Raw genomic sequence first — 45,639 nt, forward strand, 5'->3', positions numbered from 1 at the left:
AGAGAACCGGTTACCCGGTCAGAGATAGAAAGAATCCGTGGCGTGTCCGCAGGAAGAGTGCTGGTAGTGCTCATGAACAAGGGGCTTATCGAAGAACGTGGACGGATGAATATACCTGGACGGCCCATATTATATGGAACCACCAGATTGTTTTTAAAATGTACCGGACTTTCCGATATTAATGAATTAAGAAAGCAATGGAAGTCCCTGCCGCAGGAAGGAGTATTATTTTGAAAGAAAGACTGCAGAAAATCATCAGTCATGCGGGTATCTGCTCCCGGAGAAAGGCAGAAGAACTGATAAAAGGCGGAAAGGTCACAGTGAACGGGGTACGTGTTACCGAACTGGGCAGTGAAGCAGATGTAAGAAAAGATAAGATTGTCGTGCTGGGAGAACCGATTCGACCGGAACGCCTTCGTTATTTTCTGCTCAATAAACCGGACCGTGTCATTACCAGCGTATCGGATCCACAGGGAAGACGTACAGTGATGCAGTATTTCCCTTCTGTACAGGAACGGATTTTCCCAGTAGGACGTCTGGATTACCATTCGGAAGGGTTGCTTATCATGACAAATGATGGGGAACTGGATAATATCCTTACCCATCCAAGCCATCAGGTTCAGAAAGTGTATGATGTCACGGTGCGCGGAAAGTTTTCTGATGCCCTGGCAGCTAAGATGAGCAAAGGGGTAAAACTGAAAGATGGAACCAGAACGGCCCCCTGCGAAGTGGAAGTCCTTTCATATGAAAAGGATAGAAACCGTACCCACATCCGCATGACACTTCATGAAGGGAAAAACAGGGAAATCCGCCGCATGATGGAAGCATTCCATTATCCGGTGTTTAAATTGGAACGGATTCAGTATAGTTTCCTGACATTGGACGGAGTGGCAAGGGGAGAATCCCGCCGTCTTACCCATGAGGAGGTAAAGAAGCTCTATGAACTCCACGGCTAAAACTATTGCGGTTGTCGGAGGCGGTGTTGCCGGCCTTCTGGCTTCCATTACGGCGGCATCCCGGGGAGCCCATGTCATCCTCTTTGAAAAGATGGATCGGGTGGGTCTGAAGATGGGGATTACCGGAAAGGGCAGATGCAACCTGACCAACGCTCGGCCGATTGATGAATTTATCGGCATGACACCTGGAAACGGCAAGTTCCTTTACAGCGTATACAACCGGTTTGACAACGAAAAATTACTGGATCTGTTTCACACCTGGGGACTCAAAACCGTAGTGCAGCGCGGGGGAAGGGTGTTCCCTGCCAGTGAGGACGCGCAGGAAGTCCGCCATCTGTTTATGAGAAAGCTGAAAGAATACCGGGTGGATGTACATCTGAAAGAACCGGTACAGCACATACTCTCCCGGGATGAAGCGGTCTGTGCGGTAGTGACAGAACGGAATACCTATGCGGTGGATGCGGTTATTCTGTGTACCGGGGGTAAATCGTATCCCCGTACAGGATCTACCGGAGATGGATATACCTTGGCGCGTGAACTGGGACACAAGGTCACAACCCTGCGGCCGGTACTCATTCCTTTTGTTACGGAAGAATCCTGGTGCCGTGAACTTCAGGGACTTTCTCTGCGCAATGTCAATCTGTCAGTATCTACCGGAGGACGACGCAAGGCGGAAGCCATGGGGGAAATGATGTTTACCCATTTCGGTATTACAGGACCTATAGTGCTTTCTCTGAGTGACAGCGTTTCCCTGTGGCTCTCCCGGGGATATGCTGTGACAGCGGAACTGGATATGAAACCGGCGCTGGATCAGGAAAAACTGGATCGCCGGGTTCTTCGTGATTTGGAAAAGTATCATCTTAAGCAGATGGCCGGCGCATTGCAGGATTTACTTCCTCACCGTATGGTGGATGTCGTCCTGTCTCTGGCGGGCATTCCCAGAGATCTGCCGGTGGCTGAACTAACTAAAGGGCAGCGGCAGAGTCTGGTATATACGTTAAAACATATGAAACTTACCATTTCCGGGACACGTCCTATCGAAGAGGCCATTGTTACCGGAGGCGGTATATCGGTGAAGGAAATCAACTCCAGCACTATGGAATCTAAGATATGCAGGAATCTTTATTTTGCCGGAGAAGTGATGGACATACATGCGTTTACCGGCGGATATAATCTGCAGGCGGCATTCTCTACCGGATATACAGCCGCAGTTTCAGCAACAGGGGGAGATAAGGAATGAAAAAACTGGCAATAGCGATTGATGGGCCGGCCGGCGCTGGCAAGAGCAGCGTTTCCAAATTGTTGGCTAAGGCATTAGGGTATACCTATCTGGATACCGGAGCTATGTATCGCGCGGTAACCTATGAAGTCATGAAAAAAGGACTCACCGACAAGGGGGAGATTGCACACATGGCGGAAGGGCTCAACATGGAAGTGGCCCCTGGTGAAGAAAGTATGCATGTGCTGATTGACGGAGAGGACATCACCGCCTGTCTGCGTACGCCGGAAGTCTCGGCCAGAGTCTCTGAAATCGCGGCTATAGGCGGAGTCAGAACAGCTATGGTGACACTGCAGAGAAAGATTGCGTGCAAAGGCGGCATAATCCTGGATGGACGGGATATTGGTACAGTGGTCCTACCGGATGCGGATCTGAAGATTTTCCTGACCGCGTCGGTAAAGAAGAGGGCTGAACGACGTTTTGAAGAATTCCGTAGCAAATATCCGGATATAAGGCTGGATGAAGTGGAAAAGGAAATTGAAACCAGAGACTGGAAAGACAGTCACCGGGAAGTATCACCACTCAGACCGGCGGAAGACGCGGTTCTGGTAGATAACAGTGATATCACACTGGAAGAAACGGCACAGCTTCTTATGGGTATGGCGGAAAAGAAGGAAAACGGTAATGGGAAGTAAAAAGAATACACATACGATTCTGTATCCGATCGTGCGCAGTGTGTTAAATGTTATTTTCTATAAGGGGTTCAAACTGCATGTGGAAGGGCAGGAGAATATACCGGCCACCGGTGCCATCATTGCGGCACCAAACCATAAGAGTGACTGGGATCCGCCACTGGTGGGAATCGCGTTTCCCAACCGGGTCATCCATTACATGGCCAAAGAGGAACTGTTTAAAAATCCTGTGTTCGCATGGATTTTGAGACTGTTCGGCACATTTCCTGTTAAGCGTGGTGCGGTAGATACCGGCGCCATTATGCGCGCTGTGCGTGAACTGAAGCAGGGAAATATACTTGGAATCTTCCCGGAAGGCACAAGAATAAGGAAAGATGGGCTGGGCAGGTTCCATTCCGGGATGGCATCCATTGCCATGATGGCCGGAGTGGATATTCTGCCGATTGCCGTCCTGAATTCCAGGGAGCTTCCACATACCACGGAACCTCCGGCGGTCCTGATCGGCCGGCCAATCCATGTAAAGAAACAGAAGCCGGACAAGGCCTCCATTGAGGCAATCAATCAGCAGGTGCGGGCAGCTATTGAGCAGATGGCAGAGGAATATCGGAACCGGCAGAAAAACTGAAATTGATGAAAGGTTACTTAGTATATGGAAATAATTAAGGCCCGGGTCATGGGTTTTTGCTACGGCGTAAAAAGAGCTATGAAAATTGCGACGGCGGCAGCGGAAAAAAACGGAAGCGCAGTAACGCTGGGGCCTCTTATTCACAATCCGCAGGTGGTCAACCGGCTGGAAAAAGAAGGGGTTCATTCCGTAAAAAGCTTAAATGATGTAAAAAATAAAGAAATTGTAATTATTCGCTCGCATGGTGTGGGTCCTTCGTGTTATAATGACATTAAGTGCAAAAATCTGACACTGGAAGACGCCACATGTCCTTTTGTAAAGCGCAATCAGGAAATAGCGAGAGTGCTTTCTCATGAAGGGCATCAGATGATACTCATCGGCGAAAAGAACCACCCTGAATTAAAGAGTGTGGCAGCATGGGTTGAAGGAAAGCATCCTATCATTATAGAAGATATGAGTGATGTGGACGCGATGCCTCAGCTGGATGAAGCGCATATTGTAATTCAGACGACTTTCTCTATTGCACTGGCAGAACAACTGATTGCCGCTATCTGCAGAAAAGTAAAAAAAGCAGAGGTGCACAGGACAATCTGTCAGGCAACTTCAGAAAGACAAAAGGCGGCTCAGGAGCTGGCGGGAAAAGTGGATGTGATGATTGTTATAGGCGGCCGCAACAGTGCCAATACAGGCAGACTTGCGGAAGTCTGCCGAGCAGCAGGCGCTGTGACACATCATATTGAAACCGCGAAGGAACTTCGCGCAGAGTGGTTTCATAGCCAGGATAAGGTTGGCATAACCGCCGGTGCATCGACACCGGACTGGATCATAGAGGAGGTATTTTTTATTATGGAAGACATGGGTAAAATGCTGGAGATGGAGGAACAGAACCTCGATTATAAGAAGGGCGACGTTATAAATGGTGAAGTTATCGAACTGTTCGATAACAAAGCTTACGTTTCCTTCGGCTATAAGACAGAAGCTGTTCTGCCGATTCATGAATACTCTTACCCGGAACCGGCATCCCTGAAGGACGTTCTGAAGGTTGGCGACCCAATTAAGGCTGTTATCGTAAATGCAGTCAGAGAAGACAACCCGATTTACATTTCCAAGATTAAGCTGGACAGACTGGCTGAATGGGATGACGTAGAAGCAGCATTTGAAAAGGGTGAACCGGTTGAATGCGAAGGTATTGAAGCTATTAAGGTTGGCCTTCTCGTTCAGATTAATTCTCTCCGCGGCTTTATTCCGTTGTCTCAGGGTGATTTGAGATTCGTTCATTCCCTCTCCAACCTGGTAGGGAAGAAGTTTATGGCTAAGATTCTTGAAGTTGATCGCGCTAAGAACCGTCTGGTTCTTTCCCGTAAGGCAGTACTGGAATCCCAGCGTGATGAAGAACTCAAGGTTATTGAAGAAGCTTACAATAACGGAGATACCCTGCAGGGAACAGTTAAGAAGATTATGCCGTACGGTGCTTTCGTAGGAATCAACGGAGTTGAAGGTCTGCTTCACATTTCCGATATTTCCTGGAAGAAGATTGGCAAGGTAGAAGACGTTCTCCAGCCAGGCCAGGTTATTGATGTGAAGATTAAGTCCTATGACCCGGAAAAGCAGAGAATTTCCTTCACTCATAAGGAATGCATCCCGAATCCATGGGAAACATCTATCCATGACCATGACGTTGACGATGTAGTTGACGCTAAGGTTGTTAAGATTCTTGAATTCGGTGCAATTGTTGAACTGGATGACGGCCTGACCGGACTGCTCCACATCAACGAAATGACCCGCGATCACAACAAGAAGCCAAGCGATATCGTCGCTGTAGGTGATGTGATCAAGGTTCGCATCATTGGAATTGATGAAGACCGTAGAAGAATCAGCTTCTCCCTCGTAGAAGCAGCTGACCATGATGCAGCAGAAGACGCTGAATAATCAACTGATTATATAGTGTCTGCCAGACATGGTTCTGGCAGCAGGTGAGTGTGTCTATTTACATCACGTGGATTGACAGCTCCTGCTACAGTTTAGAATGAAAAGAAGAATGCGGGAGTCATTGTGCAGTAATGGCGATGGCTGCCGCATGTCTTTTTTTGCAGGTAAAACAATAAGTTGGGATATGTGCAGACAGAATCTGTCTGCATTGTCCTTATAGAAAGGAAAATGAAATGAGCAAACCTTTTGTTGCCATAGTAGGGAGACCAAATGTTGGTAAGTCCACTCTGCTGAACGGGCTTGCACAGCGTCGTGTATCTATCGTAGAAGATATTCCAGGCGTTACCAGAGACCGCATTTACTGTAATGTGCGCTGGTTGGATAAGGAATTTACGATGATTGATACAGGCGGCATTGAATTCCGAAACAAGGCTGATCAGATTGTCGATGGCATCAGAGAACAGGCTGAACTGGCCATGGAAGAAGCAGACGTCATTCTGTTTGTAGTGGACGCAAGAGCTGGCATTACCAAAGATGATATGACTATTGCCAATATGCTCAGAAGAACCGGAAAGCCGGTAGTGGTAGCAGTCAATAAGGTGGACAGCGAAAACCTGGAAATGGAAGTTTATGAATTCTATTCCCTGGGGCTCGGTGATCCTATTGGGATTTCTGCGGTTAACCATCTGGGATTTGGCGACCTGCTGGATAAGATTACGGAAGGTTTCCCGGACAATACCGCTGAAGAAGGGGAAGATATCATCCGTACGGCTATTATTGGCCGTCCTAATGTAGGCAAGTCCACACTGGTCAATTCCCTGTTGGGATATCAGCGTTCCCTGGTGGCCGATGAAATGGGAACTACCCGCGATGCGGTGGACTCCATCTGGCATTATAAGGGGAAGGATTTTATCCTGGTAGACACAGCGGGAATGCGCCGCAAAGGCAAAATTAATGAACCGCTGGAGAAGTATAGTGTCATCCGTTCCATCAAGGCTATTGATAACTGCGATGTAGCTGTCCTCATCCTTGACGCTAAGGCAGGGGTTACAGAACAGGATAAGAAAATAGCAGGATACGTCCATGAAGCAGGCAAAGGTCTGATTTTCATGGTTAATAAGTGGGATCTGATTGAAAAAGACAATCATACCATGAATGAATTCAATAAGCAGATTCGTGATGAACTTGTATTCGCTCAATATACACCTATCCTCTATGGTTCAGCTCTGACAAAACAGAGAATCAACCGATTGGGCGAGATGATTTTCTTCGTGGCAGAACAGCAGAGCATGCGTATTTCTACCTCGGTTCTCAACGACCTGCTTGAAGATGCCAAGATGATTAATCCGCCGCCGGCTCATGCAGGCCGTGTGGCTAAGATTTATTACATGACACAGGTAGGAATCAAACCGCCTACTTTTGTACTGTTTACAAATGATGCGACTTTGATTCACTTCTCTTATGTCCGGTTCATTGAAAACCGTCTGAGAGAATCTTTCGGATTTGAAGGTACGCCTATCCGTATTATCGTCCGCAGTAAAAAGGATGGTGAAGAGCTGTGATCGCTCTTTGCTGGATTGTACTGGCTTATCTGATTGGTGCCGTTCCAAGCGGATATATTATCGGAAAAGCGTTCTATGGCATTGATTTAAGGACGCGTGGAAGCGGAAATATAGGAGCGACGAACGCTTACAGGGAACTGGGGATGAATGCTGCTGCTGCAGTGTTTATCTGTGATTTCCTGAAAGGTGTCCTGGCCGTATGGATTGGCGGGAGCACTCCGCTGCTGGCACTGGCGTGTGCGACCGCAGCCATTGTGGGAAATGACTGGTCTGTATTTCTGCATTTTAAAAGCGGAAAGGGCGTGGCCTGTGGTGTAGGGGCATTTACCTTTATCTGCCCATGGGCAACCCTGTCAGCTTTTGTTGTGTGGTTGCTGGTCTTCCTCATGACCAGGATTGTATCTCTTGCCTCCATTGTAGCGGCACCTGTGGTGGTACTTGTTATTTACCTGGCCCATATGCCGATGGAATATGTGATATTCAGCGCACTGGCAGCGGCCATCATTATTGGAAAACATCATTCCAATATCCGCAGACTTCTCGCAGGAGAAGAAAAGAAAATTACTCGTGATAAATAAGAGGCTGCTTATGAAGATTTCTATGATTGGTGCAGGTGGATGGGGTATTGCCATGATTACCCACCTGGCACATTTACATAAGGATGTTACCCTCTACTGCAGAAACCCTGAAACTGCAGAAGTGCTTAGAAAGACCAGAGAAAGTAAGGACTATCTTCCAGGAGTGAAGATTCCGGAGCATGTGCGGATCACTGCTGATCTTAAGGAAGCAACGGAAAAGATGGACTGTCTGGTGTTGTGCACTCCTTCCAAAGCGGTAGAGCAGATGGTGGAAGCCATGGCGCCCTGGGTAAAAAAAGACGCGGTAGTCGTATGCGCTTCGAAGGGGCTGGCAGCTGGCACTGGCCGCTGTCTTTCCACTGTGATTTCAGAGAAGTTACAGGGAATAACGGATAATATTGTGGCCTTATCCGGACCGAATCATGCCGAAGAAATAGGTAAGGGGCTCCCAGCCGCTACCGTAGTGGCATCAGAAAAGGAAAATGCGGCACGCTTTGTACAGGATATTTACATGTCTCCCAAACTTCGGGTATACCGGAGTAACGATATACTGGGCGTTGAATATGGCGGAGCGTTGAAAAACATCATAGCCATTGCCTCAGGGGTTCAGGATGGTCTTGGACTGGGAGATAACTGCAAAGCGGCATTAATCACCAGGGGACTGGCAGAAATTCAGCGGTTTGGTGTTGCTTTTGGCGCCAAGGCGGATACATTTTATGGCCTTTCCGGTGTAGGAGATCTGATAGTGACCTGTACCAGCAGCCACAGCAGAAATTACAATGCCGGGCTGAAACTGGCGGCAGGAATGACCAAGGAACAGATTACCGGCGGGACACGCATGGTGGTGGAAGGATTCCGGACAACGGAAATTGTCTATCCTATGGCGAAAAAATATGGTATTTCCATGCCGATTACAGAAGAAATCTACCGCCTCATGCATGGACAGCATACGGCGGTAGAAGCTCTGGAATGCCTGATGACCCGGGCTAAGAAATCAGAAGACGGAATAGACATGCAGTAATCCCGAATATTTTCAGGTAACCGCGCAGGGCCTATGCTATAATTAGATTATCGGGTAATTTTATATATTGGAGTCAGAATAATGCTTCGTATTATTGCGGGGAGTGCCCGTGGTACCGTGCTTGAAGCCCCCAGGGGAAGAAATACCAGACCTACATTGGGAAGTACAAGGGAAAGTATCTTTAATGTATTGGCTAATGTGGGTATAATAGATACCAGAGTTCTTGATATTTTTGCAGGAACCGGTGCGTTGGGACTGGAGGCGTTAAGCCGGGGTGCCGCAGAGGCAATTTTCATCGATAAAGCTACCGGCTCAATTATCAGAAAAAACGCGAAGAAATGTCATGTAGAGGATAAAGTGAAAGTTCTTGGAGGCGACGTCATGCGTTCGCTGGCATCCCTGCAGGGACAGACTTTTGATTATCTGTTTATGGATCCGCCTTATGACAGAGGCTTCATAAACAAGGTGATACTTGCACTTTTTACATACCAGCTGGTAGATGAAAATTCAATGCTCATTGTTGAACACACAACAAAAGAGCCTATTGACTGGAATTCCGTGGCAGACAAATGCTCTGTGTGGAAAGAAAAGAAAAAAGGAGCGACGGTAGTATCTTATTTACTTTGTCGCCGGCAGGAGAATCTATGAAATTGGCAATTTATCCAGGCAGTTTTGACCCGGTTACCTATGGACATTTAAATGTCATTGAACGAGGCGCACAGATTGTGGATCGCCTGATTGTAGCAGTGCTGGATAACCCGAGTAAACATTCCATGTTTACCATGGAAGAACGAGTGGACATGTTAAAACAGGTAACAAAGCACATTCCCAATGTGGAAGTGGACTGTTCACATGGTCTTCTGTATGAGTACGCAAAGCAGAAAAACTGCCAGCTGCTTATCCGGGGAATTCGTTTCTATGCGGAATTTGAATCTGAGTTCCAGCGGGCACTGTTATTGAAGAAGCTGGATCCAAAACTGGAAACAATGTTCTTACCTACGGAAAGCGAGTATTCGTACCTGAGTTCCAGTGTGGTTAAGGAGATTGCTTCTTTTGGTGGCGATATCCGACAGATGGTTCCACCTTATGTCGAGAAAATGATTCAGAAGAGATTAAAGGTTCGATAAGCGAGGTATGCGTAATGGAAACAAGAAAATTATTGGAAGAACTTGAAAATGCCGTATTAAACGCTTCAGATGTACCATTCACTAATAAAAAGATGGTAGATAAGGAAGAAGTGGCCCGTATTATAGATGCAATTAATCAGTCATTGCCAAATGAACTGGAAAGCGCAAAGCGTATTGTGGCAGATAAGGAAAGAATCCTTCTGGATGCGGAAAAGAAAGCGGATGATACCATTGCTCAGGCAAAGGATTACATCGCCAGAATCACAGAAGAAAGCGAACTGGTAAAACAGGCGCAGGAAAGAGCAAACCAGATTCTGGACGCAGCCAACAAATCAGCGGATGAACTGCGCACCAGCTCCGTTACCTATGCTACCGATGTGCTGAAGTATGTTGAAACCAACATGGAAAACGTGCTGGACAGTCTCAAGAAAAACAGACAGAGTCTGATTGATTCTAATGCACAGCCGGCTTCTTACGACGATTCGCATGACGAACATTGATATACGCATGAAAAAGGAGGATATAAAGGAAATTAATTTTTCTTTTGTATCCTCCTTTTTTCTGGCTGGATGGGGTCTATCTTTCAGGCAGATTAGCCGTATCCGGCAGTCAGGGATAATAAAATAATGGTGACAGGAAGGGGACCTGTCACCGAATGTATGAATCCAGGGGGGAGGATTAATATGTTCTGGAAAACAGAAGATGGAGAAGTGGATAAGCGCTGTTTGTTTCTGGTACTCCTGCTTACAGGAGCCATAGTGGCAGGCGGGCTGTATATCTGCTCTCCTTTTTTTGATGGAAGTGGGGAAGAGGTACCTGCGGAAGAAAGTATAAGTCTGGAATCGGAAAAGGAAGAGCCGGAACTGCTTGTGTACATTACCGGGGCAGTAAAGTATCCGGGAGTATACAAAGTCGCCGCGGGGAGTCATGTATATGATGTGATTCATGAGGCAGGCGATATATTGCCTTATGCCGATACCGCGTCCATTGATCTGACGGAGAACGTGGTTAACCACATGCAGATTGTGGTGAAAACCGATTTGGCAGGGCAGGGAGCACTGGCAGATGGTAAGGTCAATATCAATACGGCCACCGGTAAAGAACTGGAAACCCTGTCAGGTGTCGGAGAGGCAACCGCTTCAAAAATCATTACCTATCGTAAGGAACATGGACTGTTTACCTGTAAGGAAGATTTAAAAAAGGTTCCGGGGATAGGGGATGGAAAATTTAAGAAACTCGAAGACAGCATAACCTTATAATCGGGGAGAATAAAAGCAGACACGAGATTCGTGTCCACATTCCTTTAAATTTAAGTAATCCTGCCGGATTTCCCTTGAATATCGGGATGAAAGGGAATCGGATGGATTCCTGGGCCGTATTGGGATGGCAGCTTGTACACATAAGGAAAAGACGACTTCTCATCATCACGAAGTCGTCTTTTCCTTATGTGTATGGTTTTGTCTGAAGGAACCTTCCTACCTTTTTATGCATGAATCCAGAGCTTAACTTTGGAGAAGGAGAGGTTCTGAGCCAGCAGGTTACATGTGGGAACCAGGAACAGGTAAACCGCTGTAAGAATGCAAAGCGAAGGAGCTCCAACCGTTACCAGAGGAACGGCATCAGCAATGGACCAGGGAATCATTGGTGCAGTGACCACCGCTGTATTTTCCAGGTCAGAGGCAAACTGGGATTCATCATCTTCCAGAGGGCCACAGATCTGGCTGGTCAGCATAATGGCCAGGGACTGATTGCAGGCAATGGTTCCTGCAAAGAGGGATACCAGAAGAATAGCGGCGAAAGGAGAAATCTTTTCACTGAGCTGGATAATGAGGTGCTGAATATTATCCAGGAATCCAGTACCGTCAAACATACCGGAAAAACTGGAAGAAATGCAGACAATGCCTATAACGTTGAACATGGAAATCAGTCCGCCGCCACCCATAATCTGAGTTAGGTCGGCATTAGCCGGATGGAAACCGGAGAAAAGAAGCTGCGGAATGACTGAAACAGAGAAGCCCTGAACAAACACAGTGACCAGAATGCCGATGGCTGTGCTGATGGCCAGTGTAAGTTTAACGTTTACCCGGCACAGCGCGAAAATCAGTACGGCGATAACTGGGAGCATAGTGACTGGACTCATCACATAATTCTGAGCCAGAAGGGTGCGTGCTTCATTGGACACACCGGACGCGTGTACCTGAGTACCCAGGACCAGATAAATAATACAGGTCAGAATAAAAGGAATAGCTGCGGTCTTAAACATCCGCTTGATGTTATCCAGCTGATCGGTATGAGTCAGTGTGCTTACCAGAAGACAGCTGGTGGAAACCGGAGAGCAGCGGTCACCGAAATATACACCGGCCAGCATAGCGCCGCCGGTATAAAGAATCGGTACACCCATGCTGTTGGCCATGGTGATACAGATTACACCGATAGTGGCCGCGCTGCCAAAAGCGGTTCCGATGAGGAAGGAAACCAGACAGCAGAGCAGGAAGGTAACGATAATCATACTCTGAGGGGAGCACAGAGCGGAAGCTTCATACACAATATAGGCAATAGCTCCGCAGGAACGCCATACCGCGGTAAGCATGCCGATAAGCATAAAGGTAATCAGCACAGTCCGGACTACGGCAATACCATTCTTGCAATATAAAAGCATCTGCTTTACACTCTTGCCCTTGTGAAGTCCATATCCGAAGAACATGACCCAGCCCGCAAACAGGGCAATGAACATGGAGTGTCCGGATAAGACGCAGGTGATAAGAATAGCAGCAAATGCGAGTAATAACAGGGGTTCCATATTTGTCTCCTTAATCAGCTATGACGAATCTAATTTCATAACCTATTATAAAAGCATCAATTACAGGATACAAACTGAAATAATGCGGTATAATATACAGAGAATTCACTGTAGGAGGAATTATGCATCTATTACCCATGTATTATTTCAAAGTGGTCGTCAAAAACAGAAGTATCAATAAGGCGGCCCAGGAACTTCATATTACCCAGCAGACGCTGAGCGCGCACATGAATTCAGTGGAAAAAGAACTGGGATGTGTCCTTTTTACACGGAGTCCACATTTTCAGCTGACTTATGAAGGGGAGAAATTTTATCAGTATGTTAAGGCCATTACCGGAACCTATGAATCCATGCAGAAGGAATTTCAGCTGCTGGCCAGAAACGAAAGCGGAGTCCTTCGCATAGGAATCGCCCATACGCGCAGTCACGCGCTGATACCGAGAGCAGCCAGGAAATTTATACCGGAGCATCCGTATATACGCCTGGATTTGCAGGAACTGTCCAATGACGGTCTTATCAGCGGGCTGCAGGAAGGGGAACTGGATCTGGCCATTGGGGATATTCCGCTGGATAGTCCGGACTATGCGGCGCAGGAACTGTTTAAGGATGAGATACTGCTGGTTGTTTCGGGAAACTATGTGGATGAGTCTTCCACCTATACGCAAGTCCTGAGCCGGGTGCCGTTGCTGGTTAACCACAGAGAGGACGTGCCTGGTCGTATTGCCAGCATGATTCTAAAGGAAAATGGAATTGTTCCTAAGATTGCGGCTTCTTCTGATAATACGGAAACGCTTCTGGATATGTGTGATATGGGGCTGGGAGCCTGTTTCTGTTCCGAGATGCTGTTCCGCTTCCACAAAGATACCAATCAGGAAGATAATGGGAAGGTCAGGATATTTCATACCGGAGTGACTTATTCCATTGTGGCGGCGTATCAGAAAACGGATGTCATGTCACATCTGATTAATTCATTTATTAAGGATTTAAAATAAATAAGGCCGGCTGTGGGGACAGCCGGCAGGGGTGGGGATTATGGGGAACATTATGCGCTACGGGCTGCTGTGGGCAGCGACCGGCATGGCAGCTGGAATTCTTGCTTTTTCAGAATTTTCGCTGTCCTGGGGAATACTGGTGGTTTTGTATGGATTATGCTGGGGGATATTGCTGGCGGCCTGGCGTCTTAAACAGGTCACAGCGGTGGTTTGTATCTGTGCCGTGCTGACGCTCCTGACCGGATATGCCCGCATGGGACTGGAACAGAGAGTATGGGAAAAGCAGGCCCATTGCCTTTCCGGGAGTGAAGGTACATACCAGGTGGTTCTGAAAGAAAAGCCTTCTCGCAGTGTATACAAATCCGGAGATATGCGGGGGCTGGCTGAACTGGAAAAAATTGCCTATCCGGATGGAGAGTCCAGGGATATCCATGGCAGTGTGTATATCTATTTTCCGGAAACACAGGGACCTGTTTTACTGCCTGGGGACAGATGGTATGTAAAGGGAGCGCTCAAACCGGTAAGGCTGTACAGAAATCCGGGAAAGATTAATCTGGCCGGCAGGTATCAGAGTAAGCGGCTTCTGGGAAAAATATATGTGGAAAATCCGGAGGAGATGAAGGCCGGCGGCGTATCCGGTAAATATGGCATGCTCCGTCAGGCGGAAATATGGAAAGGAAGGCTGAGAGCGTGCTTTTACCGCGCCATGGATAAGGACCATGGTCCGATCATGATGACGTTGCTGTTTGGCGGAAGTTACGATGAGCTGCCGGAAGGGGTGATCCAGTCTTTTTCGGATACAGGTATCGTACATATCCTGTCAGTTTCCGGGTCTCATATCTCGCTGGTCCTGTCGTTCCTTACTCTGGCCGGACGATGGGTGAGGCTTCCGGAAAAAATCATCATCCTTCTGTCCATTACCGGTGTGCTGGGGTATTCGGTTATGGCCGGATGGGTACCTCCGGTAATCCGGGCAGTTATCATGGGGATACTGTCTGCCGGTGGACTGCTCTTTAACCGGGATAAGGACGCGTTAAACCTCCTCGGCGCGGCGGTGCTGTGCATGCTGCTCTGGAACCCGCTTCTTCTTTATGATGTGAGCTTTCAGCTTTCGGCCGGCGCTTCTCTGGGCATACTCCTGTTTTACCGGCCCGCAGCAGGACAGCTTAAACAGATTTCCTGGATTCCCCGGTTCATCGCAGAAGGCATCGCCCTGTCCGTTTCGGCGCAACTGATTACGATTCCGCTGGTCTTATATAATTTTCACCGGCTTCCATCGTATTTCATCCTGTCCAATCTCTGGGTGACCCCGTTTCTGGAATGGGCTATGCTTCTTGGGCTGGGAGCTTCCTTCAGCCTGTTTACCTGTCTTCCTCTGACCGGGATATGTCTGCAGGCGGCGGATTTCTTTGTGGGACTGGCGGTAAAAAGTAATTATATTATCGCCGGTCTGCCGGGAGCCTCATTCCCCGTAAGGGCCATGACCTGGATGGAAATCGGATTATATTACTGGGTACTGCTTCTTCTGTTTTTTCATGATTACTGGAAAGTTCGCAGGAGAGCGGCCTATGGAGCCCTGGGGGTCAGTCTGTTCCTGCTGCTTGGAATTCTGGCAGAGACCTGGTACAGACCCTCTATGGTAGCCTATGTGCTGGATGTATCACCGGCCCGCGCTGCCGTTATCAGGGATGGGGAATCGACCGTTGTTTATGTAAAAAACGCGTCCATCGCCTTGCCTCTGGTAAGCCGAGAAACGGACTCCTTTCTGCAGTATCTGGGTGCGAAAAAGATAGATCTGCTGCTATGGGATGATACCGAAAGCAGGGAATGGTCTCCGGTGCAGCTGTCGGTGCCGATTATGAACGTATCGGCTGCCAGCGGAGAAAAACGTCAGATTACGGACCCGGTATTGCGGAGGATTTATGGGGTAAATAAAAACCGTTCCCGGTGGAGAAACGATGAAGGGCTATATGTTATGGGAACGGGTCCTTCGTGGATAGTAAGTCATGGGAAAGGCTGTCTTTTCATTGATGGCGGAAAGCTGCCTGGAGGGCGCAGGGGCGAACATCCGGTGCACTGCGCATGGATTGGCGGAGCCGGACGGTTTAAAGGGACGGTCACACATGGTAAAATAAAGAGACTGCAGCCGGAAGCGGCTGTGTATACAGGAAATAAGGGACAGCAGGCAGGAGAAGAGATGGCTTTGTTTCATCATCTGGACTGTCCTGTAAAAGATACACGGGATGGCATGGCCGTATTGAGCTATAGGAAACATTGGGAACTGGAGTAATAAATCTTGGTGAAAGAAACGAATTCAGAAATAACGGGAAGACTGAAAAACTGCTTTCTCTTTTATGGAAATGACAGCGTGTTGATTCAGTCGGAATGCAGAAAAAAAATACACAGCTATTTTAGCGGACAGGAACCACAGCCGGTTGTGTTTAATGGCACAGAAGACTATGGGGAATATATACAGGCCATTCGAGGGCAGTCCCTGTTTACATCGGATACCGCCATCATAATCAATAATCCATCATTTCTTATAAAAGCGGTTAAAGATGAGAAATCCTTTGATGGACTGCTGGAAGCCATGCGTAATATGCCTGACAGTACGCTAGTCCTGATGACACTGTCCGGAAAACCGGACAGACGATTAAAGGCGGCTAAACAGATATCCGCTCTCCTGGCGGATGGAAAGGGACAGGAATGTAATTTGCTCAGGCCGCAGAAGGCACCGGAAGAACTGATTTCCATGTTCACCATGCGTCATAAGCGGGTACCTTTTGATGTACGCCGCCTGATTACGGATACGGTCAGTGCCTGGTCGGAAGTGTCTCTGCCTATGCTGCAATCCATTGTGGACAAGGCGTGCCTCCTGGCAGGCGATAAACAGGAAATCACCATGGAAGTGATGCAGGATGCCCTGCCCGGATATATGGGCCAGCAGATTTTCCGTTTCTGCGATGAACTGATTGCAGGAAACGCGGAGTATATACTGGAAAATACCCGGCATATTTTTACCGATGTTTCCAGAGAAGTGATGAGTCTTGGCTTTTTATCCTCACGGTTTCGGCAGATAAAGATGTTTAAAGAACTGAAGAAAAACCGGATAACGGGGAAAGAACGACTGTCACTCATGGGACTTCATTCTCCCTGGCAGCTTAATCAGATTGAAAAAGAAGCAGACCGGATCAGTGAAGGAGCGGTAGACTGGTTTCTGAATGAACTGTTTGTCTTTCAGTATAGAAATCGTGTAGAAAGCGAATCGCTGAATGTGCTGGATCTGTTTCTCCGTTTCTGCGCAAGGCAGAAACGATATAAGGAACGCGTGGCGCTGTCCCGCCACAGATTTCATGGAATCAGATGAAAAGGTCCCGGAAATCATCCGGGGCAGTATCTCCATGGCAGATAATGGATGGAAGGGAAGGATTGTCTATTACAACCATGCAAAGCAGAAAGAAAAAACGAGGAGCAGGAAAGGTGTTAGCAGCACTGGCAGCGGCCATTGTCCTTACCGGACTCTGTCTGCCAGCTGCGTATTCCCTAACGGACCGGGCAATTCCGGGAGTAAGTTATAATGGCGTCCGTGTTTCCGGCATGACCAGGGAAGAGCTGGGGCAGGTGATAGAACGTCAGGCGCAGTCTGTGCCTCAGGGAAGGATTCAGCTCCATTATAAGGAAGTAAAAGAAAATATAGATTTACGGCCTCTGTCGGTACACTTGAACAAAACCGGGGAAGAAGACCGGATTCTTGGGAAAGGCAGAGAAGCCGGACTGGTGGACAACTGGAAAATATTCTGGAAATCGTTTATTAACGGCCTCATGGTTCCGGCCAGGTACAGCTTTAATGAACAATTTCTGGAACAACAGATTGCTGGGATTGTAAAAAAATATGGCGAACCTACGGAAGAAGCGAAACCGCACATTTCAGCAAATGGAACGGTGACCTTTGGCCAGGGACGTCCTTATCTGCAGATTGACCGGGAAAAGCTTTCCGGTATGCTGGTCGGGGAAATTTCCTCGGGAAGTCATAAGGATATGGAATTGCCTGTACTGGATGAAGATGGGGCTTTCCTTGATACGGAAAAGGCCGCCAGGATAAATCACGTACTGGCCAGCTATACCACTACGTTTGCCCTGAATCCGAATCGAAGCAATAACATCCGTCTGGCAGCGGAAAGTATAAACGGAGAATATATCCCACCCGGTCAGACATTCTCGTTTAACCGGGCCACAGGAAAACGTATCGCGGAAAGAGGATATAAGGAAGCTCCGGTCCTGATAGCGGGAAAACTGGTACCAGGAGCCGGCGGTGGAGTATGTCAGGTCAGCACTACACTTTTTAATGCCGTACTCCTTTCCGGACTAAAGGTCCGTTCCAGAAGCAATCATTTCAGCCCGGTGCATTATGTACCACTGGGAAGGGATGCTACAGTAGCTGATGGAATCATTGATTTCCGGTTTATTAACAGTCTGCCGCATCCGGTATATATCTACGCGAAATATGAACCTGGACGCCTTACGGTATATCTGCTGGGCAATGAACTGGATACTCCTTCCGCGGCAAGTGTTGCGGAAACACAGAAAGAGACGATACCGCATGGTACCGTGGAAAAATCTGATTCGCAGCAACAGGCAGCCCGCACTGTGGAAAAAGGACATGATGGATATCGCGTTACGGTGAGCCGTAAGGTGGAGTGGCCGGATGGGCGGACGTTGACAGATTCATTCCGCTCTGAATATAAGGCGGTCCCGGATGTAATCATCCATGGAAATCCATCGGTACAGCCGGATAAGACGGCACGGAAACAGATGACAGGGACTAATGTGAAGCAGGAAACGGAAGGTACACAGAAAGAAAAACAGAAAACCGTTTCTTAAAAAGGAGAAAGTAAATGGGGAAATATCGCCTTAAGGTAAAAGGCGGAAAAATGCCTTTTACCTTTATGGAAATTGATACTGACTGCCACGCGTGGTATATCCATGCGGATAGTACCGAAGCGGCAGTCCGTTGTTTATGTGATATGGCCGGGGAACTGCAGGGAATAGATTCCTTTTATGTCAATGGGGATGACGTTACAGAAAAAGTAGCGGACGCCTGCCTCCGGATTATGCATCAGAGACAGCAGGAAGCCAGTGATATACCGCTGCCGGAAGACGAAGATTATCTGGGAGGAGGTATGGACCTGTCCATGCCTCCTCTGGGGGAACCAGCTGACATTCCGGTGGTACCTACGCTGGATGATATCCGAAAGGCGGAATCAGCAGCTGGCCCGGCGCCGGAAAAACAGGAGAATTCCATGCCTTCTGTGTCAGCTCTGCCTTCTGATCTGCCTAAACTGTCTAATGTTATGCCAGAAGCCATGGTGGTGAGACACAGTGCTCCGGCAAAGGGCAAAACGGAAAATTCCGGTGACATGCTCATCGGAAAGAAGGCTATAAAAGGGAAGATTACCAAGGTCAGAGATCTGCATGGGGAAATGGATAATGTGGTACTAAACGGTACGGTGGTATCTTCAGAATTCAGAGAACTTCGTGACAACCGCCTGATTTTCACCATGAAATTTGCCGATGATACCAACGGAATCAACTGCAAAAAATTCTATGATAGTGCCGATGACGCAGCAGGCCTGGTAAAGGCTATGGAAAAGGCGAACGGCATGCCGGTTAGGGTCAGCGGCAATGTGCGCCTTGATAAATATACCGGAGGTTATGTTCTGAACATCCGGCAGATGGAAAAGAGTTCTCTGGAAAAAATCAGTCATGAGGATAATTATCCGGAGCCCAGAGTGGAACTGCATCTGCACACTAAGATGAGCCTGGATGGTCTTATCGACCTGAAGCAGGTGATTAAGACCGCGGCGGCATGGCATCATCCGGCTATCGCCATTACCGATCATGGGGTTATTCAGGCATTCCCGAAGATTCAGGATCTGGCCCGCCAGTTTGATCAGAAGGTCATTTATGGCATGGAAGGCTATCTGATTCAGGATATTCCGGAGAATATTGATACAGACCGCCAGAAGTATCACCATATTATTATTCTGGCTAAGAATATGACCGGGCTTCGCAATCTGTACCGGCTGGTTACCCTTTCACACCTCAAGTTTTACCGTAAACGCCCGCTTCTGCCCAAACCTCTGCTGGAGGAACTGCATGAAGGCTTAATCTATGGCTCCGCCTGCGTAGTAGGAGAATTTTTTGAAGCGGTTCTGGAAGGCAAGTCAGATGAAGAACTCATGAAGATTGCTCGATTCTACGACTATCTGGAAGTACAGCCTGTGGGAAATAATTCGTTCTTGATTAATGACGATAAACATCCGGATATAACCAGCATTGAAGATTTACAGAATCTGAACAGGAAGGTTGTGGAAATCGGAGAAAAGACGGGGATACCGGTATGTGCTACATCGGATGCGCATTACATGTTCGCTGAAGATCAGACAAACCGGGATATCCTTCTCTCTACCTGGGAAAAGCCAGGTAAGCTGGATTCCCATCCGCCGGTATACCTGCGGACCACACAGGAAATGCTGGATGAATTTGCCTACCTTCCACCGGAAAAGGCAAAGGAAATAGTAGTGGACAACACACGGAAAATTGGGGAGATGTGTGAACGACTGGAACCTCTGGCAGAAGAATGGAAATCGTACAACCCGAAGATTTCCGGGGCCGACGAAGAACTGCTGAAAATGTGTTACGACAATGCCAAAGCCATTTATGGGGATCCGCTCCCGGATATCGTAAAGGACCGGCTGGAATCAGAACTGAAACCGATTGTCAAGCACGGGTTCGGCGTATTGTACTTCATTGCTCATAAGCTGGTTAAACATTCGAATGACCGCGGATACCTCGTAGGTTCACGAGGATCGGTAGGTTCTTCCTTTGTCGCGACCATGTCGGGCATTACGGAAGTAAATCCGCTGCCACCGCATTATGTATGCCCGAAATGCCACTGGACCAAATTCTTTACGGATGGTTCCGTAGGCGGCGGGTTTGACCTTCCGGATAAGCCATGCCCTGAATGCGGCACCAGCCTGAATAAGAATGGACACAACATTCCATTCGCCGTATTCCTTGGATTTGATGGAGATAAGGTTCCTGATATTGATCTGAATTTCTCGTCAGGCGATGATCAGGCCAATGCCCATAAATATACAGAAGAATTGTTCGGAAGAGATAATGTATTCCGCGCAGGAACTATCGCAGGTATTCAGGACAGGACGGCCTTTGGTCTGGTTAAACGTTATGCGGAAAACAGGGGACTTACCTATAATGATATCTTTATTGAAAAACTGGCTTCCGGTGTACTGGGGGTAAAACGTACGACTGGACAGCATCCGGCAGGCATCATGGTTTGCCCGAGAGATATGGATATTCATAATTTTACTCCTTTGCAGTATGCAGCTAATAAGAAGTATCTGAAGGGAGAAAACGGGGAAAAGATTCCCGGAACGATAACGACACATTTCGACTATCATTCTATTTCAGGACGTATGCTTAAGCTGGATATTCTCGGGCACGATGATCCGAAGATTATTCATATGCTTCAGCACATTACCGGAGTGGATCCGATGAAGATTCCATTCAATGATCCGGATACTATTTCCCTGTTCAGCTCTACAGAAGCTCTGGGATATACTCCGGAACAGCTTCGGGACACCATTGGGGACAAAGGTTATACTGTTGGTGCGCTGGGGCTCCCGGAATACGGGACGCCTTTCGTACGTCAGATGCTGGAAGATACAAAACCTCAGAATTTTTCACAGCTGGTACGAATTTCCGGATTTTCCCACGGGACTAATGTATGGCTGGGAAATGCACAGGACCTGATTAAGTCAAAAACTGTTAAACTGGAAGAGGCTATTTCTACTCGTGACGACGTCATGAACTATCTGATTGAACATGGGGTTAAACCTCTTACAGCGTTTAAGGTTATGGAAAATGTCCGTAAAGGGAAGGGCCTTGAAAAGGCAGATAAGACAGGTAAGATGTCGAATAACAGGGCGGAAATAGAGGCGGCCCATGTACCTAAATGGTTTATCGATTCCTGTCTTAAGATTTCGTATCTGTTTCCAAGGGCTCATGCCGTGGCCTATGTTATGATGGCGTTCCGTATTGCCTGGTTTAAGATTAATTATCCTCTGGCATTCTATGCGTCTTACTTTACCATTCGTGCTGAAGGGTCTTTCGACGCGCTTACCATATTGAAAGGATTTGAAGCACAGAAGGCAGAACTTCGCCGTATAGCAGCTCTCGACCATCCTTCCAACGTAGAAAAAGACTGTGCTACGGTCATTGAAGTGGCAGCGGAAATGTATCTGCGTGGGTATGAATTTATGCCTATCAGTCTGGAAAAATCGAGTGCTACTGAATTCCTGATTTTGGATAATAAGATTTTGCCGCCATTTAACTGTATCCCCGCTCTGGGAGAACAGGTGGCCAAAGAAATTGTGGAAGCCAGAAATGAAGCGCCTTTCTCGTCTAAAGAAGATTTACGTAAGCGGGGAAAGGTAAGTCAGAGTATTATTGATACCATGGATGAAATGGGAATATTGAAAGGACTTCCGGAAGAAGAACAGCTGAACCTGTTTGCTTTCTGATAAATGTCCGGATAATGAAAAAGCAGACATCTGTGAATTTGAAAATTCACAGATGTCTGCTTTTTCAGATGCCTTTATAATGGATAGTTCCGAACGGAAGCTTATTCCAGTCTATCGGTCATTCGTTCGGTAAGGATATCTATAACACTTTCTGTTGGCATGTCATCGCTGTCATACAAGAGCCCTTTGTGACTCTTCACAATCATGCGATCATAAAGGTTCTGTTTGACAATTTCCCGGGTAGAGGATAAGAACGCCGCACAGGCCTGATCATGATATGTTTTGGTAATAATACGGGACAGTCCCGGAGCTTTGAGTCGCTGCTGGAGAAAACGCTGATGGATAGAACGCCAGCTGATACGTTTAGGGCAGGCGCGGAGAATAATCCAGATATCGTAATTGGAAGCATGAAGATCGGAAATCAGGCGCAATACAGAATCTATATTCAAAAGGGAACACTCATATAGAAGGTGATGACGTTGCCTGATAGCCTCTTTAATCAGAAAATCGGACAGGATGTGTCCTTCTTCTCTGGTGTAAAAAGGGCAGTACTGCCCATATTTATCCTGCAATTCTTCGTAGCGTGGATGAAAACCACGGAACTTATCGCTGGATGCAATAATTACATCATCCTGCCATTCATTGACAAACATGCTGGCCATACGGCTTTTTCCTGAGCCTGGCTGCCCGGCCATAATAAACGCCATCGGACGTTTATGGCCGCCTGTTTTGTTCCATGTGGCAGCAGGCAGTACTTTTTCCTGAAACATAGTCTGTAACTCTTCTTTGCTGCAGGAACCTTCTTTTTCAATAAGTTCTCTGGTTACACGCACAGGAATATGCAGGGAAAATACCTGATCAGGCATATATTTTCTTTCGATGATATAAGCCTGATGCAGCATTTCAATCTGTTTGTCCATAGGGATATAATACCCTTTACGCATTTCTATGCGTGCCAGTTCCTGAATCGTATCCAGCCACATGGAATTCAGATAATCTAAATCTGAAAAATCAATAGTATCCCGACTATGAGTATTCCATATTAAGTTATAGACTACACGGAATATTTCCGCATTAGTTTCCAGTTGTATTTCAATAGGTGTAATATCAGCAGATTGCTGTAGTTCTCTTATTCGATGCTCTCCATAGGGCATAGCCATTACCACTTCCTTTTAGATATCATCATAACAAAGGGAAGTGGTTTTGTCTATTGTTTCGAACAGGACAGGCTTTTCATATCAAAGGTAATATAAATAATCGTCGTTCTGTTGACACGCTTCGTCAGCGCAGAGGGAATCTGCGTCAGAGAGGTAAGACTGATGATGATAGCGGAATCTGGGTACGCAGTCGCGGCGGCCAGATGGAAGGGGATGGCTGGGATAGCCGGTACAACATTTTCCAGCTGGGCTATGAGTACAGTGATACGGCTGGAAGTGTTTATGGATTCTTTGGGGAACGCGGCATAGCTTCACCTGATTATGAAACCGGAAGCGGTAAAGAACATACCCTGGCAGGCGGCATATATGGAACCTGGTATGGGGATCATGGCCGCTATACAGATATTGTGGCTAAAATTGGTCGTGATGATACAACGATTAATACTTATGGCCCTTATCCGGATAAGGCCAATTATCGCACAGGGGAACAGAGCCTCAGCATAGAGCATGGGCGGACCCTGTACCGGGGAAAGGATCGGAGCTTCTTCATTGAACCACAGGTACAGCTGGTCCTTGGGCATCTGAATGATACCTCATATTCCACAGAGCGGGGAACGCATGTGGAACGTGACTCCCTGAATAGTGCGATTGGCCGGCTGGGGATTGTTCTTGGCAAGACAAAGGATAATGGAGAACATCCTTATGACTGCTATCTGAAGGCATCCGTACTTCATGAATTCGGAGGCAGCCAGGATATCCACCTGCGGGCAGCCAACGGAGAAACTCTTGATACCCATTATGACTATGGAGAAACCTGGGTGGAAGTGGGACTGGGAGGAACCTACCGGTTTAATACCAATACCATGGCCTATATGGATGTTGAGAGGTCATACAGCAGTAAACTGACAGAAAAATGGCAGATTAACGCAGGCATTTCCTGGCAGTTCTGATAAAAATGCAGCATATAACGAGGGATACAGTGATTTGAAAAGTTACAAATCGCGTTATCCCTTGTCGCATTTTCTGAAGGCTTATCTGGATAGACAATGACAGGTTGCAGAGGGAAATTTATTTCAGCTTTTATAGTGGGTTTCCAGAACGGAAGAGAATTGACTCATCTGGGATAAGGGAATAGGTTATCATGTGGAAGTCATAGAAATGTGATATTATATGAAGTGTGTCATCGGAAGACAGGGAGTCGTCCGGTATACTTGTATACATCATTAAGAAATTACAGGAAAGACAGGGAGTGACAGAGTGTTACAGACATTTTTGCCATATGTAGTGGTGGCAGCGGTTGTTGCGTTATTTTTTGCATTCTGTTGCCTTATTCTGCTTAAGAATTCAGATAAGGAAACAGAATCTGCACATGGAAGGCAACGGCATAGAACTAATCATTATAATGAAGCAGAGCATGAGGATTCGGTACAAAAAGAATATGAGTCGGAATTAAAGGAAAGCGCAAAGGAAGCACTTGTCAGCCAGTCTCAGGATGCGGATAAGACAATCAGCCTGGAAAAAACTCAGGTTTTCCCGAAACATAAGATCAGAACTACGCATTCCACCGTGGATGACAATGAAAAGACCAGACTCTTTACAAAAGAAGAATTTACCAGTGTGCAGGATGAAGAACATCCTGCCATGGAAGATACTGAATCTTTCCGTGGGCCTGGATTCCGAATGGAACCTGAGCCGGAAATCCATGACTCCATCACGGATCCTGCGGAACTGGAAGAATATTTTGTGCGTCATTTCCTGAATCGGTATGGCTCAGTTACCAGAACGGTAGCGCAGGACGCAAGAACGGTTACTCATTACCTGATTTCCAATCTGCCGGTTACTTCACCTCGTGAAGCCTGCGATACCTTAAATCATATTATGGTCCAGGAAGCACTGCAGAACGCTCAGCGTACCTATGTGATGATGCCTGATGACATTGTCCTGGGCATGGTGAAGGATGCATTCAATGATGTGGCCATGGGGAGTCGTTCGGAAACCAGAACCATACTGGCCTATGATTCACTGAAAGCGATGCCCCGTATGGAAATGACCCATTTCCGTTCTCTGGCACTGCTTCTCCTGTTCCATTATTCACGCAATACCGGTAATGTGAATGCCCGGGCACTTCGTGAATATACACAGAAATATATTACTCCGTTCATTTCCATGCCGCTCCCGGATGAATACAGCGGATACCAGCAGCTGGAATATCTGTATTGTATTTCCCTGGAAAACAAGGAAGTTCCATTTGGACAGATTCTCCGGGATTCCTATCCACTGGTATTCTCTTTCCGCGGGTGCATGAAGAGCGAACTTACTTCCGTATACCCACACTGGAGGCCGGGAATGCTTACGGAAAGCTTATATAATTCCTACTATAAGCTGGCGGTTGTGGATGATTCCATGCTTTCCCGTTATTTTGATGAATATGAAATCGATGATTATGCTACACGGAGCAAACTGACCGCGCTCATGCATTCCCGTCCGGTTACCTATGACCGCCAGGAAATGCATCATACGCTGGAACGCATAGACAAGGACCTGGCAGTCATGCAGGACATCTGGGACAGCAGTATGCTCAGAAAATCATCACTTACCCTGATGGGTATGTACATTGCCAGGATTTATATTAGAGAAGCCATTGGGGAAGATTTTGACCTTTCTCACTGGATGTAAAAGGATGGCGTAAAAATGGGGATTTTTGATATTATCGGGCCGATTATGATTGGTCCGTCCAGCTCACATACGGCTGGTGCAGCCCGTATCGGACAGCTGGCACGGTTGATTCTGAATGATGAACTTACAGCAGCAGATATTACCCTGTATGGATCCTTTGCCAAAACCGGCCGGGGACATGGTACCGACAAAGCACTGGTGGCTGGTCTTATGGGGTATGGTCCGGACAGCATTGTAATCCGGAATGCTATTGAAACAGCACGTAAAAATGGAATTAAAATTCACTTTTTCTTTTCAGAAGAAGATGCGGGGCACCCGAATACAGCCAAAATCCTTGCGTATGGGACAAATGATCGCAAGGTGGAAGTCGTAGGACGTTCTCTGGGGGGCGGACGTGTGATGATTACGTCCATCAATGGATACGCAGTGGCGATTACCGGCGAAGAAAATACACTGCTTACTCATCATAAGGATGTACCTGGTATTGTGGCCAGTGTGAGTCGTGTTCTGGCAGATGAATATGTCAATATATCCAATATGCGCGTGTTCAGAAAGAATAAGGGCGTGGATGCAGTTATGATTATTCATACTGACGATCCTATAACCGAAGCATGCAAGCAGAAGATTCTTGCATGTAACCCGAATATAGTAAATGTAATGACATTAAAGAAAGTGTAAAAAGCGATGAAAAGTTATCATTCAATTCAGGAACTGATGGATCTGGCGGATGCAGAAAAAGTCTCACCTGGAATCATTGCGTGCCGCCTGGAAGCCGAAACTTCCGGACGGGCTTATCAGGACGTATGGAAGCAGATGGATGAAACCATTCCGGTATTCATGAAGTCCATACGCCGCGGCCTGGGGGACCACAGTAAATCAAGGAGTGGACTGGTCGGCGGCGACGCGAGAAAGCTGTATGACAAAGAACCGCTGCTGCTGGGACCTCTTGCCAAGAGAGCGGCCGCCTACGCAGTGGCAACAGCAGAAGCGAATGCCAAAATGATGTGTATCGTAGCTTGTCCGACAGCTGGCTCCTGCGGTATTGTTCCTGCGGTAGTGGCAGCGGTAGGTGAACATGTAGGGGCCAAACGCTATGATTATACCCGTGCGCTGTTTACAGCGGCCGGAATCGGCCATGTGGTTGCGGAAAACGCTTCCATAGCCGGAGCGGTTGGCGGTTGCCAGGCAGAATGCGGCACAGCGGCTGGTATGGCGGCAGCGGCAGCTATTGATCTGCTGGGAGGTACTACAGAACAGATGAAAAATGCCATTGCTCTGGCATTGAAGAATATTCTGGGACTTACCTGTGATCCGGTAGCCGGACTGGTGGAAGTGCCCTGCGTTAAGAGAAATGGATTTGAGGCTGTGCACACCCTGGTGGCTGTAGAAATGGCTATGGCGGGTATTAAAACACAGATTCCGGTAGATGAAGTAGTCGCTGCTATGGATCAAATCGGCAAACTCATGCCGGTATCCCTCAGGGAAACAAGTCTTGCCGGACTGGCTGCTACAGAAACCGGAAAGAGAATCGCGGATAAACTGAGCCGGGAGAATAAAGACTATTGATAATATAATAATAAAAAGCTCTGAAGTGGAATACATACTTTAGAGCTTTTTATTATGGGAGAAACAGGGCAAACAAAAAGACCACCGGATTACCGATGGTCTTTACAAAAAAATGGAGCGGGTGAAGGGAATCGAACCCTCGTAACCAGCTTGGAAGGCTGGCGCTCTACCATTGAGCTACACCCGCATGTGGTCGGAGCAGCAGGATTTGAACCTGCGACCCCTTGGTCCCGAACCAAGTGCGCTACCAAACTGCGCTATGCCCCGTCAACGTAAATTAGTATAGCAGGCATGAAATTTAATGTCAAATGATTTTGACGAAAAAATCATTGATTCACGTAAATTTTCATAAAATGCCATATGGGAGTGGTTAAAATTATCAGTGTTTATCGAATAAAATTCGAATTACCGCATGAAGTATCTGAGTTTCTTATAATTAAGGGCTGGTGAGGAAATGGCCTGAAACAGAGGAATCTGACCTCATTTTGTAAATATTCTTCCCCTGTAAATTCATTTTTTCGTATTTTCCTGTATACGCTAAAAATGAATTATGATATCATAAGCTAGATACAGGGAGGAGGTGTTACTTTATGTCTAGACATATCGTTACTATCAATCATAATTCACTGCAGGATACTATGAAGTTTGAAGGTTGTGGTGAATGCCAGACATCCTGTCAGTCCGCATGCAAGACCAGCTGCACAATTGGCAACCTGGCTTGCACCGAACAGCAGCAGGAAGAAGAATAATTTTCCTGACCCGCGCGGATAGGGGATAACCTGTCTGCGGATGTTTGGAGGAATTTATGCGGCGCTTTCTTCAGCGCCGCATAAATGATTACTTTGATTCACCATGACGGTGAATTTCATATATATGAGTTTGGAGGATATTGAGGATAATGAAAAGCAGTGTAGAACCAATGATTCATCGCTTTAAGCAAAATGGCATGAACATTGTTATGGACGTTAATAGTGCTATTCTTCACGTGGTGGATGATATGACCTACGATGTGCTGGCGGATTATAATGGCACAAACAGAGAAGCAGTACATAACCGTCTGGATGGGACTTATAAGGCCAGCGAGCTCGATGAAGACATGGATGAAATTGATGAACTGATTAAACAGAAGATTCTGTTTGCACCTATGGTAGATAATTATCAGCTGGCTGTATCTGAACGTCCGATTATCAAGGCACTCTGCCTCAATATCGCTCACGACTGCAATCTTCGCTGTAAATACTGCTTTGCAGGACAGGGCGGTTATGGCCAGTGGCGCATGCTTATGAGCTTTGATGTGGCACGCCGCGCCGTAGACTTCCTGATTGCGCACAGCGGTCCGAGAAAGCACCTGGAAATGGATTTCTTCGGCGGAGAACCGCTGATGAACTGGCATGTGGTAAAGCAAACAGTCGCTTATTGCCGTGAACAGGAAAAGAAGCACAATAAGCTGTTCAAACTTTCCCTGACAACCAATGGTATGCTTCTGGATAAGGAAAAGGTAAAATATCTTACCGATAACCACATCAGCCTGATTCTGTCTCTGGACGGCCGCAAGGAAATGCATGATGCTATGCGTCCGGGAGTTCATGGGGAAGGAACCTATGATCAGATTCTGAAGAATCTTCAGTACTGCGTAGCACACCGTAACGGCGAAGAATATTATGTACGCGGCACATTTACCCGCCGCAATATGGATACATTCACCGACGATGTTCTGGATATGATTGATAAGGGATTCCCTGCCGTATCCATGGAACCGGTAGTGGGCAATGAAGATGAACCATACGCCATCCGGGAAGAAGACCTTCCGGCAGTAAAGAAGGAATATGAACGCCTGGCTAATACATTCATTCAGAGAGAAGCGGAAGGAAAACCGTTCTTCTTCTATCATTTCAACATGAATCTCTGGAAGGGCCCGTGCCTCCCAAAGCGTCTTCGCGGATGCGGCGCCGGTCATGAATATCTGGCTGTAGTTCCTAATGGCGATATCTATCCATGCCATCAGTTTGTGGGCAGAGATGGATACGTTATCGGCAATGTATACGAAGGGCTGAAGAACATGAAGATGATGAAGGAATTCAGAGATAATCATGTTCTGAGCAAGCCGGAATGTGTAGACTGCTGGGCTAAGTTCTTCTGCTCCGGCGGATGCCATGCCAACAATGAATCCTATGCAGGCGATATGCATAAGCCGTATCATCTGACCTGTGAAATTCAGAAAAAGCGTATTGAATGCGCTATGATGATTCAGGCATACAACAAGATGAACAAGCCAAAGGTTATGAAGCAGCCTGGACTTGAAAAGATGAGATATTAATCAGATTAAGCGCTGATTAACCATTAAATAAAATACCGTACCCGAAAGAACCCGAACCAGGGAATTTCAGGCACGGTATTTTATATTGGCACAGGAAGACGGTTATACGTCAGACCACAGGAAATCGGAAGGGGTTCCAGAGACTATCATATCTGACCGTCTGACGATAAACGTCGGATTTCTGCCTGAGAATCCGATGGCTTCCCTTTCAGAGAAGAAGCGGTTGAGCTCACGCTCCTTATATAAGAAGTCTTCGGCTTCTGTGCAAAAAAATCGGGCAGGAATCTTTTTTACTCTGGATTTCTGTTTGCATTTCATTAACCGGATTTTTCCGTTTTATCCTCCTTGCAAACCATATGTTTTGCACAGTCTCGGGCTGAAGACCTGCGGTCCCTGAGCGAAGCTCATCTTCGCTCCTCCATGTATTCCCCTCCGGTGTAATCTGGCAGGGATTGCACAGCCCAGGGGCAAAGCGGATTTATGCCTTGCCCTTTCTTTTATAATGTTTGCGCCAATAAGCCAACTAACGTATAATTAAAGAAATAGCTTCTAAATAATTATAAAGGAGGCATTACTAATGAAAATCAGTAGAAAAATGAAAAGAGCGGCTACAGGTTGTCTGGCGGCTGCACTTCTGTGTACAGGTATAATTAACAATGTATCTGCCTTTAATCTGGGCAGTGTTTTAGGTGGGGTAGCTAAAGTTGGAGGAATCAGCTGGCTGGTAACTCAGTATGGCGATAAAATCAACAGCGCCATCAATTCCGTCATGATGAAGGAAGGTGCTGGAACAAACTATGCAACCAAAGTCGTTCCGATTGTCAGTCTTGGCAATAAACAGTACATTGGTGCAGCGCAGGTAATCGGCCCGTCTAAACAGGTGGAAAAGGTTAAGGCCGTAGGGCAGATTCAGATAGCCTGGAATAGCAGCCTGTTCCGTATTAATGGTCTTATCCCTATGGATAGTGTAAATCCGACATCTTTTTCCAGAGTGCAGGGTGTCGGTGTTTCAGCCAATATTGATGTTAAGATTTAAGGAGGCATAATAAATGAAAAAAGCGGTTTTAGCTGCAGGGATAGCATTGGTGCTCTCCTTCCCGTCCATGGCGGCGGAACCATCCACATTGACCGATCGTGCAGATCGTCTGGATGAAGTGGTATATGGTTCTATTCAGAATGGTTCTTTCCTTGAACGTATAGATTCCCTGGACACGGAAATTAACGGTTCCACAGATGAAAAGGCAGCCGAAGGACAGGGACTGGATACACGGATTGACAGATTGTACAACGAAGTGATCCGAAGTGATAATGACAGTCAGCCATCACTGGATACCCGCGTCAATACGTTGGAATATTATCTGACCGATAAGATTAAACAGGATCCGCTTTCCAGCCGTGTAGATACTCTGGATAGCACTGTTTTCGGCAAGGAACAGACTGGCGGACTGGCGTCCCGTGTCACCGCACTGGAAAAGGCTGTATATGGGGATAATCACTATGAACTGACCACAGTTACTCTTCCGGAAAATACAGTATTCAAAATTTCCCTGAACGATGAAGTCAGCAGCAAGACCAACCAGGTAGGAGATCCGGTACATTTCACCGTAGCGGAAGATGTCACTGTGGACAATGTGCTGGTTCTTCCGCGTGGTGCACAGGGTTCTGGGGTTATTACCAAAGTAAACGGCCCAAAGTTCTTTGGTCGCAGCGGTTCCCTGGAAATTTCCTTTGATCAGGTAATTTCTATCGATGAAGATACTATTCCTACCGTACTTGGACCGGAAGCCAAGGAACAGATTAAGATGCAGGCAGCTGCTGTAGGCGCGTCCGCTATTGGCGCGCTGGCTCTGGGACCGATTGGTCTGGTTGGCGGTTTCTTTGTAAAGGGCAAGGATGTAGATATTCCGGCAGGGACTGAATTGTATATTCAGACCAGCGAAGCGGTCACAACCAAGGGCATGGAAATGAAGCCGGGTGCTCCGGTGGAAATGAATGTTTCTTCGTCCGTGTCCAGAAGCGCTAATATAAGTGATACAGAGGTTTCCCGCACAGTAGATAAGGCAGCTGAAAAGGCAGCGGATAAGAAAGAAACTGTGAAGGAAACAGCAGAAAAGACCAGTCAGAAAGTAATGGAGGATACCACAAAGACGGATAATAAAGATAAAACGTCCGTGGTAATTGTAAGAAATGCATAAATTTGTTCAGGCAGCTCTGCTGACAGCGTCCGTTTGTACGGGAGTACTTTCGGTATCTGCAGCAGAAGCCTCAGATTCGATAGGGTTTACTCCACAGGTAACCAGCCTTACCGGAGAAAAGAAAGCGAAACCGTCGAAGAACTACCTTTTTCCGGAAGCAACTGATTTAAAGGACAATAACCCGTTTATTAATCCGGAAGAAAAGTCATGGGAAAATTATTATGTTCCCTATAACGATGGCGCTCTGGTATATTCCCCGGTGGAATATTCTGCAAGCCTTAAGGAACAGAATTCCGGGGCCAGCAGTATTTCCGCGGAAAATCCACTGTTCATTACAGCGGACAGAATGCAGTATGCTAATACGACAGGAGAGGTGTCTGCCTTTGGTGACGTGGATATCCGTCAGCAGAAAGACAGATACCAGACTGCCTATGCATACGGGAATACTCAGACACAGAAATACATGATTCCAGGGGAAGTCCTGTATACAACACCAATGGACTATATGAAGGCTGACAGCGCATCCTACGACGGAAATGCGGCTATAGGCCGGTTTAATAAGCTCAGAGGCTGGGATCAGGGTGTTTATTACTTTGCCGGCGAATCGGGAGTTTATAACCGTGCAGAAAATAAGATAGTGGTTCAAAAAGGTTTCCTGACCACCAAACACGCTATAGCTAAAGTGCCTGACTATAGAATTGAAGCGGATTCCATTGATATTTATCCGGGAGATCACTATACGGCACATGATGTCAGCCTGTTCATTAAGAACACAAGACTTCTTACCATGTCCAGCTATACCGGCTCACTGATTCCTGATGATTCGAACGTAAATATGTGGACACTTATTCCGCGTCCGACATATGACAGCGATAATGGGATTGGCTTAAAAAACAGTATCACTATTCCGATGGGAGGACTGTCATCCGGTGTATCCTTCTATTCACAGATGGCTTATTACACTAAGGTTGGGTTTAAGCCGGATATCGGATTTAAATGGAATACGCGGCCAGGAACATTCCGTTTGCATTATGCAAAGGAAGAAAGTAGTCTTAATGATGATCATGTATGGGTAGAAAAGAAACCATCCCTGTCTTTTGATTCTAATCACTTCTATATTCCGGGAACTGAATTCTTTGTTGGGTTTACCGGGGAAGTGGGCCGTTGGGAAGAAGGCGATGTAAAGGGAACCCATAAGGACTGGGATGCCTACATTTCTCATAATCCGATTCCCATGGGACCGCATATGGCCTTTAGCTGGCGTGCCGGATATCGCAAGGATTACTATGACTATAATGACACAATTCGGAATAATGCCTATTATTCCATGGGAATCAATGGCGGATATGGTCCGGTTGCAGCCTGGATTAATTACACCAATAATAATCTGAATGGACAGACACCATACAGCTTTGATACCTACGACATTCAGAGACCGCTGTCTTTTGGTGTCAAGGTACAACTGACTCCGCTGGACGCGGTCAGTGTAGGTTATACCTATGGCACATCCAACCATAAACTGGAACATCTCGATTATACTTATTATCGTGACATGCATTCTTTCTATGGGTGGATTGAATACCGTGAAAAGGATAGAGAAACAAAGATTTATATTCAACCCAAAGATTTCAGATTTTAACCGAATGACCAGGGGATTGCATACAAGGGAGATTTTTTAGTTTATGAATTGGAGGATTTCAGATTTACTGTCAGCAGACTGTGGCTATATGTATGGGGAGAACTGGAATTTGCAGGATCAGGATATACAGAAAGCCATGCCGTCAATAAGACAGGCAGTAAATGACGTTGAAACCATCCGCAGAGACGGAAAAGGACCGACCGGAGAGCTGGTCCTTTTTCCGCATTTACCGTATATTCTGTCGGAAGATCTGCTTATGGATGAAAAGGAACGGCAGCAGCTGGCAAAACTTGAAGCATCTGCTACATCGATTGATGTGGTAGTATCTATCGGTATTGGCGGCTCATATCTGGGGAACAAGGCGCTGTTTGATGCATTCTGCGGACCGTACTGGAACATGGGGCTGGCCAGCGAGAGGCAGTTACCCCAGGTATTCTTTGCCGGGCAGAATGCAGATCCGGAAAGTCTTTCCGCACTTACTCGTTACCTGGAGGTAAAGGCGAAGACAACGGAAAAGCAACTGAATATTGTGTTGCTGGTTATTTCAAAATCCGGTTCTACTATTGAACCAATGAGTGCTTTTTATGCGTTGTATCCCAGATTGTCTGCCATATGCCATGTTGAAGTTATTACAATTACTGATAAACAGCATGGACTTTTGCTCAGTCAGTCGCAGGAAAAACACTGGATGCACTTTTCGGTTCCTGAAGGGATTGGCGGACGTTTCAGTGTACTGTCCCAGGTGGGAATTGTGTTCTGTGCCCTTTGCGGGATTGATTATCGGGAAATGATTCAAGGCGCAAAAGAATGTGACCAGGCCTGTCAGGGGAAGGATTGGAAAGAAAATCCTGCTCTGGCTCTGGCCCTTTTCCGCTATCTGGCCACCGTTTCGCGCGGCGTGACAGCGGAAGTGGTTATGCCCTATGGGGACCGGCTGAACAGCTTTGGCCGCTGGTATGCTCAGCTGATGGCAGAATCTCTGGGAAAGGCAAAGAACCGCCAGGGGAAAACGATTCACTACGGCCGCACGCTGGTGCCTTCTTTGGGAACTACGGATATGCATTCCATGACTCAGGAACATCAGGAAGGCCCAAACAATAAACTGATTCAGTTTATTACCGTGCAGAACATGGATACATCCATGCCGGTACACTGCCAGGAAGGAAATGTAACCGGTACAGTGGATATCGGAAGGATAATGAAAACAGCGCAGCGTGCAAATGCAGAAGCACTGGCTTCGGAACAGCGGATGAGCTGTCACATCGCATTACCTGCAGTTACTCCCCGGACGATGGGGGGCCTGTTTTATTTCTTCATGCTCACTGTAGCTTATGAAGGAGGACTGGCAGGGATTAATGCGTTTGATCAGCCAGGGGTTGAAACTTATAAAAAAATAATGCATTCGTATTTGAAGGGGTACATGAGCGGTAAATAGTTCATGCAGATACAAAGGAAATGGATAGCAGTGGGAATTGGGGTTTTGCTGCTTGTGCTCGGGGGAATTTCTGTGCTCTCCCTGTCCGAACAGGAAGAAGTGGAGACCATGGCAGCATCTGATTTCCGGGAAGAGAATGAATATACAGATACCGAAAAGGATAGTAACGGGCAAAGAAGGGCTGTGCGTGTATATGATACAGCTCTCTATTTGCGTGCCAGACCGCCGACAGACCCGTTTCATGCCAGTGAGGTATTGCCTGGGGAAACAACTATGGAAAATGTGGGGCCAGAAGAAACACCTGCCGGCGGGAATGCGGGGGCGGCCGAAGTACAGGCGGAACCTGTACATACGACAGAGGAAGAAATTCCCAGGCTGGCCGGTGTGTTATCCATGGGAGAGGATAAGCGGGCCATACTGACTTATAAGGGGACAACCAGAACATTGAAAAAAGGGGATAAATGGGGAAAATGGCAGGTTACAGACATAATGGGGAATTCCGTATCAATGAGCACAGCAGCCGAAAGGCGGCAGTTGTCATTGCAGGCTTACTGACAGGGCTCTGGCTGAGCTTTGCCCTGGGAGGACCCTCTGCTGCGGCAGAGGAGGGCAGGAATGCGGATGGCAGAATCAGCCTTCATGTCAGCCAGGCACCGGCTGGAGGGGTACTGCAGGCACTGGCGTCTATGACAGGAAAAAATATTGTTCTGTCAGGACAAATTTCACAGACCATAACGGCAGACCTGGAGAATGTCACCCCTATGGAAGCCATCCGGCATGTGGCGGACACCGGTGGTCTGCAGATAAGGGATGCCGGGGACACTCTGTTTGTAGCCGGTGATGGCGGCGAAAAGTCGGCCGGTTCCGTACGATGCTTCTACCTGTCCTATGCGGACGCAGAAGAAGTGGCGGAGAACCTTAAGACGGTATTAAAAACAGGAAGTGCTTCAGCCAACGCAGGAGCCAATCTGGTAGTTGTCCGGGCGTCTCCGGGAGAGCTTATGGGAGCAGAGATGCTTATATCCGCACTGGATAAGCCGGAACGGCAGGCTAAGGTAGAAGCCCAGGTACTGGCAGTCAATAAATCCCATACTAAGGAACTGGGCATTGACTGGGACTTCAAGAGCCTTACCGGCAGCGCTCCCTATGAAGAAGGGGAAGGCAAACATTCCGGCAGGCGATATGTGAAGATGCCGGAAGGATATGCGGGGATTTCCTACGGAAAGTCAGTAGCAGGGGCTCCTTACACGTTTTTCTTTCAGGCACGGCTGAACGCTCTCGTATCCAAAGGCCAGGCGGAAGTCCTTGCGCGGCCTAATGTCGTGACATTGAACGGAAGAAAGGCTAAAATATTAATCGGCAGCGAGATTCCGGTCCTTGTCGATCATATTGAGAACGGGGTAACGACTACAACTATTGAGTACAAAGAGGCAGGCATCAGTCTGTCATATACTCCGGTAATCAGTGAACATGATGAAATTACGGCAAGGATTGAGGCGGAGGTTTCCACACCTTATCTGGAACCGGAAATGAAAGCCTACCGGATTGTGACGAGAAAAGCGCAGACCATGGTGAGAATCAAATCGGGAGATATTATTACCATCGGGGGACTTATTGATCATGAAAAGAATGAATCCGTAAGAAGAATTCCTGTTCTGGGCGATATCCCGATTCTGGGAAGATTATTTCAAAGCCATAATAAAAACAGGGCAGATTCAGAAATTGTTATTGCGATTAAAGCGGACATATTAGAATAAGGAACACAGGAACTGATAATGGCAGTATTAAAAATCAATGGATTATCCAAATCCTTCGGAATAAAAACTGTATTTGAAAATGTATCATTCGAAGTGAGAAGCGGAGAACGCATAGGCTTGGTTGGGGCCAACGGAGCCGGTAAGACCACACTTCTTCGCTGTCTTATGGGGCAGGAGGATTATGATAAGGGCTCTGTTTCCACCAGCCCTGGAGCCGTTATCGGTTACCTCCGACAGGACTTCAATTATGAGAGCCAGACACTTCGTGAAGAAATGGAACTGGCATGGAAAGACGTGCTTTACTACAAGGATAAACTGGCAGAACTGGCACGGAAGCTGGAAACCAGTCACGATGAGGAACTGGTGGCAGCGTATGGAAGGACCGAAGAACGGTTTGAATATCTGGGGGGCTATGATTATGAAGCCACGACGAGAAAGATACTGACCGGACTTGGCTTTTCTGACGCGGACTGGGACAGAGATATTCATGGATTCTCCGGAGGACAGAAAGTGAGAATCAATCTGGCGGCTGCATTTGTTCGTCATCCGGATTTTCTGTTTCTGGATGAACCAACCAATCACCTGGATATGGGGATGCTGGAATGGTTGGAAGAATATCTGAGATCTTATCGTGGCGGCATTCTTATGGTGTCCCATGACCGGTATTTTCTGGATGCTACTACAACAGGGATTATTGATCTGGAAAATCATCAGATTCATACCTATCGTGGCAACTACACGCAGTTCACAAAGGTTAAGGCCCTTAATGAAGAAGCTCAGGAACGGGCGTATGAAAAGCAGCAGGAACATATCCGGGAAACGGAAGAATATATTCGAAAATATAAGGCGGGAATTAAGGCGAAACAGGCCAGAGGCAGACAATCTCAACTTGACCGTCTGGAACGGATCGAAAAACCGATACACCGGCAGTCTCTGCATTTCCAGTTTGAAAAGCCGGCTGAATGTGCAGAAAAAGTGCTTGATGTTATGCACGTTACCTCGTCCTATGGTGATCATGTCATCTTTAAGGACCTGACAATGCACATAAAGAAGGGCGAATCAGTAGGTCTGATTGGACCTAACGGCGCCGGTAAGTCCACACTGCTCAAGCTCATCGTGGGCGATAAGCGGGCAGACGGCGGATTTATTCAGATTGGAAACCGGGTAAAACCAGGATATTATTCCCAGGAACTTGACCGGCTGAACAGCGAGTACACCGTACTGGAACAGATTGAAAATGATTTCGATATGGGGGAAAGAGAAGCACGTAACCTGCTGGGCATGTTCCTCTTCCGGGGAGATGATGTATTTAAACCGGTATCCCTCCTCTCCGGGGGAGAAAGGGCCCGGTTGACACTGCTCATGCTTTTCCTGGAGAAGCCGAATTTCCTGATACTGGATGAACCGACAAACCATCTGGATATTCCTACAAGGGAAATCATGGAACAGGCCCTGGCTGCTTTTGGAGGCACATCGCTTATCGTTTCTCATGACCGTTACTTCCTTGACCGGGTGACCACCCGGATTCTGGAGATGGAAAACGGTAAGCTGACTGAATATCTGGGGAATTACTCCTACTATCGGGAAAAGAAGAAAAATCTGGAAGAATATGAGCGGGATCGTATGGAAGCGGAATCAGCGTCCTCTTCCGGTAAATCGTTGCCGGAAAAGGAACCGGCGAAAGAGAAAAAATCCGAAAGAAAAGCTGAGTCCAAAGCGGCTCCTGCGCCCAGAAAACCAGTGGATTCCCGAAAGATGGATAACATTGAGATGGAGATTCAGCGTCAGGAAGCCATGCTGAAAATGCTGACGGTGGAAATGAACCAGACACCGGAAAATTATGAATCCATTATGGCGGAATATAACCAGGCAAAACAGAAACTGGAAAAACTGTACAACAAATGGGAAGAAATGGCGGAAATGGCAGAATAAAGGAGCCGCCTGACGTCTGACAGATCAGACTAACAGATGTCAGAAAAACGGATGAACTAACGCTCCTGATATAAGAATGATGTTTTCGATTTCTGCAGATTAAACCCCGGAAAGAATCTTAGAAGATCAGATTCTTTCCGGGGTTTGTGTTTTATCAGGATAAAAAGAATACGAATGAACGTATACAGGAAGGCACGTTATCCTGATGTTTTATACAAAGAAGCAATACGCAGTATCCGCCCCTTGCAGAAATTTTCAATTTCTGCATAGTCTGATATTTGAGGGTAAGGCCCTGACCGGAGGCTTACAGCTTATGAGCGCCAGCTCATCTATTTACCTGGTTTTTATCGTATCACCGCTTCAAAATCTGGATCGCCATGCAGCCAGAAAAAGTGATCCTGCGTGGCAGCGGTCTGTTTAACCTCCTGCCCTCCCAGGGATACTGCCTTTTTCAGGTAATTGAGAGCTTCATCCTTATTTCTCAGTTCAGAGTAATTAGTGGCAATTCCATAGTAAGACCAGGTATTCCTGGCGTCAGCGGAAAGGACCTTCTGAAAGGACTGAGTGGATTCCGTATACTTCTTCTGCAGTTTCAGCGCAATAGCCAGATTATAATATGCGGGAATATACTGCGGGTTCATAGTCAGGGATTTTCGAATCATCTGCTCACCGGATTTCGGATGGCCATGCATGGCAGTGGCCACACCCTTTAACGCCATGGCTATATAGTTGTTTTTATCTGCTTTGAGGGCTTTATCGGCCAGCTCAATGGCTTTCACATTATTTCCATTCCCATAAGCTTCAGAGGCCTTATCTGCCCATTTCACGGAGGCGTCAGAAATGGCTGGTGCCGTTGGCTGCACAACCGGGGCAGGGGAGGAAGATGAGACCGGGGTATCAGAAAACGAACAGCCGGCCATGAGGGCCGATACCATCAGTAACGGCCAGAGTACGGATTTTTTCATAAAGGAACCTTCTTTCCAGTAAATATTTCCTTTATAGTACCACGTTGGCATAAAATAGGGTACAATGAAGGCAACATGAATAAATTTTGAGGAGGGATACCATGAGTCAATCAGCATTTATTACCGGAGCCACCAGTGGCATTGGGTATGCTACAGCCAAAGTACTGGCGTCCCGGGGATACCGCCTGGGCATTGCAGCAAGAAACAGCGAAAAACTGGAAGCAGTGAAGCAGGAACTGGAAATGAAGTTCAACAGTGAAGTGTATACCTATGTTTTGGATGTGCGTGATGCCGAAGCCATTAAACAGGTGGCGGCGCAGGCTGTACAGGATATGGGAGTTCCTGATGTACTGGTTAATAACGCCGGTCTTGCCAGAGGACTGGAATCTTATGAGGAAACTGATGAAGCAGATATTATTCAGATGGTGGATACCAACATCAAAGGACTGTTCCTGGTGACTCACGCGTTCCTTCCGGGCATGGTAAAACGTAATACCGGCCATATTATCAATCTGGGCTCGACTGCCGGATTGTACGCCTATAAAGGGGCTGCCGTTTACTGCGCCACCAAAGCGGCCGTAAAGACATTTAGCGATGGAATCCGTATCGATACCATTGATACGGATATCAAGGTGACTACCATTCAGCCGGGGATTGTACACACCCCATTCAGTGAAGTGCGTTTTCATGGCGACAAGAAGCGGGCGGACGCAGTATATGAAGGGGTGGATACATTGCATCCGGAAGACATCGCCGATGTCATTGCCTTTGTACTGGACCGGCCTCTGCGTGTGCAGATTTCCGATATTGTCATTATGGCTGACCAGCAGGCCACAGGGTTCATGGTATCCAAGACACCAAGAGTACCTCATAAATAATTTCCCGGCGTTACTGCCGATGCAGGAAACTGTGAATTGACGGCCGTGACATGGCACATTGGGGATATCACGCTTAATATTGACAAATAGTCGGTGATTCAGTAAAATATCATTTGTCAGTGCCGGTATAGCTCAGTTGGTAGAGCGGCGCATTCGTAATGCGTAGGTCGCAAGTTCAAGTCTTGTTGCCGGCTCCACAGATTAATAGCTCTGTGTCTTTGCATAAAGGCACAGAGTTTTATATTGCCTGGAAATGAACAGAAACAGGAACCAGCCAGGCTTCTCAGGCAATCAAAAAGAGAAGAAGAACAATTGTCCTTCTTCTCTTTTCTTATGAACAGAGGAAACAGGGATTAGCGGTCAGAGCCATCCTTTTCCTTTCTGATAACGTCGTGTGCGCCGCCTTCTACAATAGAAGTTGCGGAAACAAGGGTGAGTACAGCCTTTTCCTGCAGTTCCGGAATAGTGAGTGCGCCACAGTTGCACATAGTAGCCTTAATCTTTGCACAGGTCTTAGCTACGTTTTCCTTCAGCGGACCAGCGTATGGAACGTAGGAATCAACGCCTTCTTCAAATGCCAGTTTCTTGGAACCATCCAGATCGTAACGGCCCCAGTTTCTTGCACGGTTGGAACCTTCGCCCCAGTATTCCTTAACTACGCTGCCGTTGACAGTTCTCTTTTCGGTTGGGGATTCATCGAAACGTGCGAAGTAACGGCCCAGCATTACGAAGTCAGCGCCCATAGCCAGAGCCAGGGTGATGTGGTGATCGTATACGATACCGCCATCAGAGCATACCGGAACATAGATACCGGTTTCCTTGTAGTATTCATCTCTTGCCTGGCAAACTTCAATCAGCGCGGTAGCCTGTCCACGGCCGATACCCTTGGTTTCACGGGTGATGCAGATAGAACCGCCGCCGATACCTACCTTAACAAAGTCAGCTCCAGCCTTAGCGAGGAACAGGAAGCCGTTGCGGTCAACTACGTTGCCTGCGCCAACCTTAACCTTGTCACCATAGTGCTGACGAATCCAGTCGATGGTAATCTTCTGCCATTCAGAATAACCTTCGGAAGAGTCAATGCAGAGAACGTCAGCGCCAGCGTCAACCAGCTTTGGAACACGTTCAGCATAGTCTCTGGAATTGATACCAGCGCCTACAATGAAGCGCTTATTTTCATCCAGCAGTTCATTCGGGTTTTCCTTGTGGGAATCATAATCCTTGCGGAATACGAAACCATAGAGCTTTCCGTCATCGAACAGAACCGGGAGAGAATTGAGCTTGTTATCCCAGATGATGTCGTTAGCTTCAGACAGGGTTACACCATATCTGGCAGTAACCAGCTGGGAGAGAGGAGTCATGAAATCGGCAACCTTGTCAGACAGATTCATGCGGCTTGGACGATAATCTCTGCTGGAAACAATACCTACCAGCTTGCCGCCGGCGGTGCCATCTTCTGTGATAGCTACAGTGGAGTGTCCGGTCTTTTCCTTAAGTGCCAGAACATCAGCCAGTGTATTTTCCGGGGAAAGATTGGAATCGCTTGGTACAAAGCCGGCCTTTACCGCTTTGACTCTTGCGACCATAGCTGCTTCATCATCAGCGGTCTGAGAACCGTAGATGAAAGAAACGCCGCCATTTTTTGCCAGTTCTACAGCCAGTTTTTCACCAGATACAGCCTGCATGATAGCGGATACCATTGGAATGTTCAGTGTAATAGCTGGTTTTTCACCTTTCTTAAATTTAACCAACGGAGTTTTAAGGGATACATTGGCCGGAATGTTTTCACAAGAAGTATATCCCGGGATTAAAAGGTATTCATTAAAAGTATGTGCTGGTTCATTAATATAGGTTGCCATTATTTCCTCCTGTAAAACAACTAGCCCCGCAGGGCAACGGACCCCTCTCCGGGTCTAAAATATTTTAACTATTCTATCACAAGATATGGTGCTTGTACATACATACAAAGATAACAATTCTGGGGAGCAGGAAGAAGGGGAAAAACAGAGGGAGAAACCGGTAAAAATGGGTGAGGAGATTGCGTTATATTATTTACATTCAGGGGGTATAGGAAGATACAAAAAAGACTATGACAAAAGATTTTCCTTTGGCATAGTCTTTTTCAGGGTAAAGCGCATTCTGATATGTGGTCAGATCAGGCTTTATATAATAACTTCTGTAAAATGGTCCGGGTTTCATCATCCTTAAAGAATTCGGAAATACGGCTCCGGGACGCAATAATATCTTCTTCGCTGGTGCTGTCGAAAAATTCATAACCAAGAGCACCCAGGGAATTCAGAACATCATTAGCAAGAAGTACAGCCTGTTCAGCCCGGATCTGAGCCAGTTTATCGTCTTCTTTACGGGTAACCTGATCCAGCTTTCTGCGAATTTCCTCCAGCTTCTTTGTGAGTTTTTTTATTTTCCCTTTTCTTGCCTTTTCACCATTCAATTCTTTAAGTTCAGCTAACAGTTTGTTTTCTTTTTTTAACAGCTTTTCAATAACAGGCATTTTAGAAGCCTCCTTTATGTACAATGAAAATAAATTAAAGGCAAAAGTTAAGGAACAAAATATAGTTAATACATATATTATATTATATTTAAGTAATAATTCAAACCCAATAGTATGGGTTTCACTATGCTAATCAGTGCATAACAGAAATAATCAAAAGGAATAGGGGATGCTTCTGATTTTATAGAAAAAGGGTTGAAAAAAGGAATAGAGTCAGGTATAATAATAAAGCTTGTTATCAGACAGGCAACTTCCTGGCCCCTGTTGAGCAGGGGACATAGGTCCGGAAAGGAGGAACTAAGAGTGAATAAGTACGAACTCATGTTTGTTGTGAACGTTGCTGATGAAGAAAAGATTAAGGCAGCAGTTCAGCTGGTACAGGATGTCATTAAGAAGATTGGTGGCACTGTAGACAAGGTTGATGAATGGGGTAAGCGCGCTCTGGCTTATGAAGTTAAGAAGCAGCGCGAAGGCTACTACGTAGTAGTTGACTTCCAGGCAGATCCAGCTCAGATTTCTGAACTTGATCGTGTCATCAAGATTCATGAAGAAATTATTCGTCACATTATTGTCAAGCTGGAAGACTAAAAAGTAGGTGCGGCTATGAACTCAGTACAAGTGTTGGGAAACCTGACAAGAGATCCACAGATTCGTGCAACAAAGACAGGACGCGCAGTTGCTTCCTTCAGTATTGCGGTAAATCGTTCTTACACCACTCCGCAGGGTGAAACCAGAGAATTAACTGATTTTATCAATGTTGTGGCATGGGGCGGTTTGGCTGAATCCGTAGGAAATCAGTTAAAAAAGGGGACACGCGTATTTGTAGAAGGTCGTTATTCGACCAGAAGCTATGAAGCACAGGATGGCTCCAGACGTTATGTAACCGAAGTGGTAGCAAACCTTATTGCTATTCCGCTGAGAAATACAAGCGGTGGACATCCAGTCGCATCTGCAGGATTTGCAGATAGCGAACCCAGTCAGACAAGAGGTAATTTCGATCAGTTTGGACCATCCAGCCCGGATGAACAGATTCCATTCTGATACATGATATTGGAGGATATGAATCATGGTAAGAAGAGATAGAGTAAGAAGACCAAGAAGAAAGGTCTGCCAGTGCTGTGTTGATCACATCGACACCGTTGATTATAAGGACGTAGCAGCTCTGCGTCGTTTCGTTTCCGAAAGAGGCAAGATTCTGCCACGTCGTGTAACCGGAACATGCGCAAAGCATCAGCGTAAGATTGTTCTCGCAATCAAGAGAGCAAGAGCTATCGCACTGCTTCCATTCAGCGCAGACTAATAAAGATAATAAAAGCTCCAGGGATAGATTATCTCTGGAGCTTTTTGTATGCATTGATACGATGACAGGCATTGTATAAAAATGAATGATCATATAAAAATCTATTTCCTGGTGATAACAATTACCTATGTTGACCATTCCAACGTTGGATGATATCCTTATGCCACATAAGGATAGAGCACATATTCTTATAAAAGCTGGGAAGAGAAGAGTACATAGACCGGAAAGTTACAGAGAGCTCTTGAAGGTGGAAAAGAGTACCGGATGGTTTATGGAAGATGGTCTTGGAGCAGACAGGTCGATAGGTAGGCCGTACGGGAGACGCCCGTTACAGCGCAGGGATACATTAGGACGTATCTTTATGTAAAAAGTCAGTTTCTTCTTATCGCAGTGCCACTCATAATACAGACATTTTTTATTTTCTCCATTGCATATGGCGCATCTAAAGCAGTGAGGTTACCTTTTGATATTGCGGCTCCCGCAGGTATGATTGGAGCATCCAATTTCTTTGAACTGGCTGTAGCTGTAGCGGTTGCACTTTTTGGGACACAAAGTCCGGCTGCACTGGCAACCACGGTAGGGGTACTTACAGAGGTTCCGGTTATGCTTACACTGGTTAAGTTTGCGAATAAGACAAAAGCGTGTTTTGATTGAACGGAATAGGGAAGTCCTTTAACCATCGGATCAATTTCTTCTGATATTCGGGAGGGAAGACCTGCGGCTCAGGACGGTGCAATCCTTGCAGATTGCAGGAATGAAGTGGAATGTCCTCTTTTTGCAAAAGATGAGCATGCGAAAACCAATTAACGGAAGTATGCAGCATGTTTCCCGTTCTGGAGAGAAAGGGGGAATGACGACAAGTTCTTGTCGTCATTGGCTGTAAATCCATAGAATTATGAAATCTTTGATTTCCATACTATTGACAGCCCGGTCTTTGCTGGCTGGTGGTGGAAAGTAGAATCCTCAATGTTGGAATGTAGGAAAGCATGCTGTTGTTCTGGGATTATTGTAACCAGGCAATCTGCATTCTTACCCTTATCAAGCTTTAAATACGGATCTGGATACCAAATGTTCTCTTCTTGCAAAGGGCAAGCATGCGAAAGCTGATTAAAGGAAAGCATGAAAAACGATGCTCCTTTCTTGAAAGAAAGGGGGACCGACGAAGTCGGTGGATAGTTGATTCCACTTTGTTTGAATAAAGGAAAG

General features: G+C 46.8%; 42 protein-coding genes and 3 tRNA genes (1 of these 45 only partly in view). 37 read left to right on the forward strand and 8 right to left on the reverse strand.

The window, feature by feature from the left end; translation table 11 throughout:
- The 13 genes from scpB to BLQ79_RS03475 form a co-directional block, all read left to right on the forward strand.
- A protein-coding gene (gene scpB, locus BLQ79_RS03415; RefSeq protein WP_091363880.1) for an SMC-Scp complex subunit ScpB crosses the window boundary here: on the forward strand, positions 1-234 show its 3' end. Its footprint begins 300 nt before the window's first position; 234 of the gene's 534 nt are visible here — the last part of the coding sequence; the start codon falls outside the window, past its left edge; the stop codon is at positions 232-234.
- Positions 231-956, forward strand: a complete 726-nt coding sequence (locus tag BLQ79_RS03420) for a pseudouridine synthase (RefSeq protein ID WP_091363882.1) — start codon at positions 231-233, stop codon at positions 954-956. The genes scpB and BLQ79_RS03420 overlap by 4 nt, the downstream gene beginning before the upstream one ends.
- Positions 940-2,196 (forward strand): BaiN/RdsA family NAD(P)/FAD-dependent oxidoreductase, encoded by a 1,257-nt coding sequence (locus BLQ79_RS03425; RefSeq protein WP_091363884.1) that lies wholly within the window; start codon positions 940-942, stop codon positions 2,194-2,196. The genes BLQ79_RS03420 and BLQ79_RS03425 overlap by 17 nt, the downstream gene beginning before the upstream one ends.
- Positions 2,193-2,870, forward strand: a complete 678-nt coding sequence (gene cmk, locus BLQ79_RS03430; RefSeq protein ID WP_091363886.1) for a (d)CMP kinase — start codon at positions 2,193-2,195, stop codon at positions 2,868-2,870. The genes BLQ79_RS03425 and cmk overlap by 4 nt, the downstream gene beginning before the upstream one ends.
- Entirely contained in the window at positions 2,860-3,492 is a 633-nt protein-coding gene (locus BLQ79_RS03435; protein ID WP_091363888.1) for a lysophospholipid acyltransferase family protein, read from the forward strand. Before cmk ends, BLQ79_RS03435 begins: the two co-directional genes overlap by 11 nt.
- Before the next feature lie 24 nt (positions 3,493-3,516).
- The gene (locus BLQ79_RS03440) at positions 3,517-5,421 is read left to right on the forward strand and encodes a bifunctional 4-hydroxy-3-methylbut-2-enyl diphosphate reductase/30S ribosomal protein S1 (protein ID WP_091363890.1); all 1,905 of its coding nucleotides are present in this window, start codon (positions 3,517-3,519) and stop codon (positions 5,419-5,421) included.
- 233 nt (positions 5,422-5,654) lie between these two features.
- The gene (gene der, locus BLQ79_RS03445; RefSeq protein WP_091363892.1) at positions 5,655-6,983 is read left to right on the forward strand and encodes a ribosome biogenesis GTPase Der; all 1,329 of its coding nucleotides are present in this window, start codon (positions 5,655-5,657) and stop codon (positions 6,981-6,983) included.
- A complete protein-coding gene (gene plsY / locus BLQ79_RS03450; protein WP_091363895.1) occupies positions 6,980-7,561 on the forward strand; it encodes a glycerol-3-phosphate 1-O-acyltransferase PlsY in 582 nt (193 codons plus the stop codon). Before der ends, plsY begins: the two co-directional genes overlap by 4 nt.
- A gap of 10 nt (positions 7,562-7,571) precedes the next feature.
- Entirely contained in the window at positions 7,572-8,582 is a 1,011-nt protein-coding gene (locus tag BLQ79_RS03455; RefSeq protein ID WP_091363898.1) for an NAD(P)H-dependent glycerol-3-phosphate dehydrogenase, read from the forward strand.
- An 81-nt stretch (positions 8,583-8,663) separates the two neighbouring features.
- Positions 8,664-9,230 carry a 16S rRNA (guanine(966)-N(2))-methyltransferase RsmD gene (gene rsmD, locus BLQ79_RS03460; protein ID WP_091363900.1) on the forward strand — a complete coding sequence of 189 codons (567 nt, stop codon included), beginning with the start codon at positions 8,664-8,666 and terminating at the stop codon, positions 9,228-9,230.
- Complete coding sequence (gene coaD, locus BLQ79_RS03465) at positions 9,227-9,709, forward strand: pantetheine-phosphate adenylyltransferase (protein ID WP_091363903.1); 483 nt, start codon at positions 9,227-9,229, stop codon at positions 9,707-9,709. Before rsmD ends, coaD begins: the two co-directional genes overlap by 4 nt.
- Positions 9,710-9,723: 14 nt before the next feature.
- Positions 9,724-10,209, forward strand: coding sequence for an ATPase (locus BLQ79_RS03470; protein ID WP_091363905.1), 486 nt, complete (start codon positions 9,724-9,726; stop codon positions 10,207-10,209).
- 183 nt (positions 10,210-10,392) lie between these two features.
- Positions 10,393-10,968, forward strand: a complete 576-nt coding sequence (locus BLQ79_RS03475) for a helix-hairpin-helix domain-containing protein (RefSeq protein WP_159427832.1) — start codon at positions 10,393-10,395, stop codon at positions 10,966-10,968.
- 224 nt (positions 10,969-11,192) lie between these two features.
- Here BLQ79_RS03475 and BLQ79_RS03480 read toward each other — a convergent pair whose 3' ends face one another.
- Positions 11,193-12,509, reverse strand: coding sequence for a Na+/H+ antiporter NhaC family protein (locus BLQ79_RS03480; RefSeq protein ID WP_091363912.1), 1,317 nt, complete (start codon positions 12,507-12,509; stop codon positions 11,193-11,195).
- Positions 12,510-12,631: 122 nt separating this feature from the next.
- Between BLQ79_RS03480 and BLQ79_RS03485 the strand changes: the two genes are divergently transcribed.
- The 5 genes from BLQ79_RS03485 (at position 12,632) to BLQ79_RS03505 (ending at position 22,104) form a co-directional block, all read left to right on the forward strand.
- Positions 12,632-13,501: a LysR family transcriptional regulator gene (locus BLQ79_RS03485; RefSeq protein ID WP_091363914.1), complete on the forward strand. Its 870-nt coding sequence runs from the start codon at positions 12,632-12,634 to the stop codon at positions 13,499-13,501.
- Between the two features lie 40 nt (positions 13,502-13,541).
- The gene (locus BLQ79_RS03490; RefSeq protein WP_091363917.1) at positions 13,542-15,791 is read left to right on the forward strand and encodes a ComEC/Rec2 family competence protein; all 2,250 of its coding nucleotides are present in this window, start codon (positions 13,542-13,544) and stop codon (positions 15,789-15,791) included.
- A gap of 9 nt (positions 15,792-15,800) precedes the next feature.
- Positions 15,801-16,868 carry a DNA polymerase III subunit delta gene (holA, locus tag BLQ79_RS03495; RefSeq protein ID WP_234944911.1) on the forward strand — a complete coding sequence of 356 codons (1,068 nt, stop codon included), beginning with the start codon at positions 15,801-15,803 and terminating at the stop codon, positions 16,866-16,868.
- A 62-nt stretch (positions 16,869-16,930) separates the two neighbouring features.
- The gene (locus BLQ79_RS03500) at positions 16,931-18,382 is read left to right on the forward strand and encodes a VanW family protein (protein WP_159427834.1); all 1,452 of its coding nucleotides are present in this window, start codon (positions 16,931-16,933) and stop codon (positions 18,380-18,382) included.
- Positions 18,383-18,396: 14 nt separating this feature from the next.
- Positions 18,397-22,104, forward strand: a complete 3,708-nt coding sequence (locus tag BLQ79_RS03505) for a PolC-type DNA polymerase III (protein WP_091363923.1) — start codon at positions 18,397-18,399, stop codon at positions 22,102-22,104.
- Between the two features lie 101 nt (positions 22,105-22,205).
- On the opposite strand, the gene BLQ79_RS03510 is transcribed toward BLQ79_RS03505, so the two are convergent.
- Positions 22,206-23,264, reverse strand: coding sequence for a zeta toxin family protein (locus tag BLQ79_RS03510; RefSeq protein ID WP_234944907.1), 1,059 nt, complete (start codon positions 23,262-23,264; stop codon positions 22,206-22,208).
- A gap of 50 nt (positions 23,265-23,314) precedes the next feature.
- Between BLQ79_RS03510 and BLQ79_RS03515 the strand changes: the two genes are divergently transcribed.
- From BLQ79_RS03515 to sdaAA, 4 genes are all read left to right on the forward strand, one after another.
- Positions 23,315-24,211: an autotransporter outer membrane beta-barrel domain-containing protein gene (locus BLQ79_RS03515; RefSeq protein ID WP_091363925.1), complete on the forward strand. Its 897-nt coding sequence runs from the start codon at positions 23,315-23,317 to the stop codon at positions 24,209-24,211.
- A 307-nt stretch (positions 24,212-24,518) separates the two neighbouring features.
- Positions 24,519-25,937, forward strand: a complete 1,419-nt coding sequence (locus BLQ79_RS03520; RefSeq protein ID WP_234944908.1) for a DUF5106 domain-containing protein — start codon at positions 24,519-24,521, stop codon at positions 25,935-25,937.
- A 15-nt stretch (positions 25,938-25,952) separates the two neighbouring features.
- Positions 25,953-26,615, forward strand: coding sequence for an L-serine ammonia-lyase, iron-sulfur-dependent subunit beta (gene sdaAB / locus BLQ79_RS03525; protein ID WP_091363928.1), 663 nt, complete (start codon positions 25,953-25,955; stop codon positions 26,613-26,615).
- A 6-nt stretch (positions 26,616-26,621) separates the two neighbouring features.
- A complete protein-coding gene (gene sdaAA, locus BLQ79_RS03530; protein WP_091363930.1) occupies positions 26,622-27,503 on the forward strand; it encodes an L-serine ammonia-lyase, iron-sulfur-dependent, subunit alpha in 882 nt (293 codons plus the stop codon).
- A 113-nt stretch (positions 27,504-27,616) separates the two neighbouring features.
- Here the strand turns inward: sdaAA and BLQ79_RS03535 are convergent.
- Together BLQ79_RS03535 and BLQ79_RS03540 are read right to left on the reverse strand one after the other, a co-directional pair.
- A tRNA-Gly gene (locus BLQ79_RS03535) sits at positions 27,617-27,690 on the reverse strand.
- Positions 27,691-27,693: 3 nt separating this feature from the next.
- Positions 27,694-27,770: transfer RNA gene (locus BLQ79_RS03540), tRNA-Pro, on the reverse strand.
- 323 nt (positions 27,771-28,093) lie between these two features.
- Between BLQ79_RS03540 and scfA the strand changes: the two genes are divergently transcribed.
- From scfA to BLQ79_RS03590, 9 genes are all read left to right on the forward strand, one after another.
- The gene (scfA, locus tag BLQ79_RS03545; RefSeq protein ID WP_091363932.1) at positions 28,094-28,252 is read left to right on the forward strand and encodes a six-cysteine ranthipeptide SCIFF; all 159 of its coding nucleotides are present in this window, start codon (positions 28,094-28,096) and stop codon (positions 28,250-28,252) included.
- A gap of 149 nt (positions 28,253-28,401) precedes the next feature.
- Positions 28,402-29,820: a thioether cross-link-forming SCIFF peptide maturase gene (gene scfB / locus BLQ79_RS03550; RefSeq protein ID WP_091363934.1), complete on the forward strand. Its 1,419-nt coding sequence runs from the start codon at positions 28,402-28,404 to the stop codon at positions 29,818-29,820.
- Between the two features lie 577 nt (positions 29,821-30,397).
- Complete coding sequence (locus BLQ79_RS03560) at positions 30,398-30,856, forward strand: hypothetical protein (protein WP_200779819.1); 459 nt, start codon at positions 30,398-30,400, stop codon at positions 30,854-30,856.
- Positions 30,857-30,869: 13 nt separating this feature from the next.
- Positions 30,870-32,015 (forward strand): hypothetical protein, encoded by a 1,146-nt coding sequence (locus tag BLQ79_RS03565; RefSeq protein ID WP_091363938.1) that lies wholly within the window; start codon positions 30,870-30,872, stop codon positions 32,013-32,015.
- Positions 32,008-33,654 carry an LPS-assembly protein LptD gene (locus BLQ79_RS03570; protein WP_091363940.1) on the forward strand — a complete coding sequence of 549 codons (1,647 nt, stop codon included), beginning with the start codon at positions 32,008-32,010 and terminating at the stop codon, positions 33,652-33,654. The genes BLQ79_RS03565 and BLQ79_RS03570 overlap by 8 nt, the downstream gene beginning before the upstream one ends.
- Before the next feature lie 43 nt (positions 33,655-33,697).
- Positions 33,698-35,089 (forward strand): hypothetical protein, encoded by a 1,392-nt coding sequence (locus BLQ79_RS03575; RefSeq protein ID WP_091363942.1) that lies wholly within the window; start codon positions 33,698-33,700, stop codon positions 35,087-35,089.
- Between the two features lie 30 nt (positions 35,090-35,119).
- A complete protein-coding gene (locus BLQ79_RS03580; RefSeq protein ID WP_091363944.1) occupies positions 35,120-35,644 on the forward strand; it encodes a hypothetical protein in 525 nt (174 codons plus the stop codon).
- A complete protein-coding gene (locus BLQ79_RS03585; RefSeq protein WP_091363946.1) occupies positions 35,560-36,846 on the forward strand; it encodes a type II secretion system protein GspD in 1,287 nt (428 codons plus the stop codon). Before BLQ79_RS03580 ends, BLQ79_RS03585 begins: the two co-directional genes overlap by 85 nt.
- Before the next feature lie 18 nt (positions 36,847-36,864).
- Entirely contained in the window at positions 36,865-38,778 is a 1,914-nt protein-coding gene (locus BLQ79_RS03590) for an ABC transporter ATP-binding protein (RefSeq protein WP_091363947.1), read from the forward strand.
- 344 nt (positions 38,779-39,122) lie between these two features.
- On the opposite strand, the gene BLQ79_RS03595 is transcribed toward BLQ79_RS03590, so the two are convergent.
- On the reverse strand, positions 39,123-39,743 hold the full coding sequence (locus BLQ79_RS03595; protein WP_091363949.1) for a tetratricopeptide repeat protein: 621 nt from the start codon (positions 39,741-39,743) through the stop codon (positions 39,123-39,125).
- Between the two features lie 101 nt (positions 39,744-39,844).
- Between BLQ79_RS03595 and BLQ79_RS03600 the strand changes: the two genes are divergently transcribed.
- Both BLQ79_RS03600 and BLQ79_RS03605 read left to right on the forward strand, forming a co-directional pair.
- Positions 39,845-40,621, forward strand: coding sequence for an SDR family NAD(P)-dependent oxidoreductase (locus tag BLQ79_RS03600; protein WP_091363951.1), 777 nt, complete (start codon positions 39,845-39,847; stop codon positions 40,619-40,621).
- A gap of 121 nt (positions 40,622-40,742) precedes the next feature.
- Positions 40,743-40,818, forward strand: a tRNA-Thr gene (locus BLQ79_RS03605).
- A gap of 156 nt (positions 40,819-40,974) precedes the next feature.
- Here the strand turns inward: BLQ79_RS03605 and BLQ79_RS03610 are convergent.
- Positions 40,975-42,480 (reverse strand): IMP dehydrogenase, encoded by a 1,506-nt coding sequence (locus BLQ79_RS03610; protein ID WP_091363953.1) that lies wholly within the window; start codon positions 42,478-42,480, stop codon positions 40,975-40,977.
- Positions 42,481-42,776: 296 nt separating this feature from the next.
- Positions 42,777-43,133: a hypothetical protein gene (locus tag BLQ79_RS03615; protein ID WP_091363956.1), complete on the reverse strand. Its 357-nt coding sequence runs from the start codon at positions 43,131-43,133 to the stop codon at positions 42,777-42,779.
- Between the two features lie 303 nt (positions 43,134-43,436).
- Between BLQ79_RS03615 and rpsF the strand changes: the two genes are divergently transcribed.
- From rpsF to BLQ79_RS03640, 4 genes are all read left to right on the forward strand, one after another.
- Positions 43,437-43,721, forward strand: a complete 285-nt coding sequence (rpsF, locus tag BLQ79_RS03620) for a 30S ribosomal protein S6 (protein ID WP_091363957.1) — start codon at positions 43,437-43,439, stop codon at positions 43,719-43,721.
- A gap of 15 nt (positions 43,722-43,736) precedes the next feature.
- On the forward strand, positions 43,737-44,174 hold the full coding sequence (locus tag BLQ79_RS03625) for a single-stranded DNA-binding protein (protein ID WP_091363959.1): 438 nt from the start codon (positions 43,737-43,739) through the stop codon (positions 44,172-44,174).
- A 25-nt stretch (positions 44,175-44,199) separates the two neighbouring features.
- A complete protein-coding gene (gene rpsR, locus BLQ79_RS03630; RefSeq protein ID WP_091363961.1) occupies positions 44,200-44,433 on the forward strand; it encodes a 30S ribosomal protein S18 in 234 nt (77 codons plus the stop codon).
- A gap of 450 nt (positions 44,434-44,883) precedes the next feature.
- Positions 44,884-45,087 carry an arsenic resistance protein gene (locus BLQ79_RS03640; RefSeq protein ID WP_456151360.1) on the forward strand — a complete coding sequence of 68 codons (204 nt, stop codon included), beginning with the start codon at positions 44,884-44,886 and terminating at the stop codon, positions 45,085-45,087.
- Positions 45,088-45,326: 239 nt separating this feature from the next.
- Here the strand turns inward: BLQ79_RS03640 and BLQ79_RS08355 are convergent.
- On the reverse strand, positions 45,327-45,639 hold a 313-nt coding region (locus tag BLQ79_RS08355; RefSeq protein ID WP_234944909.1), incomplete at its 5' end, for a hypothetical protein.

The organism is Dialister histaminiformans (genome assembly GCF_900103425.1).
Classification (GTDB): Bacteria; Bacillota; Negativicutes; order Veillonellales; family Dialisteraceae; genus Allisonella; species Allisonella histaminiformans.

Excerpts from the sequence above, each read along its gene's own strand:
- BLQ79_RS03575 (WP_091363942.1), top strand. The coding sequence starts at position 33,698 with ATGAATTGGAGGATTTCAGATTTACTGTCAGCAGACTGTGGCTATATG.
- BLQ79_RS03475 (WP_159427832.1), top strand. The coding sequence starts at position 10,393 with ATGTTCTGGAAAACAGAAGATGGAGAAGTGGATAAGCGCTGTTTGTTT.
- BLQ79_RS03565 (WP_091363938.1), top strand. The coding sequence starts at position 30,870 with ATGAAAAAAGCGGTTTTAGCTGCAGGGATAGCATTGGTGCTCTCCTTC.
- BLQ79_RS03485 (WP_091363914.1), top strand. The coding sequence starts at position 12,632 with ATGCATCTATTACCCATGTATTATTTCAAAGTGGTCGTCAAAAACAGA.
- BLQ79_RS03435 (WP_091363888.1), top strand. The coding sequence starts at position 2,860 with ATGGGAAGTAAAAAGAATACACATACGATTCTGTATCCGATCGTGCGC.
- BLQ79_RS03610 (WP_091363953.1), bottom strand. The coding sequence starts at position 42,480 with ATGGCAACCTATATTAATGAACCAGCACATACTTTTAATGAATACCTT.
- sdaAA (WP_091363930.1), top strand. The coding sequence starts at position 26,622 with ATGAAAAGTTATCATTCAATTCAGGAACTGATGGATCTGGCGGATGCA.
- BLQ79_RS03425 (WP_091363884.1), top strand. The coding sequence starts at position 940 with ATGAACTCCACGGCTAAAACTATTGCGGTTGTCGGAGGCGGTGTTGCC.
- BLQ79_RS03490 (WP_091363917.1), top strand. The coding sequence starts at position 13,542 with ATGGGGAACATTATGCGCTACGGGCTGCTGTGGGCAGCGACCGGCATG.
- BLQ79_RS03625 (WP_091363959.1), top strand. The coding sequence starts at position 43,737 with ATGAACTCAGTACAAGTGTTGGGAAACCTGACAAGAGATCCACAGATT.
- BLQ79_RS03560 (WP_200779819.1), top strand. The coding sequence starts at position 30,398 with ATGAAAATCAGTAGAAAAATGAAAAGAGCGGCTACAGGTTGTCTGGCG.
- cmk (WP_091363886.1), top strand. The coding sequence starts at position 2,193 with ATGAAAAAACTGGCAATAGCGATTGATGGGCCGGCCGGCGCTGGCAAG.
- der (WP_091363892.1), top strand. The coding sequence starts at position 5,655 with ATGAGCAAACCTTTTGTTGCCATAGTAGGGAGACCAAATGTTGGTAAG.
- rsmD (WP_091363900.1), top strand. The coding sequence starts at position 8,664 with ATGCTTCGTATTATTGCGGGGAGTGCCCGTGGTACCGTGCTTGAAGCC.
- sdaAB (WP_091363928.1), top strand. The coding sequence starts at position 25,953 with ATGGGGATTTTTGATATTATCGGGCCGATTATGATTGGTCCGTCCAGC.
- BLQ79_RS03480 (WP_091363912.1), bottom strand. The coding sequence starts at position 12,509 with ATGGAACCCCTGTTATTACTCGCATTTGCTGCTATTCTTATCACCTGC.
- BLQ79_RS03615 (WP_091363956.1), bottom strand. The coding sequence starts at position 43,133 with ATGCCTGTTATTGAAAAGCTGTTAAAAAAAGAAAACAAACTGTTAGCT.
- coaD (WP_091363903.1), top strand. The coding sequence starts at position 9,227 with ATGAAATTGGCAATTTATCCAGGCAGTTTTGACCCGGTTACCTATGGA.
- BLQ79_RS03585 (WP_091363946.1), top strand. The coding sequence starts at position 35,560 with ATGGCAGGTTACAGACATAATGGGGAATTCCGTATCAATGAGCACAGC.
- BLQ79_RS03590 (WP_091363947.1), top strand. The coding sequence starts at position 36,865 with ATGGCAGTATTAAAAATCAATGGATTATCCAAATCCTTCGGAATAAAA.
- BLQ79_RS03510 (WP_234944907.1), bottom strand. The coding sequence starts at position 23,264 with ATGGCTATGCCCTATGGAGAGCATCGAATAAGAGAACTACAGCAATCT.
- BLQ79_RS03505 (WP_091363923.1), top strand. The coding sequence starts at position 18,397 with ATGGGGAAATATCGCCTTAAGGTAAAAGGCGGAAAAATGCCTTTTACC.
- scfA (WP_091363932.1), top strand. The coding sequence starts at position 28,094 with ATGTCTAGACATATCGTTACTATCAATCATAATTCACTGCAGGATACT.
- BLQ79_RS03570 (WP_091363940.1), top strand. The coding sequence starts at position 32,008 with ATGCATAAATTTGTTCAGGCAGCTCTGCTGACAGCGTCCGTTTGTACG.
- BLQ79_RS03440 (WP_091363890.1), top strand. The coding sequence starts at position 3,517 with ATGGAAATAATTAAGGCCCGGGTCATGGGTTTTTGCTACGGCGTAAAA.
- rpsR (WP_091363961.1), top strand. The coding sequence starts at position 44,200 with ATGGTAAGAAGAGATAGAGTAAGAAGACCAAGAAGAAAGGTCTGCCAG.
- BLQ79_RS03455 (WP_091363898.1), top strand. The coding sequence starts at position 7,572 with ATGAAGATTTCTATGATTGGTGCAGGTGGATGGGGTATTGCCATGATT.
- BLQ79_RS03600 (WP_091363951.1), top strand. The coding sequence starts at position 39,845 with ATGAGTCAATCAGCATTTATTACCGGAGCCACCAGTGGCATTGGGTAT.
- BLQ79_RS03470 (WP_091363905.1), top strand. The coding sequence starts at position 9,724 with ATGGAAACAAGAAAATTATTGGAAGAACTTGAAAATGCCGTATTAAAC.
- BLQ79_RS03595 (WP_091363949.1), bottom strand. The coding sequence starts at position 39,743 with ATGAAAAAATCCGTACTCTGGCCGTTACTGATGGTATCGGCCCTCATG.
- scfB (WP_091363934.1), top strand. The coding sequence starts at position 28,402 with ATGAAAAGCAGTGTAGAACCAATGATTCATCGCTTTAAGCAAAATGGC.